At 59.7% G+C, this 57,183-nt stretch carries 50 protein-coding genes, 3 pseudogenes and 1 other annotated feature (1 of these 54 running past the window's edge); of the genes and pseudogenes, 35 read left to right on the top strand and 18 right to left on the bottom strand.

Features of this window, described 5'->3' with window-relative positions:
• Positions 1–128: 128 nt before the first annotated feature.
• Positions 129–1,007 carry a LysR family transcriptional regulator gene (locus tag NCHU2750_RS21835; protein ID WP_162939747.1) on the top strand — a complete coding sequence of 293 codons (879 nt, stop codon included), beginning with the start codon at positions 129–131 and terminating at the stop codon, positions 1,005–1,007.
• Positions 1,008–1,551: 544 nt separating this feature from the next.
• On the opposite strand, the gene NCHU2750_RS21830 is transcribed toward NCHU2750_RS21835, so the two are convergent.
• Positions 1,552–2,304 carry a GntR family transcriptional regulator gene (locus NCHU2750_RS21830; protein WP_119943880.1) on the bottom strand — a complete coding sequence of 251 codons (753 nt, stop codon included), beginning with the start codon at positions 2,302–2,304 and terminating at the stop codon, positions 1,552–1,554.
• Between the two features lie 104 nt (positions 2,305–2,408).
• Between NCHU2750_RS21830 and NCHU2750_RS21825 the strand changes: the two genes are divergently transcribed.
• The 10 genes and pseudogenes from NCHU2750_RS21825 (at position 2,409) to NCHU2750_RS21780 (ending at position 11,796) form a co-directional block, all read left to right on the top strand.
• Positions 2,409–3,605, top strand: coding sequence for an L-dopachrome tautomerase-related protein (locus NCHU2750_RS21825; RefSeq protein WP_119943879.1), 1,197 nt, complete (start codon positions 2,409–2,411; stop codon positions 3,603–3,605).
• Positions 3,606–3,653: 48 nt separating this feature from the next.
• Positions 3,654–4,187, top strand: a complete 534-nt coding sequence (locus NCHU2750_RS21820) for a TRAP transporter small permease (RefSeq protein WP_119943878.1) — start codon at positions 3,654–3,656, stop codon at positions 4,185–4,187.
• 2 nt (positions 4,188–4,189) lie between these two features.
• Positions 4,190–5,479 (top strand): TRAP transporter large permease, encoded by a 1,290-nt coding sequence (locus NCHU2750_RS21815; RefSeq protein ID WP_205583918.1) that lies wholly within the window; start codon positions 4,190–4,192, stop codon positions 5,477–5,479.
• A 26-nt stretch (positions 5,480–5,505) separates the two neighbouring features.
• Positions 5,506–6,519, top strand: coding sequence for a DctP family TRAP transporter solute-binding subunit (locus NCHU2750_RS21810; RefSeq protein ID WP_119943876.1), 1,014 nt, complete (start codon positions 5,506–5,508; stop codon positions 6,517–6,519).
• A gap of 26 nt (positions 6,520–6,545) precedes the next feature.
• Positions 6,546–7,568: a C-terminal binding protein gene (locus tag NCHU2750_RS21805; protein ID WP_119943875.1), complete on the top strand. Its 1,023-nt coding sequence runs from the start codon at positions 6,546–6,548 to the stop codon at positions 7,566–7,568.
• Position 7,569: 1 nt separating this feature from the next.
• A complete protein-coding gene (locus NCHU2750_RS21800; RefSeq protein WP_119943874.1) occupies positions 7,570–8,220 on the top strand; it encodes an RraA family protein in 651 nt (216 codons plus the stop codon).
• Between the two features lie 9 nt (positions 8,221–8,229).
• Positions 8,230–9,159 (top strand): sugar kinase, encoded by a 930-nt coding sequence (locus NCHU2750_RS21795; protein ID WP_119943873.1) that lies wholly within the window; start codon positions 8,230–8,232, stop codon positions 9,157–9,159.
• A gap of 493 nt (positions 9,160–9,652) precedes the next feature.
• A pseudogene (locus tag NCHU2750_RS30980) lies at positions 9,653–10,058 on the top strand (site-specific integrase); the annotation flags it as partial.
• 246 nt (positions 10,059–10,304) lie between these two features.
• Positions 10,305–10,514 (top strand): annotated as a pseudogene (locus NCHU2750_RS30975) (FCD domain-containing protein); the annotation flags it as partial.
• Positions 10,515–10,564: 50 nt separating this feature from the next.
• A protein-coding gene (locus NCHU2750_RS21780; RefSeq protein ID WP_119939629.1) for an IS3 family transposase occupies positions 10,565–11,796 on the top strand; the annotation gives its coding sequence in 2 pieces (ribosomal slippage) (positions 10,565–10,856 and positions 10,856–11,796; 1,233 coding nt in all).
• Positions 10,849–10,965, top strand: a sequence feature (AL1L pseudoknot). It overlaps the preceding gene by 117 nt.
• 245 nt (positions 11,797–12,041) lie before the next feature.
• On the opposite strand, the pseudogene NCHU2750_RS21775 reads toward NCHU2750_RS21780, so the two are convergent.
• Positions 12,042–12,445 (bottom strand): annotated as a pseudogene (locus NCHU2750_RS21775) (Tn3 family transposase); the annotation flags it as partial.
• A 151-nt stretch (positions 12,446–12,596) separates the two neighbouring features.
• Between NCHU2750_RS21775 and NCHU2750_RS21770 the strand changes: the two are divergent.
• The 10 genes from NCHU2750_RS21770 to NCHU2750_RS21725 all read left to right on the top strand — a co-directional run bounded on the left by NCHU2750_RS21770 (position 12,597) and on the right by NCHU2750_RS21725 (position 23,516).
• Positions 12,597–13,382, top strand: coding sequence for a GntR family transcriptional regulator (locus NCHU2750_RS21770; RefSeq protein WP_119943872.1), 786 nt, complete (start codon positions 12,597–12,599; stop codon positions 13,380–13,382).
• Positions 13,383–14,882: an ABC transporter substrate-binding protein gene (locus NCHU2750_RS21765; RefSeq protein WP_119943871.1), complete on the top strand. Its 1,500-nt coding sequence runs from the start codon at positions 13,383–13,385 to the stop codon at positions 14,880–14,882.
• Positions 14,883–14,957: 75 nt separating this feature from the next.
• Positions 14,958–15,887, top strand: a complete 930-nt coding sequence (locus NCHU2750_RS21760; RefSeq protein WP_119943870.1) for an ABC transporter permease — start codon at positions 14,958–14,960, stop codon at positions 15,885–15,887.
• Positions 15,884–16,741 (top strand): ABC transporter permease, encoded by an 858-nt coding sequence (locus NCHU2750_RS21755; protein ID WP_119943869.1) that lies wholly within the window; start codon positions 15,884–15,886, stop codon positions 16,739–16,741. The genes NCHU2750_RS21760 and NCHU2750_RS21755 overlap by 4 nt, the downstream gene beginning before the upstream one ends.
• Position 16,742: 1 nt before the next feature.
• A complete protein-coding gene (locus NCHU2750_RS21750; RefSeq protein WP_119943868.1) occupies positions 16,743–17,531 on the top strand; it encodes an SDR family NAD(P)-dependent oxidoreductase in 789 nt (262 codons plus the stop codon).
• 13 nt (positions 17,532–17,544) lie between these two features.
• Entirely contained in the window at positions 17,545–18,459 is a 915-nt protein-coding gene (locus NCHU2750_RS21745; protein WP_245480469.1) for a polysaccharide deacetylase family protein, read from the top strand.
• On the top strand, positions 18,456–20,015 hold the full coding sequence (locus NCHU2750_RS21740) for a gamma-glutamyltransferase family protein (RefSeq protein ID WP_245480468.1): 1,560 nt from the start codon (positions 18,456–18,458) through the stop codon (positions 20,013–20,015). The genes NCHU2750_RS21745 and NCHU2750_RS21740 overlap by 4 nt, the downstream gene beginning before the upstream one ends.
• Positions 20,012–20,986, top strand: coding sequence for an ABC transporter ATP-binding protein (locus NCHU2750_RS21735; RefSeq protein WP_119943867.1), 975 nt, complete (start codon positions 20,012–20,014; stop codon positions 20,984–20,986). Before NCHU2750_RS21740 ends, NCHU2750_RS21735 begins: the two co-directional genes overlap by 4 nt.
• Positions 20,983–21,966, top strand: coding sequence for an ABC transporter ATP-binding protein (locus NCHU2750_RS21730; protein WP_119943866.1), 984 nt, complete (start codon positions 20,983–20,985; stop codon positions 21,964–21,966). The genes NCHU2750_RS21735 and NCHU2750_RS21730 overlap by 4 nt, the downstream gene beginning before the upstream one ends.
• Before the next feature lie 47 nt (positions 21,967–22,013).
• The gene (locus NCHU2750_RS21725; RefSeq protein WP_119943865.1) at positions 22,014–23,516 is read left to right on the top strand and encodes an ABC transporter substrate-binding protein; all 1,503 of its coding nucleotides are present in this window, start codon (positions 22,014–22,016) and stop codon (positions 23,514–23,516) included.
• Between the two features lie 626 nt (positions 23,517–24,142).
• Here NCHU2750_RS21725 and NCHU2750_RS21720 read toward each other — a convergent pair.
• Positions 24,143–25,033 carry a LysR family transcriptional regulator gene (locus NCHU2750_RS21720; protein WP_119943864.1) on the bottom strand — a complete coding sequence of 297 codons (891 nt, stop codon included), beginning with the start codon at positions 25,031–25,033 and terminating at the stop codon, positions 24,143–24,145.
• Between the two features lie 105 nt (positions 25,034–25,138).
• Here NCHU2750_RS21720 and NCHU2750_RS21715 point away from each other — a divergent pair, with 105 nt between their 5' ends.
• The 4 genes from NCHU2750_RS21715 to NCHU2750_RS21700 are packed head-to-tail and all read left to right on the top strand — an operon-like array spanning position 25,139 to position 29,594.
• Positions 25,139–26,455 (top strand): MFS transporter, encoded by a 1,317-nt coding sequence (locus tag NCHU2750_RS21715; protein ID WP_119943863.1) that lies wholly within the window; start codon positions 25,139–25,141, stop codon positions 26,453–26,455.
• Positions 26,452–27,099, top strand: a complete 648-nt coding sequence (locus tag NCHU2750_RS21710) for an HD domain-containing protein (protein WP_119943862.1) — start codon at positions 26,452–26,454, stop codon at positions 27,097–27,099. The genes NCHU2750_RS21715 and NCHU2750_RS21710 overlap by 4 nt, the downstream gene beginning before the upstream one ends.
• Positions 27,100–27,148: 49 nt before the next feature.
• Positions 27,149–28,447 carry an MFS transporter gene (locus NCHU2750_RS21705; RefSeq protein ID WP_119943861.1) on the top strand — a complete coding sequence of 433 codons (1,299 nt, stop codon included), beginning with the start codon at positions 27,149–27,151 and terminating at the stop codon, positions 28,445–28,447.
• 13 nt (positions 28,448–28,460) lie between these two features.
• Positions 28,461–29,594: a mandelate racemase/muconate lactonizing enzyme family protein gene (locus NCHU2750_RS21700; RefSeq protein ID WP_119943860.1), complete on the top strand. Its 1,134-nt coding sequence runs from the start codon at positions 28,461–28,463 to the stop codon at positions 29,592–29,594.
• 100 nt (positions 29,595–29,694) lie between these two features.
• Here the strand turns inward: NCHU2750_RS21700 and NCHU2750_RS21695 are convergent, their stop codons facing one another.
• Complete coding sequence (locus tag NCHU2750_RS21695) at positions 29,695–31,395, bottom strand: carboxylesterase/lipase family protein (RefSeq protein WP_119944312.1); 1,701 nt, start codon at positions 31,393–31,395, stop codon at positions 29,695–29,697.
• 104 nt (positions 31,396–31,499) lie between these two features.
• Positions 31,500–33,062, bottom strand: coding sequence for a carboxylesterase/lipase family protein (locus tag NCHU2750_RS21690; protein WP_119944311.1), 1,563 nt, complete (start codon positions 33,060–33,062; stop codon positions 31,500–31,502).
• Between the two features lie 590 nt (positions 33,063–33,652).
• Between NCHU2750_RS21690 and NCHU2750_RS21685 the strand changes: the two genes are divergently transcribed.
• The 7 genes from NCHU2750_RS21685 (at position 33,653) to NCHU2750_RS21655 (ending at position 42,183) form a co-directional block, all read left to right on the top strand.
• Positions 33,653–34,717: an ABC transporter ATP-binding protein gene (locus NCHU2750_RS21685; RefSeq protein ID WP_119943859.1), complete on the top strand. Its 1,065-nt coding sequence runs from the start codon at positions 33,653–33,655 to the stop codon at positions 34,715–34,717.
• Between the two features lie 75 nt (positions 34,718–34,792).
• Positions 34,793–35,839: an extracellular solute-binding protein gene (locus NCHU2750_RS21680; protein ID WP_119943858.1), complete on the top strand. Its 1,047-nt coding sequence runs from the start codon at positions 34,793–34,795 to the stop codon at positions 35,837–35,839.
• A 6-nt stretch (positions 35,840–35,845) separates the two neighbouring features.
• Positions 35,846–37,570 (top strand): ABC transporter permease, encoded by a 1,725-nt coding sequence (locus NCHU2750_RS21675; RefSeq protein WP_119943857.1) that lies wholly within the window; start codon positions 35,846–35,848, stop codon positions 37,568–37,570.
• Between the two features lie 110 nt (positions 37,571–37,680).
• Positions 37,681–38,394: an FCD domain-containing protein gene (locus NCHU2750_RS21670; protein ID WP_119943856.1), complete on the top strand. Its 714-nt coding sequence runs from the start codon at positions 37,681–37,683 to the stop codon at positions 38,392–38,394.
• Between the two features lie 116 nt (positions 38,395–38,510).
• Positions 38,511–39,926: an MmgE/PrpD family protein gene (locus NCHU2750_RS21665; protein WP_119943855.1), complete on the top strand. Its 1,416-nt coding sequence runs from the start codon at positions 38,511–38,513 to the stop codon at positions 39,924–39,926.
• An 81-nt stretch (positions 39,927–40,007) separates the two neighbouring features.
• Entirely contained in the window at positions 40,008–41,054 is a 1,047-nt protein-coding gene (locus NCHU2750_RS21660; protein ID WP_162939746.1) for an AbrB family transcriptional regulator, read from the top strand.
• 58 nt (positions 41,055–41,112) lie between these two features.
• Positions 41,113–42,183 carry an isocitrate/isopropylmalate dehydrogenase family protein gene (locus NCHU2750_RS21655; protein WP_119944310.1) on the top strand — a complete coding sequence of 357 codons (1,071 nt, stop codon included), beginning with the start codon at positions 41,113–41,115 and terminating at the stop codon, positions 42,181–42,183.
• Between the two features lie 51 nt (positions 42,184–42,234).
• Here NCHU2750_RS21655 and NCHU2750_RS21650 read toward each other — a convergent pair whose 3' ends face one another.
• Positions 42,235–43,119 carry an alpha/beta fold hydrolase gene (locus tag NCHU2750_RS21650; RefSeq protein WP_119944309.1) on the bottom strand — a complete coding sequence of 295 codons (885 nt, stop codon included), beginning with the start codon at positions 43,117–43,119 and terminating at the stop codon, positions 42,235–42,237.
• A 169-nt stretch (positions 43,120–43,288) separates the two neighbouring features.
• Here NCHU2750_RS21650 and NCHU2750_RS21645 point away from each other — a divergent pair, with 169 nt between their 5' ends.
• Together NCHU2750_RS21645 and NCHU2750_RS21640 are read left to right on the top strand one after the other, a co-directional pair.
• Positions 43,289–44,401 (top strand): tartrate dehydrogenase, encoded by a 1,113-nt coding sequence (locus tag NCHU2750_RS21645; RefSeq protein WP_119943853.1) that lies wholly within the window; start codon positions 43,289–43,291, stop codon positions 44,399–44,401.
• Positions 44,398–45,426 carry a PdxA family dehydrogenase gene (locus NCHU2750_RS21640; protein WP_119943852.1) on the top strand — a complete coding sequence of 343 codons (1,029 nt, stop codon included), beginning with the start codon at positions 44,398–44,400 and terminating at the stop codon, positions 45,424–45,426. Before NCHU2750_RS21645 ends, NCHU2750_RS21640 begins: the two co-directional genes overlap by 4 nt.
• Before the next feature lie 3 nt (positions 45,427–45,429).
• Here NCHU2750_RS21640 and NCHU2750_RS21635 read toward each other — a convergent pair whose 3' ends face one another.
• The 12 genes from NCHU2750_RS21635 to NCHU2750_RS21580 all read right to left on the bottom strand — a co-directional run bounded on the left by NCHU2750_RS21635 (position 45,430) and on the right by NCHU2750_RS21580 (position 56,947).
• Complete coding sequence (locus tag NCHU2750_RS21635; protein WP_119943851.1) at positions 45,430–45,969, bottom strand: chromate transporter; 540 nt, start codon at positions 45,967–45,969, stop codon at positions 45,430–45,432.
• A gap of 1 nt (position 45,970) precedes the next feature.
• Positions 45,971–46,531 carry a chromate transporter gene (locus NCHU2750_RS21630; protein ID WP_162939745.1) on the bottom strand — a complete coding sequence of 187 codons (561 nt, stop codon included), beginning with the start codon at positions 46,529–46,531 and terminating at the stop codon, positions 45,971–45,973.
• Positions 46,532–46,607: 76 nt separating this feature from the next.
• Positions 46,608–47,363 (bottom strand): SDR family NAD(P)-dependent oxidoreductase, encoded by a 756-nt coding sequence (locus NCHU2750_RS21625; protein ID WP_119943849.1) that lies wholly within the window; start codon positions 47,361–47,363, stop codon positions 46,608–46,610.
• 12 nt (positions 47,364–47,375) lie between these two features.
• Positions 47,376–48,746, bottom strand: a complete 1,371-nt coding sequence (locus NCHU2750_RS21620) for an MmgE/PrpD family protein (RefSeq protein WP_119943848.1) — start codon at positions 48,744–48,746, stop codon at positions 47,376–47,378.
• Complete coding sequence (locus tag NCHU2750_RS21615) at positions 48,743–50,239, bottom strand: tripartite tricarboxylate transporter permease (protein ID WP_119943847.1); 1,497 nt, start codon at positions 50,237–50,239, stop codon at positions 48,743–48,745. Before NCHU2750_RS21615 ends, NCHU2750_RS21620 begins: the two co-directional genes overlap by 4 nt.
• Positions 50,239–50,736: a tripartite tricarboxylate transporter TctB family protein gene (locus NCHU2750_RS21610; RefSeq protein WP_119943846.1), complete on the bottom strand. Its 498-nt coding sequence runs from the start codon at positions 50,734–50,736 to the stop codon at positions 50,239–50,241. The genes NCHU2750_RS21615 and NCHU2750_RS21610 overlap by 1 nt, the downstream gene beginning before the upstream one ends.
• A gap of 69 nt (positions 50,737–50,805) precedes the next feature.
• Positions 50,806–51,774: a tripartite tricarboxylate transporter substrate binding protein gene (locus NCHU2750_RS21605; RefSeq protein ID WP_205583917.1), complete on the bottom strand. Its 969-nt coding sequence runs from the start codon at positions 51,772–51,774 to the stop codon at positions 50,806–50,808.
• Positions 51,775–51,825: 51 nt separating this feature from the next.
• The gene (locus tag NCHU2750_RS21600) at positions 51,826–53,259 is read right to left on the bottom strand and encodes an MmgE/PrpD family protein (RefSeq protein ID WP_119943845.1); all 1,434 of its coding nucleotides are present in this window, start codon (positions 53,257–53,259) and stop codon (positions 51,826–51,828) included.
• Between the two features lie 15 nt (positions 53,260–53,274).
• Entirely contained in the window at positions 53,275–53,946 is a 672-nt protein-coding gene (locus NCHU2750_RS21595) for an FCD domain-containing protein (protein WP_119943844.1), read from the bottom strand.
• Between the two features lie 293 nt (positions 53,947–54,239).
• Positions 54,240–54,617 carry a nuclear transport factor 2 family protein gene (locus NCHU2750_RS21590; protein WP_119944307.1) on the bottom strand — a complete coding sequence of 126 codons (378 nt, stop codon included), beginning with the start codon at positions 54,615–54,617 and terminating at the stop codon, positions 54,240–54,242.
• Between the two features lie 107 nt (positions 54,618–54,724).
• The gene (locus NCHU2750_RS21585) at positions 54,725–55,501 is read right to left on the bottom strand and encodes an N-acyl homoserine lactonase family protein (protein WP_119943843.1); all 777 of its coding nucleotides are present in this window, start codon (positions 55,499–55,501) and stop codon (positions 54,725–54,727) included.
• 33 nt (positions 55,502–55,534) lie between these two features.
• Positions 55,535–56,947 carry an MFS transporter gene (locus NCHU2750_RS21580; protein WP_162939744.1) on the bottom strand — a complete coding sequence of 471 codons (1,413 nt, stop codon included), beginning with the start codon at positions 56,945–56,947 and terminating at the stop codon, positions 55,535–55,537.
• 128 nt (positions 56,948–57,075) lie between these two features.
• On the opposite strand from NCHU2750_RS21580, the gene NCHU2750_RS21575 reads away from it, so the two are divergent.
• A protein-coding gene (locus tag NCHU2750_RS21575; RefSeq protein WP_245480487.1) for a LacI family DNA-binding transcriptional regulator crosses the window boundary here: on the top strand, positions 57,076–57,183 show its beginning. It continues 978 nt past the right edge of the window; only the first 108 of its 1,086 coding nucleotides appear in the window; it begins with the start codon at positions 57,076–57,078; its stop codon lies beyond the right edge, outside the window.

The raw sequence follows: 57,183 nt of genomic DNA, 5'->3' as shown, positions 1-57,183 counted from the left end.
GGCACCCCGTTTCTGTCTCTTTCCACTCAGTTAAATTTGCTTGCAGCGATCTTACAAGTCGATTTATGATGCATAATCGATCTCAAAACGGCATCGCATCTGTGAATTTCGACGCACTTCGATATTTTGTGGCTGTGGCCGAATCGGGCTCCATTCGGGAAGCTGCGGAGAACCTGCATATCGCACAGTCAGCGCTCAGCCGGCAGATCCAGAATATCGAAGCTGAGTACTCGACCCAGCTGTTTTCGAGACTGCCCAGAGGCGTTGCGTTGACGGATGCCGGGCAGGTCTTTCTGCGGCGCGCACGAGATTGCCTCGCGGCAATGACTGCTGCACGCGACGATATCTCGGCCCTGCATGGGCTCGATGTCGGTGAAGTGCGCATCGCCAGCATCGAGCCGCTTGCGGCCGAGATCATTCCCGACCTCATAAGCAAATTCCACAGGCGACATCCCGGCATTTCCTTCGATGTTCGTATCGGCAATACGCGACAGGTACTTGAGCTCATTCGTGAGAGCATCGCGGAGATCGGCATCGTCTACAATGCGCCGGCCGATCCGCAACTTCGGATCCTCACCTCCTACGAACAGCCAATGGTGGCGCTCGTGGCTCCAGACCATCCCCTCGCTCATCGCACAAGCCTTTCGGTCGCCGATATCGCCCCTTTCGATCTTGCCGTAGCACCGGCCCGGTCGCCGACGCGCAAACGCATCGATGACGCGGCTCAGGCAGAGGGTATCAAGCTGACGATCCGGGTGGAGAGCGACTCGGTGCCGCTGCGGCTCGGCATCGCTCAGAGAGAGCCGGTGGTTGCTATACTCGCCGCCATTTCGGCCCATCGGATCGCCGACCAAGGCAGGTTGAAGGCCATCCCGCTGGATGGCACGATTTTCAAGACCAGCCAGTTGCAGATCATATCGCTGGATGGCAAGGCACGATCGCGCGCGGTCGTGGATTTTGAACGTGACCTTTACGGCGCCATACGAAACCTCCCGAAGTGGCCTTAGACGACCTTGGCACTTGAATGACCGTGCGCCTGGAAGATGGCGTTGATGTGTGAATAGCATCGGGCTTCGACGGGAGCTGATGGCTGCAGAGTTTCCCTGGCAGGTGCCAAATCGCGGTTCGATTTCATCGTAACGAAACGGCTCCCCTCCCCCCGGCATGCCGACACACTTTCGCTGAAGGCGTTGCGGAGTTTGGTGGGGGCGCGGGGTGGATAGAAGCCTTGCCGGTAGAGGTGAGTAGGCTTCGTCTGGAAGACAGCCGTAACGTACGCCGCACCTGCCGACACAGGGAGGCTGAAGAGCAAACCTCGCGGGCCAAAACTCGATGTGAAACGGTCCAGCCGGGAAGTCATATGCGGCTAAGTCTGCCGGCAAGGTCCCACTTCGAGAGATACGAAAGCTGCCATGTCCGCGAACTGAAACTGGTGACCGAGATCGTGCGTTAACCGATAGCAGAAGCGGCTAGGGCAAAGCCTTTCATTGCCCTATTCAGGTTCGGCTAGCATGCTAAACGGCTCCGAACCATAGACTTGCTGCAGGTTGGCTAGCCCCCTGCCAGATTTATGAGGCGTTGAGGATTATCCGGGTCAAGATGCTCCCAGTAGGAGCCTTCCTTGCGAGCGATATGCCTTACGAGAATTTGTGCCGCTAAACCAAGATCGCGTAACCGAATGGCCTCAGCAATTTGGCCGTGTTCGCGTTTAGACTTTTCCATGTGGTGCTGGTCTTGACCGAGCCGATTCCGCAAGGCAGCCATTTTTGCCCCGATCAACGCGTATGCATTGGAGATATATGGATTGCTGGCAGCCTCGATGATCGCCTCATGGAATGCAGTATCGAGTGCAAGATAGTCCCGAACACGCCCCTCTGAAAAAGCAAGCTCCATATCTTGCACGATGGCGGCCAGTTTGTCGGCCAGCGTCGACGATGGGTCTTCCAGCGCCAACTGCACGGCGGCGGGCTCTAGCGCAAACCGCAACTCGCATAGCTGCCCCAGTTCCCCTGGTTGCAGTTCGAAAACATATGTGCCCGACTGCGGCTGCACCGTGACTAGCCCTTCTTTTCTGAGCAGTGCAATCGCTTCGCGGACCGGCGTCGTCGAAACGCCGAGTTCGGCAGCCAGCGCATTTTCTGAAAGACGTTCACCGGGTAGAACACGACCTTCTACAATCATCGTACGCAAAGAGCGAATAACTTCGTCGACGAGTAGTTTCGGGCGGCTTATCCGGGTCACATTTTTCTCCCGGCCAGAAGCCGGCTTTGAGTTCGCAATAGTCTTCTTACCAGAGCTCATCATGCCCCCCTTTACAAGCACGATTAAACTGCTACCTTAGTTTTACTGCTGCCTAAGGTAGCAGTTTGGCATCTTGAGAGGAAGATGTCTCCTTGGGAGGGGAAATCATGAAAAAGTCCAAGATGGCGCTCGTCGCCATACTCGCCTTGCATTTTGCGAGCAATGCCTTTGCTGCAGACCAGGTATCCGAGCCGGTCGTGCGCTGGAACAGCCTACCCTACAAGCTCGATGACGCAGCAGCCGCCGAAAAGTGGAAACAGAGCAAGCTATTCGGCAAGACCCTGGCCCAGGGGCTGAAGTTCGATTCCGCCGGCTCCATGTATGTCACGACGGCCCGCTGGGGCGGCCCGGACATGCCGGCCACGGTCTCCAAGGTCGTCAAGACGGGCGACAAGTACGAACTTGCGCCGTTTCCATCCGCAGCGCTCAATGACATATCCAATCCCGATGGCTTGAAAGCCGTGCTGGGCTTCGAAATCGACGAGAACGACGTGATGTGGCTGCTCGATCAGGGCCATGTCGCCGGCCAGCCGTCCGGCCCCAAGGATGAGAAGCTCGTCTTGTGGAACATCAAAGCGAACAAGGAAGTTCAGCGCCTCGCCTTCGGCCCCGAAATTTCGGACAAGAAGTGCTCGTTCCTCAACGATGTTGTCGTCGACAATGCGTCGGGCTTTGCCTACATCGCCGACAGCGGCATTTTCGGTGATCCGCTCTGCGGCGGCCTGATCGTCTATGATCGCAAGGCCAACACGGCGCGCCGCGTGCTGAGCGCCACCAAATTTACCAATGACGACAGCAATTTCTCCTTCGCCATCAACGGCCGGCAGGTTCTGAAGAACGGTCGCATGCGCACCGGCGCCGACGGGATCGCACTGTCGGGTGACCGCAAGACGCTCTACTGGACGAGCCTTACCGGCAACACGCTCTATTCGCTGCCGACGGCGCTGCTGCGTGATGCGAAGGTCTCCGAGTCCGAACTCGAAGCGGCCGTTCGGGTCGAGACGACGCTGCCGTCGAATGCCGACGGCCTCGCCTCCGACAAGGACGGCAATGTCTACCTGACCGCCCTGCAGCTGAATGGCGTGCTGAAATGGGATCCGTCCACCCGCCGGCTGACACAGGTAGCCTACAATCCTGAAATGGTCTGGCCCGATACGCTGGCCTTCGCGCCGGACGGCACGCTGCACGTCATGTCCAACCATCTGCACCTCTGGGTCGATGGCGACATGAATTTCGACAATCCGGATGTACCGAACTTCACCATCTGGAAGCTGCCGGTGAAGGCGAAATCCTATCTGAACTGAACGTGTCAACCGGGCGCCTAGGGAGGGCGCCCGCCTGGAGGAAGTGGAATGCTATCGCGAATTGATGGGGCCCTCATCTGGCTCAACAAATTTGTGCTCGGCGTGCTCATGCTGATCATGACCGTGCTCGTTTTCGCCAATGTGGTGCTTCGTTATGTGGTGGGAGATTCACTCTCCTGGGTCGAGGAAGTGACCCGCTATATGATGATCTGGGCCGCCTATCTCGGTGCCGGCCTTGCCCTTCGCAACGGTTCGCATGTTGCGGTGGAACTGGTGCAGGATGCGCTGCCCACCCCTGCCATGCACGCCGTCCGCTTCTGCGTCGCGGTGGCCATTCTGGTCTTCCTCGGCTTCGTGTCCTGGTACGGCTTTGCCTATTCCAGCGTGACGATGATGCAATCCTCAGCGGTGCTCAACCTGCCGCTCGGCATGGTCTACCTCGCCGTTCCGGTCGGCTGTGTCCTGTCCATGCTGCACCTGCTTCTCGGATTCCGTAATTACGTCACGCGCCGCTTCGATGCCGCCGAGACGGCCGAGGCGATCGGCGAGGCTCCCGCCATGGTCGCGACGGAGGCCCGCTGACCATGACTGCTGTCCTTATTATTGTCTTTGTGGTCACTCTTCTGGCCGGTGTGCCGGTCTCCATGGCCATGGGCGGGGCCGGTTTGGCATCGCTCCTGTGGGGCGGTCATATATCGCCCATGCTGGTCGCCCAGAGGCTGTTCAGCGGCCTCGACAGCTTTCCGATGATGGCCATCCCCTTCTTCATCCTGGCGGCGGAACTGATGACCGGCGGCAAGATCACCGATCTGCTCGTGAAGTTCGCCTGTCAGCTGATCGGCAACGTCCGCGGCGGGCTGGGTTATGCCAATGTCATCATGGCCATCTTCATGGCCGGCATCAGTGGCTCGGCGCTCGCCGATGCCGCGGGCCCGGGCTCGGTCATCATCCGTATGATGCGCCAGGCAGGCTATCCGCTCGGTTACGCCGCCGGCTTGACCGCCGCAAGTTCGATCATCGCGCCGATCATTCCGCCGTCGATCATCATGGTGGTCTACGCCTTGACCGACAACAGTGTCAGCGTCATCGGCATGTTCATGGCCGGCATCATTCCGGGCCTCCTGCTCGGCGTCTCGCTGCTCATCCTCAACTGGTGGATTGCCCGCCGCGAGAATTTTACCTTCCCGCTGCCGCGCCCGGCCTGGGGTACGTTCCTGCTGTCGTCCTGGAAAGTGTTTCCGGCAGCCCTGATGCCGCTCATCATTCTCGGCGGCATCCATAGCGGCCTGTTCACCCCGACGGAGGCCTCCGCCGTTGCCGCTGTCTACGCCTTCGTCGTCGGCCGTTTCGTCATCGGCACGCTGTCGATCAAGCAGATTCCGCAGATCCTCGTGTCGACGGCGCTGATGTCGTCCGTCGTCATGATCGTCGTCTCCATGGCCACGATCTTCGCCTACATGCTGACCGTGCTGCAGATCCCGCAATCGGTGAGCCAGGCGATCGTCTCTCTCGATCTGCCGCCGCTCGGCCTGCTGATCGTCGTGTCGCTGTTCCTGCTCGTCTGCGGCCTGTTTCTCGATACGCTGCCAGCCGTCATCATCCTGGTGCCGATCCTCGCTCCCGTCGCACAGGCCGCCGGCATCAATCCGCTGCACTTTGCGATGGTGGTCATTCTCAACCTGACGATCGGGATGATCACACCGCCCGTGGGAGGCGTGCTGTTCGTCGTCTCGGTCGTGACGAAGATGCCGCTGTTCGCGCTTGCCCGGTCCATCGTGCCGATGCTGATCGCCGAACTCGTGGTCTTTGTCCTGATCGTCCTGTTCCCCGGACTGAGCACCTGGCTGCCCAATCTGTTCGGATACACCCACTGATACCCAGAGCTTATGGAGGAGAAAATATGCTCAGGAAACTCGCACTTTTGACATCGGCCCTTGTCTCGCTCGGCGTCATGCCGGCGATGGCCGCCCCGAAAATCCTGAAATACGAACATTTCCAGCCTGCACGTGAAGACCAGCCGATGCATGCCGCTGCGCTGAAGTTCAAATCCTGCGTCGAGCAGGCGACGAGCGGCTCGATCGAGGTCCAGATCTTCCCGGCTGGCCAACTCGGCAATGCGACGAATGCCCTGGAGGGACTGAAGTTCGGCACGATTGAGATGGTCGTCTCGCATGACGGTGGCATTTCGAGCGTCTATCGCCCGTTCGACATCTTCGCCATGCCCTATCTCTTCCCGGATCATGCCACCGCCTACAAGGTACTGGATGGCAAGTTCGGCAAGGATTTCGCCGACGAGATGCTGAAGCAGACCGGTATCCGCCTGCTTGCCTATGCCGACAACGGCATTCGCCACTTCACCAACAACAAGCACCCGATCAAGACGCCCGAAGACATGAAGGGCCTGAAGATCCGCGTCCAGCCGGCCCCGGTCTTCCTCACCATGGTCCAGTCGCTCGGCGCCAGTCCGTCCGCCATCGATTGGGGTGAATTGCCGGCAGCCCTGTCGCAGGGCACGGTCGATGGCCAGGAGAACGGCGTCACCAACATCATGGCGGCGAGCCTCTATCAGAGCCAGAAATACGCCACCCTCGATGGCCACGTCTACAGCCTGCACGCCTACCTGATCAGCGACATGTTCTACCAGACGCTGACCGATACGGAAAAGAAGGCGATCAACGATTGCGTCATCCCGGCTCGCGACATTCACCGCGACATGACGCGCGCCCAGGATCTCTCGGCCCAGAAGGTCCTGACCGATGTCGGCATGCAGGTCTATGTGCCGACCCCCGATGAAATCGAGAAGTTCCGCGAGGCGACCCAGCCCGCCGTCGCCGAGCAGCTCAAGAAGTCCGTCGGCGAAAAGTGGGTGAACGGCCTGCTCCAGGCCGTCAAGGACGCGGAAGCCCAGAAGTAAGCGATCGGAAAGAAGACGCGCGCATCATGAGAGAGACACCATTGCCACCAAATCCGCTGATCGTCGTACTGGACGAAGGCTATGGCGGGACTGACGTCGAAGCCGCCGTGCTGGCTCCCTTTGGTGCGCGCGTCGTCGAAATTCCCTGCAACGGCTCGGCGGACGCCGTCCGCAAGGCAGTCGCAGGCGCAGACGCCGTTCTGGTACGGGAAAGCCCCGTGGACGCGACCGCGATCGACCTGATGCCCGGCTGCCGCGCCATCGTGCGTTACGGCGTTGGCGTCGACAACATCGACCGCCCCTACGCCGCCGACCGCGGCATCTACGTCGCCAACGTTCCCGATTACGGCGTGGAAGAGGTCAGCGATCAGGCGCTTGCGCTGCTGTTTGCCGTGGCTCGACGGGTTGTTACCCGCGACCGGGCTGTCCGGGCAGGTGGCTGGAATATCGCCCGCGCCGAACCGATGTACCGCCTGCGCGGTGGCACGCTTGGCCTGATCGGCTATGGCCGTATTGCCGGTGCCTTCCACCGCAAGGCCCGCGGCATCGGCTATGAAAAATGCCTCATCTTCGATCCCTTCCTGAAGGAGGCGCCGGATGGAGCAGAGCTGGCAAGCCTGGAAAGGCTTGCCGCAGAGGCAGATGTCGTGTCGCTCCATGCGCCACTCACGCCCGATACGAAGCATATCGTTGATGCCGCCTTCATTGCCCGCATGAAGACCACCGCCATACTCATCAACACGTCACGCGGCGGGCTGGTCGATAGTGCGGCGCTGGCTTTTGCCCTGCAGGAGGGCCGCATTTTCGGTGCTGGCCTCGACGTGTTCGAGCAGGAGCCGCCGACGGCCCACAATTCATTTTTCGCGCTCTCCAACGTGGTCGTGAGCGACCATACGGGCTGGTACTCGGAACAGTCCGTCGACGACCTGCGCCGCAAGGCGAGCGAGGAGATCGCACGCGTATTCTCGGGGGAACTCCCCCGGAACTGGGTCAATCGCTGGGATGGCGAGGCCCGACAGACATTATCAGATGCAAACAGGAGTGCTTGAGATGACATTGGAAGAATTGATCGCCGGCTTCCGCGAAGTGGCAACCGCATCGGTGGCCGATGCCGTGGACAAGATTGCTGGCAGGCGCGGTTTCATGGATGAATGCATCAAGCCACGCATCAACGATCGCAAGATCGTCGGGCCGGCGGTCACCATCCTCGAAGCCCCGAGCGACGAGTTCCTGCCACCGCAGCATGCACTGGATGCGATCGACGAAAGCGAAGCCGGCTCGGTGATCTGCATCTCCATCGGCGAGGAAACCGATGTCGCTGTATGGGGGGGCCTGATGACGGCGGGTGCCGTTGCCAACAAGCATGAAGGCGCCATCCTCGATGGCGGCGTGCGCGACATTACCGAAATCCGCCGCGACTATGACTTCCCGGTCTATGCCCGCTCCGCAAGTCCCGGCACCACGCTCGGTCGCTTCAAGACCCTCGCCTCGAACGTGCCGGTCCAGATCGGCGGCGTGATCGTGCATCCAGGTGACATCATCGTTGCCGACATCGACGGTGTCGTCGTAGTGCCGCACGCTCATGCCGAAGACGTGCTCGCCATGTCGCAGGACATCGATATGCGTGAACTTGAACAAGCAAAGCTCATCATCCAGGCAGGCTCCCTGCGCGAGGGCCTTGCCAAATACGGTCGCATCTAGGGATCTGTCATGGCGTTGGATCTCATTGCGCTCGGCGAACCGCTTGTCGAATTCAACCAGAGCGGTGAAGGTACCGATGGAACCTTCTACCGTCTGGGTTTTGGCGGCGACACCTCGAATACCGCCATAGCGGCCGCCCGGCAGGGCGTCCGCGCTGGCTATTTCACAGGCCTTGGACAAGACGCCTTTGGTGACATGTTCATGCAGTTGTGGGCGGCCGAAGGCGTGGACACGTCGCATGTCGTGCGGCGGGCGGAAGCGCATACCGGCATGTATTTCGTGACCCATGGCCCCGACGGCCACGTCTTCTCCTATATGCGAGCCGGTTCGGTTGCTAGCCTGGTAAAACCGCAGGACATCCCCGCGAAATACATCGCAGGGGCAAAATACCTGCATATCTCGGGCATCAGTCAGGCGATCAGCGACACCGCCTGCGATAGCGTATTGGCAGCAATAGATACGGCACGGGCGGCAGGCGTGAAGGTGGCCTACGATACCAATCTTCGCCTCAAACTGTGGCCTCTGGCGCGGGCGCGAGCCATAACCCATGCGACGATACCGCTCTGTGATGTTATCTTTCCGAGCCTGGAAGATGCAACGGTCCTGACCGGACTATCCGATCCGGACGACATCGCAAGCTTCTATCTGGATCTTGGCGCCTCCCTCTGCCTTTTGAAAATGGGCAAGGACGGGGTTCTGGTAGCCGAACGTGGCAACCGGCAGAAGATTGCGGGCTACAAGGTCGCGAGCGTGGATGCTACCGGGGCTGGCGACACATTCGATGGTTCGTTTCTGGCGATGCTCATCGAGGGAAGATCACCGATCGAGGCCGCACGTTATGCCAACGCCGCAGCCGCACTCTCGACATGCGGATACGGGGCCGTTGCTCCGATACCAAGGAGATCCGAAGTCGAAGCATTCCTCAATGCACCACACTGAGAGACGCAGTCTTGCCGAAGACGATCACCTGACTCGCGCTCTCTGTCGATCGACGATCGGGAGCAGTTCCAGACCGGATTGAAGGGTGAAGGAAAACCTCTTGGAAAGATAGCTTGGTGTCCCCCGAGCCGGTAGATGCGTGTGTGTCGATAAGAGATGGCTGATTGGTTCGTGGTCACAGTGTATGGGTGCCCAGCCACGGTAAGAAGGTCTTGAGAGGATCTGCCCCCGGCGATTCGGTAGATAGGTCCGCTGCATCCTTGTGTGCTAATTCAAAGTTCTGGTTTTTCGCCTGTACCAAGAAACTTTATGGCGACGATGAACGCGGGAGCTACCCTCACGAAGTGAGGGCGGCCGCGATCGAACCCAAGACGGACATCTCGTTTGATGTTACGTCGAGGAGGCATGGAGTGAGCAGGACGGTTAGGATGAGCAAGGCCACCTTAAACCGCCTGTTTGAATGGCTAGAGTATCCGTCTCGATCAAGACGGATACTCTAGCCATTCATCTCGGGCGGACGAAAATATCCGGTGCCGATCATGATGAGGTCATTTATCAGCGGACGACCGGTAGAGGCGCTGAATGCGTGGATTGAGGCAGCCAGGATCAACTCAGGCTTTGCGTTCAGGAAGGTTGACCGCTGCGGTAATGTGTAAAGCGCACACTTAAGCCGAAATCGGTCAACGATATCGTCAAGCGGCGGGCGGCGACTGCGGGGGTGGAGCCCAAAGAGTATTCCGCACTCGGGTTGCGGTCCAGTTACCTGACGGAAGCTGCCAATCGCGGAATCCTGCTTCCCGAGGCGATGGAGCAGTCAGGCCACCGTTCCGTGCAAGCAGGCATCTGAATACGACAACAGCGTAACCCGGCGCAGCGGACGCGCGACACGGCTGATTTGAGAGCATTGCCCTGCGATCCTCAAAAGGGCGTTGCCACAAGACCCTTGCCATAATCGCGCCATTTTTGGGTTTCGCCACATAGTGTCTATGCTAGCCTTTCTTTATTCGGATACCTCTCCCATTGACGGAGGGCCAAGCATTGTGACGTCGGACTTACTTTTGCGATGTCGCCGGTATTTTGATCAATTGTTGACCCGCTAGATTAAGCTCTTATGACGCATTGCTATTTAGCTCGTCTATATCTCGGCTGCGGTGGAGCGCAGGCTTCTCGCCGGGGATATTGCCCGCACCATCGACTGGGTGAGATATGACTGAGAGTTTCACCGGGCGATCGTCGCGGCAAGCAAGTCGATAACGCTACTGCAAAACCTGTCATCGGTATTCGATCGCTTTCTTCGATACCATATGCTCGCGGGCAGTTTTCGAGGCAAGGCGGTCGTCGACGATCACAAGCTGTGAACCGCCCCGGCTTTGCCGGAGACCCCAACTCGTGAGAAGTAGGGTCTATGACAAGCAAGACGACGAACAAATTTTCTCCTGAAGTCCGCGCCCGGGCCGTTCGAATGGTGGCCGATCATGAAGCCGAACATCCTTCCCGGTGGGCGGCTGTATCTTCCATAGCGGCCAAGATCGGCTGCTCGGCGCATACGCTCAATGAATGGGTGAAGAAGGCCGAGGTCGACAGCGGCAAGCGTGCAGGTTTGCCGAGTGACGTGGCGGAGAAGATGAAGGCTTTGGAGCGGGAGAACCGGGAGCTTCGTCAGGCGAATGAGATTTTACGCAAAGCCTCGGCGTATTTTGCCCAGGCGGAGCTCGACCGCCCACTGAAGCGATGATTTCCTTCATCGATGCACACCGCTCGGTGCTCGGGGTCGAGCCGATTTGCAGGCTGCTGCCGATTGCCCCGTCCACCTACTATGAGGTCGTTGCCAAACGCACGGACGTGGACCGCCTGTCAGCCCGCGAACGGAATGATATTGCCATGAAAGTCGAGATACGCCGGGTGTTCAACGAGAACTTCCAGGTCTATGGCGTGCGCAAAGTCTGGCGGCAGTTGCAGCGAGAGGGTTACGATATTGCCCGCTGCACCGTCGCTCGGCTTATGAGAATGATGGGGCTTCAAGGCGTCATTCGCGGCAAGCCAGTCAAAACAACCATGTCGGACAAGTCTGCCCCGTGTCCGCTAGACCGGGTGAACCGACAGTTCTTCGCTCCCGCGCCGAACATGCTGTGGTTATCCGATTTCACCTATGTCGCGACCTGGCAGGGCTTCGTTTACGTGGCGTTCGTCATTGATGCCTTCGCCCGCCGTATCGTCGGTTGGCGGGCAAGCCGAACGGCCCATGCGGGCTTTGTGCTCGATGCCCTCGACCAGGCGCTTCATGATCGGCGGCCCGTCAAACGTGGCGGGCTGGTTCATCATTCCGACCGCGGCTCGCAATATGTGTCCATTCGTTATTCCGAACGGCTGGCGGAGGCAGGCATCGAGCCGTCGGTCGGAAGCGTTGGTGATAGTTACGACAATGCTCTCGCCGAAACGATCAACGGTCTTTACAAGGCCGAGGTCATCCATCGGCGAGGACCATGGCGCAACTTCGAAGCCGTGGAGTTCGCCACGCTCGAATGGGTCGATTGGTTCAACAACCGCCGCCTTCTGGAGCCCATCGGCAACATACCGCCAGCCGAGGCCGAAGAGCGATACTACGCCATGCTGGACGCACCAGCCATGGCCGCATAACTTAAGCCAAACGGTCTCCGGAAAAGCCGGGGCGGTTCACTGCTCTTTGAACGGGCGCTCGCAAGAGACGCGGATGGTGCAAGGCAGATTATCACCAGCCATGTACAGAAGGGTGTTGAACACCTTTTGAAGGGGCCACAATTCTTGTCAAAGATATGATGTTTTGATGTTTGAGTTCTTGAAGGGAACAGGGCCAGAACAAGAGCGGTGCGAAATCGTACGCTAACGTCGAGCGGAATGAGAGTTTATGCGACGCGCCGTAGTCCGGCTGGCAGACGGATTGATCGAGATCCGTCGGGCATCTGATGTTCGGCATCCCAGGTATAGATGCGGCTAAGGTTGATATACTCTCAATTGAGCGGCGAGATGAGCCCCGAGGCGCGGAAAGCTTGGCTTTCGAACGACCGATCACGGATTTTGCCTCGCTCGTGGAAAAAGACAGCCCACTTCTGCTTATGCTTATGCGTTGCCTCGCCCTTGTTGAGGCCGACCTGACGGCGCCGCCGTAAAGCTAGACTTGAGTACCATTCGATCATGGAGAGCGATCTCGCAGAGCCCTTGCGAGATGGCTTTGCTTCGGAGACACGGACAGTTTCTTGAGAATCGTAGAAAATTTAATGACTTGAGCCGCGATCAGACCACGGCGATGGCTGGCGTTGAAGTCGCCGGCAAGCCAGGCCGGCATTGCGTTACCCTCCCGCCCACGAGCAGACGTCCGACGAAATAAAACTCTACAAGGATAGCGCAATATAAAAAATCTAACACTTCACGTCGTAAATCTGAGATGTTAGATTTGAAAAATGCTTGATACTGAAAGCCCATTTCTCCCGAAAATATCGACCGACATCGTCACGGTGGCGGAAACGAAAATCCGTCACGATATCCTTGCGGGCGCGCTTCTTCCCGGAGAGCGCTTGTCGGAACAGGTTCTGTGTCGCCATTACAAACTGGGGCGCGGGATCATCCGCGCAGTGCTTGTCCGCCTGTCCCACCGGGGCTTCGTCTCGTCGCAAGCTCGCAGCGGCTGGAAAGTGGCGCCGATCACTGCGGTCGGCCTGCGTGAGATCGCGCTCGGTCGCCGGCAGCTTGAGCCCCTGCTCGCCGATGTCGATCTGTCTGAGGCCGATATCGGGCGCATCGAAGCGATTTGCACGATGCAGACGGCACTGGCTGCCCAGCCTCGGCTGTCGGCCGACAATATTGCCCTGCTGCGCGGTTACGACCGAGAGGTTCGCGATTTGGTCGCCGGCCAGCTGAAGGCACCGCTTTTGTCGGGCTGGCTCGCCAATCTGTGGGATCGCTCGGAATATTATCTGAATTTTCTGGAGGCCGGGTGTGCAACCCGATTGCCGCCAACCGACTGGACCAAATTCATCGAAGCAAAAAAGACCGGGCAGAACGCCAGGGCTGCGGCATTCCTGAAAAAGACCGCCGACGCCTTTTTCGCATTTACACAGGATCAGCTTCTGCAATCCAATTTCGAAGTGTCTGCAGTGGCACGAGCCCGAAAAAAATCTAGTGACAGGTCCGACGCCGCCAAGGCTAAGCCCGAATTTCAGCAACCATCGCCAAAAAGGACATTCTAGATGAAGATACTCAGAGCCTTGACCTTTGCGGCGCTGGTCGGCGCTGCCTTTCCGCTACACGCATTCGCTGCCGCCAAAGATACTATCGTTATCGATCTCGTCAGCGAGCCCTCCTCGCTTGATCCGCACAAGCAGTGGAACCCCGATAGCTATTTTGTTTATCGCAACATCTTCGACCAGCTTGTGACCCGCGACGACAAGGGCGAGATCATCCCGGCGATCGCCACCGCGTGGAAATACAAGTCCGACACGGAAGTGGTCTTTTCCCTACGTGACGATGTCACCTTCCATGACGGTTCCAAGCTGACGGCGGAGGACGTCGCCTTCAGCATCAACCGCATCATCGACAAGAAGTTCGCAAGCCCGCAGCTCAGCCAGTACAACAAGATCGTCTCCGCGGCTGTTTCGGGTGCCAATGAGGTGACGATCACCACCAACGGCCCCTACCCGGTTCTGCTCGCCCAGCTCGCAAAGTTGTCCGTCGTGCCGAAACACGTGGTCGACCAGATCGGCAACGATGCCTTCAACCTGTCACCGGTCGGCTCCGGTCCCTACAAGTTCGAAAAGTGGCAACGCGGCGTCGATGTCGTGCTGGCCCGATACGACGGGTACTGGGGTAAAAAGGGCGTCTTCGCCCATGCTGATTTTCGCGCCGTACCGGATGCCTCCACCCGCGTCGCCGACCTGAAGGCAGGCACCGCTGATCTGGCCGTCACGCTTGATCCAGACCTCGCCTCGCAGCTGAAGGGGGCTGGCGGAGTCAAGGTCCTGACCGCGGTCACCGAACGCATCGCCTATCTGAAGCTCAACCCGACCATCCCCCCCTTCGACGATCCCGACTTGCGCCGCGCGGTCGCTTATGCCATCGACCGCCAGTCGATCATCGACGGCCTGCTCGGTGGTTACGACAAGCCGGTCTCGCAGCTCGCCTCGCCGGACTATACCGGTTTTGTACCGGGCATAGAGGGCCTGCCCTTCGATCCCGCCAAGGCCAAGGAACTGGTGACCAAGGCCAGCGCCAAGGCTGCCCAGCCGATCGCCTTCCTTACCTCGCCAACCTTCGACCAGCGCATCGTCCAGGCACTGGTGCAGCAACTGAGCGACGTGGGCTTCAAGGTGAATGTCGAAAACGTCGATTTCGCCAGCTATCTGCAGCGCGTGCAGGCCGAGAAGGCCAAGCAGCCTGCGGTCTCCTTCGGCCGCTGGTCCTGCGCTTGCCAGGATGCAGACGGCATCTCTTTCCCGCTCCTGCATTCCAGCAGTTCCTGGTCGGCCCTCTCCGATCCGAAGATCGATGCGGCACTGGACACGGCCCGCAACACGCTCGACGCCGCAAAGCGGCTCGCTGCCTACAAGGAGGTCGCGACAACGGTGGCCAAGGACGTGCCCCTTCTGCCGCTCTATCAGGCCGCGGTCATTTACGGCGCTTCCGACAAGCTGGAATGGACGCCGACCGCCAATGAAAGCTTCTTCCTCAATCGGGCAAGCTGGAAGAACTGACGACCGGCTTCCGCCAAATTCGAAATCGCTCCGGCACGCCGCCTGGCGCGCCGGTCCTCGGGAAAGGTGGTTGCTTTGGGTGCGTTCTTCGTCAAACGATTGCTGCAGGCCATGATCGCGCTGTTCGGCGTCGTGACACTCGTGTTTTTTCTGCAGCGGCTGACCGGCGATCCGGTTCTGTTGCTGGTGCCACAAGGCGCCACCCAGGCCGACATCGACGTGATGCGCACAGCGCTTGGCTTCGATCGGCCGCTGTTCATGCAGTACCTGTCGTTCCTCGGTGGTCTGGCCCACTTCGATCTCGGCCATTCCTATGTTCAGAACCTGCCGGTTGTCGATATCATCGCAAGCCGCATACCCTATACGCTACAACTGGCCGCCGGCGCTCTGGTGGTTGCGATCGGTCTTGGTGTGCCGGTCGGCATACTGGTCGCGGTCCGGCGCAACCGCTGGGGCTCCCGCTGGCTGGTGGCTCTGGTGCTGATCGGGCAATCCATGCCGACATTCTGGACCTCCGTGCTGTTGATCATGTTCTTCGGTGTCTGGCTGCGATGGTTGCCACCATCAGGCGCTGCCGGCTTCGCGAGCCTGATCATGCCTTCCTTCGCACTCGGTTTCCTCTCTATGGCGACGTTTGCGCGAGTGACGCGTACCTCCGTTCTCGATGAACTCGGCAAGGATTACGTCCGCACGGGGCATGCCAAGGGCTTGTCCACCTTCCGGCTCATCGTCCACCACCTGTTGCGCAATGCGGCAGTGCCGATCGTCACGATTTCCGCGCTGGAGATCGCCAACCTCCTGACCGGCGCCATCATAATCGAAACAGTCTTCGCTTGGCCGGGGCTCGGCCAGCTTACGATCCAGGCGATCAGCGCCCGCGATTTTGCAGTCGTTCAGGGCGTGGTGCTCATCGGTGCAGCCGCAGCCATCCTGCTCAACCTCATGGCGGATATGCTCTACAGCCTTGTCGACCCCCGTATTCGTCTGCCGGAGCGTCTCTCATGAGCGCTGTGCTCACCAAAACCCGCGAGGCCGTCGGCAGCCTTCCCTTCGGTACTTTGCTTGCCGCTTTGGTGCTGATAGCGATCCTGCTAGCGGCAATCTTCGCTCCCTGGATCGCACCCTACGATCCGAATGCCCAGAATTTGCTCGGACGCCTGAAACCACCGGGTTTTGCCATCCGCAACACCCATTACCTCTTCGGCTCCGACGAACTCGGCCGCGATACGTTGAGCCGGCTGATTTACGGCGCCCGCGTTTCGCTCCTTGTCGCCTTCGCTTCCGTCGTGTTGTCCGGGATCATCGGCAGCATCCTCGGCATGATCGCCGCACTGCATCGTGGCGTTGTCGAGACGATCATCATGCGCCTGGTCGATATCGTATTGTCCGTACCGGCAATTCTGCTGGCCATCATCACCGTCGCCACTCTTGGCCCAGGTCTGCAGAATGTCGTGCTGGTACTGGCCTTGACCCGTTGGCCGCGTTACGCCCGCGTCGCCTATGGCCAGACGCTGGTGATCGCCAATACGTCCTATCTGCGACTGTCCCGCTCCATGGGCGCCGGCTGGGTCCGCGTGCTGCGCACGCACGTCCTGCCCAACATAGCCGGTGCACTGGTCGTGGTGGTGACGCTCGAATTCGGACTGATGGTTTTGTTCGAGGCCGGCCTCTCCTTCCTCGGCCTCGGTGTGCAGCCGCCGACGGCGAGCTGGGGCGCGATGCTCTCCGTCGGCCGCAATTATGTGGCGAATGCCTGGTGGCTATCCGTCATCCCCGGCACCGCGCTTTTTCTTCTTGTTCTGTCCGTCAATGTGCTGGGCGACTTCCTACGGGATCGCCTGGACCCCAGGAGTCGTTGAAATGGTTGATTTTACCGAGGATTTTAAAGACAAAAAAGTTATCGTCACGGGCGCTGCCGGTATTTTCGGCGGTTGGATTGCCAAGGCCTTTGCCGATGCCGGCGCCACCGTGCTCCTGACCGATACGGATGACGCCCGTCTCGAACGGGCCAAGAAGGAGATCGGCGGCGATCTTCTCCACTTTGCGGCCGATCTGACCAAGGATGCCGACATCAAGGCCCTCTTCGACCATGTGGGGGAGACATGGGGCGCCGCCGACGTGCTGGTCAACAATGCCGGCATCTATCCCTCCGGCTTCCTGCTGGACATTACCGCGGAAGATTGGGACCGCATCTTCGACATCAACCTTCGCGCGCCCTTCCTGCTGTCGCAGGCGGCCGCCAAGCAGATGATCGCCAAGGGCGTCAAGGGCTCGATCGTCAACATCTCGTCCGGGGCCTCGCGCAAGATGCGCCTGACGGCTGCGCCCTACAGCACCTCGAAAACGGCACTCGACCGGTTGAACAAGGGCTTGGCGCTGGAGCTCGCCGCATATGGTATCCGCGTCAACATCGTCGAGCCGGGCTTTGCGCCAGGCAGTGACGTCAACCAGCTGTCGCAGGAGCATATCGACAACGTCATCGCCAATATCCCGCTCGGCCGGGTTTCCGCGCCGGAAGATGCCGCGACCGCCGTGCTCTATCTCGCCTCGGATGCCGCAGGCTATGTGACCGGCGCGACGCTGACGGTCGATGGCGGCAATTCCATCGGTTCGCTCGCCGTCTACCAGGCCAAGAAACGGCCGCTCTGAGGAAAGGAGGACTATGATGTCCGGACCGAAAAGCGGCACCTATGCCCCCTTCCCCTCCTACCAATGGCCTGAAGGCAAGACGAGCGCTGCCCTGTTCAGCGTCGATGTCGATGCCACCGCGCCATTTCTGTGGGAGCACCGCGATTACCTTCCCGCCCGCCTCGCCCGGCTGGAACTGCGGCGTTTCGGCATGCGCTCCGGCATGGCTCGTCTTCTCGACCTGTTTGGCCGCTACAGCGTGAAGGCAAGCTTCTACGTGCCGGCCGTGGTCGCCGAATCCGACCCTGCCCTGTTGCCGGCCCTGCTCGACGCCGGTCACGAGATCGGCTTGCACGGTTATTTCCACGAGCTGGTACGCGACATCGACGACGGCGAGTTCACTGCGGCACTTGAAGCGAGCCTCGAGCTGTTCGTCCGGCAGACGGGCAAGAAACCCGTCGGCTTCCGTTCGCCGGCATGGGAGATGACACCGCATATGCTGCGCGAAATCAAACGCCTCGGCCTCGCCTATGACAGCTCGCTGATGGGCTTCGACCATCCGTACGAGATCGACGACGTTGTCGAGATCCCCGTACAGTGGGCTCTAGATGACGCCATCTTTTTCAAGTTCGAGGGCAGCGGCAACGACCGCCAGGCGCCCGTTTCCGGTGCACAGGTGCTGGACGACTGGCTGAACGAATGGCGTGCACAGCACCGCTTCGGCGGCCTGTTCACACTGACGGTGCACGACTGGATTTCCGGCCGCGCCCAGCGCATCGCGATGTTGGAAAAGCTTCTCGACGCGGTTACGGCCGAAAACGGCACGTGGATCGCAACCGCCGAGGAAATCTCCCGCCATCACGCGGCATCACCGAATAGAGGCCGCTTCGCCGTGCCGGCCGAGATTCCCTCGCCGATCGGCACACGGCGTTTCGGAGCAGCCTTATGAAGATGAGCGGCGCGACGAGCGAAAGTTGGCAGGTCGGCAAGACCCAGACGGTCAGCAAGAATGGCATGGTGGCCTGTCAGCACTGGCAGGCGGCCAAGGCGGGCGCACGGGTGCTTTCGGCCGGTGGCAATGCGGTAGATGCCGCAGTCGTCACGGCTCTGGTCCTGAGCGTGGTCGAACCGTGGCTCTCGGGCATTGGCGGCGGCGGCTTCTTGCTGCGCGCAGATGGTGCGAGTGGCACTGTGGATGTGCTTGATTTCAACGTCGTGTCGCCTGCAGGCCTTGATCCTGCGGACTACGGGGTCATCGGCGGTAACGACGAGGACTGGTTCAGCTGGCCGGCCGTTGAGGGAGACCGCAACCTGATCGGCTATGGCTCGATCTGCGTTCCCGGAACCATCGCGGGACTTGCGGAAGCGCTGGAAAAGTTCGGCACGATTTCCTGGGAGGAGGCACTGGCGCCGGCGATCGAGCAGGCGAAACGAGGACTTCAGGTGGATTGGTATGCGGCACTGGCGCTTGCCATTGACGGGCATAACCTTGCTCGCTTCCCCTCTTCGGCCGCACTTTTCCTGAAAGACGGCCGCGCGCCACGAGTACCGGAAGGCGGCAAGTCGCTATTCCTGCCCATGGCAGCCAAGGCTGCGACGCTCGAGCGGCTGGCACGTGCCGGAGCGCGTGATTTTTATGAGGGCGAGATCGCCTCGACGATGGTTGCCGACCTCGCATCTGGAGGTTCGGCACTGTCGGCAACCGATCTTTCGGCTTATTGCCCCCGCTGGATGACATCGCAGGCGCAGGTGTATCAGGGCAGCACCATCCATGCCGTACCCGGCCTTTCCGGCGGCCCGACGCTATTGAAGGCGCTCTTCGAACTCGAAACGACGCTCACTTCAGCCGATCCGCTTTCGGGCGAAACCGCCCTCGCCTTTGCCCGCGCCCTCCAGCATGCCAATGATGATCGATATCGCCGTCTCGGCCATGCTGCCGGGCAGAGTTGCACCAGCCATATCAGCGTCGTCGACCGCGATGGCACGATGGTTTCACTCACCAACACGCTGCTATCACGTTTCGGCTCGAAAGTCGTGGTTCCTGAACTGGGCTTCCTGCTCAATAACGGCATGATGTGGTTCGATCCTCGCCCCGGCCGGCCAAACTCGCTCGCGGCGGGGCGCCAACCGCTGGCCAACATGAGCCCGGTGATCGCCATCCGGAACGGCAAGCCGGAACTGGCACTGGGTGCCGCCGGCGGACGCCAGATCGTTTCCGCCGTCGCTCAGATCCTCGCGTATGTGCTCGCCTACGGCCTTTCGCCGGAAAAAGCGCTGTCGTCGCCACGCATCGATGTCAGCGGTGCCGCGGTGCGGGTCAATAGTGCGGCCGCAAGCGATGTGGCAGCCCTTGTCTCGGCCGAATACGACGTGCAGATGATCGAGGATACGCTTTATCCCGTCAACTTCGCCATCCCATCGCTGGTGCTATGCCGCGACGGCCTTAATATCGGCATGGTGCATCCGCGCAATCCATGGGCTGCCGTGGGGGAGGCCACCCCATGAGCGAACCCGTACTGGTGGTTGATGAATTGCGCGTTGCAATCGGCGGCAAGCCCGTTGTGGATGGGGTCAGCTTTTCCGTCTCTGCTGGCGAGATCGTCTGTCTGGTCGGTGAATCCGGTTGCGGCAAGTCGATGACGGCCTTTTCCCTGATGGGGCTGCTGCCGCCGGTGGCATCGATCTCCGGCGGTTCGGTGCTCCTGGAAGGCCGGAAGATCAACGGTCTTGACGATGCCGCCTTAAAGCGGCTGCGCGGCAACGACATGTCGATGATCTTCCAGGAGCCGGTCGCGTCGCTGAACCCGCTGATGCCGGTCGGACGGCAGATTGCTGAAGCTCTGTTGGTTCATGGCGGCGTCAGCCACGGCGAGGCCAGGCGGCGGGCAATCGCCATGCTGGACGAAGTCGGTATCCCCGAAGCCGCCTTGCGTGCCAAACAATATCCATTCGAGCTGTCCGGTGGCATGTGCCAGCGGGTGATGATCGCCATGGCGCTGATCACCCGCCCTCGCCTGCTGATCGCCGATGAACCGACGACAGCGCTCGACGTCACCATCCAGGCGCAGATCCTTGACCTGATGAAGCGCCTGCGCTCCGAGACCGGCACTGCCATATTGCTCATTACCCACGACATGGGTGTCGTTGCCGACATCGCCGACCGGGTTGCGGTTATGTATGCCGGGCGTGTCGTCGAGGATGGTACGGCCGAAGCCCTTTTCCGCGAGCAGAAGCATCCTTATACACGCCTGCTTCTCTCCACGATTCCGCGTCTCGACGGTAGCGACGCCAAATCCTTTCTGCCAACGATCAAGGGTATGGTTCCCGATATCGGTGCCTGGCCGGACGGCTGCCGTTTTTCGACGCGCTGTCCTCTGGCAGACGAAGAATGCGGCCGTATACCGGTGCTCTCGACAGCGGGGCCCGGCCGCCACGCCGCCTGCTGGCATCAGAGCCTCGTTGGAGGCATCGCATGACTGAGCCGCTCGTCTCCATCCGCGACCTGGCGGTGCATTTCCCCATCCTCCGGGGCTTCCTCGGGCGGGCTACGGGTCTGCTCAAAGCGGTTGACGGCGTCGATCTCGATATCGCACCGGGCGAAAGCCTGGCCCTGGTCGGCGAATCCGGTTCCGGCAAGTCGACGCTCGGCGGGACGCTGGTCGGCATGCAGACGCCGACGGAGGGTCTGATCCGCTTCGATGGCAAGGATCTTCGAACAGACGGGAGTGACGCCAAGAACCGTACGCGGGACATCCAAATCGTTTTTCAGGATCCGGTGTCTGCGCTCAACCCGCGCATGAACATCGGCGACAGCATCGCAGAGCCCTTGTCGATTCACCGCGTTGGTACTGTTGCCGAACGACGGGCGCGGGTGGCCGAGCTTCTGTCTCTCGTCGGTCTCAACCCGGCACATGCCGATCGCAAGCCGAATGCCTTCTCCGGTGGCCAGCGACAGCGGATCGTCATCGCAAGGGCGATCGCACTGCAGCCGAAATTGCTGGTCCTCGACGAACCGGTTTCGGCGCTCGATGTGTCGATCCGCTCGCAGATTCTCAACCTGCTTCTCGAGCTGCAGCAGCGTTTCGGCCTCTCATACCTGTTCATCTCGCACGACCTTTCGGTCGTAAGGCATTTCGCCGACCGGGTGGCGGTGATGTATCTTGGCCGCATTGCCGAGACTGGTCCGACGGCCGACGTATTCGCCCGTCCAACCCATCCCTATACCGAAGCTCTGCTCAGCGCTGTGCCGCTGCCGGATCCGGTCGCCCAGCGCCAGCGGCAGCGCATAATCCTGCAGGGCGACCTGCCGAGCCCGGCCAATCCGCCCTCCGGCTGTCGCTTTTCGACACGCTGTCCGATCGCCGAGCCGATCTGCAGGGAGGTGTCCCCGTTGCTTCGGCCGGCCCGTGCGATGCACCAGGCGGCCTGCCATCTGCGCCACACCGCCGATATCTGATCCTGCCCAAGCCAGTTTGCCAACCAAGCATGTTGAAGGAGTGGAATATGAAATCGACTACTCTCATCGCAGCCCTTGCCGGGTTCAGCCTCGGCCTTCTTTGGCTCGCAGCGCCCTCTCAGGCCGCCGAAAAACCGCAGATCGTCATCGACCTTGTCAATGAGCCTTCCACGCTTGATCCGCAATTGCAGTGGAACCCGGACAGCTATTTCGTCTACCGAAATATCTTCGACAACATCGTCACCCGCGACAATGCCGGCAAGATCGTGCCGCAGGTGGCGACCGCATGGAAAAACGCCTCCGACACCAAGGTCGTGTTCACCCTGCGCCATGACATCCGCTTCCATGACGGCTCGCCGCTGACCGCCGAAGACGTCGTCTTCAGCGTTAACCGCATCATCGATCCAAAATTTGCAAGCCCGCAACTCAGTCAGTTCAACAGGATCGACAAGGCGGAGGCGAGTGGCCCACACGAGGTGACGTTGACCCTGAAGCGGCCCTATCCGGCGCTGCTTGCGGCACTTACCAATTTGTCGATCGTGCCGAAACATGTGGTCGATGCCGTCGGCAATGCCGCATTCAATCTCTCACCGGTGGGATCGGGGCCCTACAAGTTCGTCAAATGGGAAAAGGGCGTTGCCGTGACGCTCGCCCGCAACGACGACTATTGGGGCCAGAAGTCGAAATTCCCGGTCGCCGTGTTTCGCGCCGTTCCGGATGGCTCGACCCGGCTTGCTGACATCCAGTCCGGCACCGTCGATTTTGCCCGCGCGCTCACATCCGACCAGGCGAGCCAATTGCAGGGTTCGCAGAATGCCAAGGCGATCCCGGTTCTGACCGAACGCCTCGCCTATGTCCGCATCAACCCGAACAAGCCGCCCTTCGACAAGCTGGAACTGCGCCAGGCGCTCGCCTACGCCATCGACAAGGACGGCATTACCCAAGGCATTCTGGGTGGGCTGGACAAGCCGATCGCGCAAATGGTGACGCCGGCACATTTCGGCTGGAGCGACAAGATTCCGGGCCTTCCCTTCGATCCGCAAAAAGCCAAGGCCCTGGTCTCCAAGATCGGCGCGCCGCCGAAATTCCAGTTCACCATCGGTGCCTTTTTCGACCAGCGCGTCGCCGAAGCCATCCAGCAGGAATTGCAGGATGTCGGTTTCGCGGTGGAAATCGCCAAGGTCGATACGCCGACCTTTCTCCAGCTGATACAGAAAGGCCCGGCGGATGGCCCTACGCTCGCGATCAGCACTTCCTCCTGCAGCTGCCAGGATGCCGACGGCGCGCTGAACTCGCTCTTTCATTCCGGCAGTACCTGGACGATTACTTCCACGTCGGAAATCGACGCTTTGCTGGATGAGGCCGGCTCCTCCTCCGATGAGGCCAAGCGATTGGCGGATTATGAGAAGATTGGCCAATTCATCGCCACCGACATTCCCACAGTGCCGCTCTACCAGATGGCCGCGATCTATGGTGCGGCCAAGAAATTGGAGTTTACGCCAACCCCGAACGAAAGTTTCTTCCTGAACCGGGCCGGCTGGCAGGACTGAAGGGGTCGGGGTAAATGGCGGCCAACACCATGTCCTTCCCAAGCGGTGCAGTAAGGCGTCCCATTGGAACGATATGAGGCGTGCGTTGGGATATCGGCATTGTTGCTTGGCCTGACCATCATTCCCGCGCTAAGGCGGTGGCTGGCGATCCCGCCTCTTCGAGGTGATGTGCCGTCGGCGCTCGGCGGCGATTTGAGGCAGGCTGGGCTGATGCTGATGGCATCACTTTATCGGCAATCGCGGCCCTGGGCTATCGGCCTTTGAGCTTCTTCAGCCTGATGGCACGCCGTCTGATCCAAATGGCCGGCATCCGCCGGCCGCTTCAACGTATATATCCGTCCGCCGCCGCGGGTGGATTGATCATGACCATTGCCGATTGGTAGGCGGGACTCTGAATATTCCGGATCAATTCCCCCGGCCTTCTGGCGACGCCACTCGGAGCACCTTGCTTGCTGTTCCCGTTGGAGCTCAGATAACCGCTGCTATATCTGCATAGAGAAACGAATTGTGTCATCGGAGAATAGCTCTTGATGAAGATCGAACCGATACCCTTACCCGGCAAGCCACGCTAAGCTTCCACGAGAGGTCTTATGTAATCTCACCGCCATGCTCGTCCAGATTGCGCGTCAAAAGTATTGCAATCTTTCGCAGGTTCGTTCGATCGTCCGCAGCAGCGCCGAGCTCCTTGCCTGGTCGGCAGTTGCCCGGTCGGCGAGGTAGACATGTCCCGTCCGTAATTCCGGTTCGGGCATGAGCCGCTGGAGAGCGGATCGCTGCGGATAGGCATCGATCGCCTTTGCCGGAAAAATGCCAACGCCGAGACCGGCTGCGACCAACTGCAGGGCAGCATTCAGGCTTGAGCAGACGCAGACCTTGTCCGGCGAAATCTTGTCCTCGGCAAACCAGGCGAAGGTCGCCCGATACATCGCCGTCTGCGGCGGAGTCGTGACGATGGTGTACTTGGCAAGATTTCGCGGAGTCGCTTCGATCTTTCCGAGAGCTGCAGGAGCCGCCCATCCGTTAGGCTGCGGGCCGAGGGCCGAAAGACGCACGCCTTTCAGGCTCAAGGGATCGACCAGGATCGCAAGATCGAGTTGACCTTCGGCGAGTGACTGTTCAAGGCCTGCGCTGGTCGCGATTACCCATTCGGGGCGAAGGAGCGGAAAATCCTGCTGCAGGTCCTCAACCATGGCTGCCATGCAGGCGACGGCAAATCCCTCCGCCACCCCTATCCGCATCAGGCCGCCGATATCGGGAACGTCGGATTGCGTGACGAGCGCATTATAGGCATCGAGCACGACCTTCGCCCGCGCCAGATAGGCCTGGCCATATCGCGTCACCCGCACTCCGCGACCGTGCCGCTCAAGAAGCGGCGATCGCACGGTCGCCTCGATCTGCTTCAATCGCAGTGACAGCGTCGGCTGTGTGACGTTCAGCATTTCCGCCGCCCGTTGCACGCTTCCAAGCTCGGCTGTCCAGAAGAAAGCTTCCAGCTGCGGCACCGACGGACGACTCATTGAAAAATCCTATCTTATGGGCGAATTCAAACCAATTGGACGAAATGAACTTATGGAATGATTATGCGTGCCAGTTCGTGGTTTCAAGAGGAGGGGAGGTCTCGAATGAACAGACGACGCATATGGATCGCACTGCTGATCTTTTCGGCGGTGGTTATCAATTACGTTGACCGCATCGCGCTTTCGATCGCTTCGAAACCCATAGCGGCGGAATTCGGGTTCACACCGGTGCAGATGGGGTATCTGTTTTCCGGCTTTCTCTGGACCTATGTGGTCTGCCTGATCCCGCTTGGCCTGCTGGTCGAACGCGTCGGCCCCAAGCGCATGGTTGGCGGCGGTATTGCGATCTGGTCGGCCGCCACCGCATTGACCGCGGCAACGGGCGGTTTCGCATCGATCTTCTGTGCCCGTCTGGTGATGGGTGCGAGCGAGGCATCGACCTTCCCGGCCTGCGGCCGCATCATCCGTGACTGGTTCCCGCAGAAGGAACGCGGGCTGGTGACGACGCTGTTCAACGGCGGCTCTTCGGCCGGCCCCGCGATCGGTGCCATCGCAACAGCCGGTCTCGTCGAGTATGCCGGCTGGCGGACGGCTTTCGTTGTCCTCGGCATTGTCGGTTATATCTGGCTCCTTGCCTGGCTCTACTGGTTCGCATCGCCCGAAAAGGCGACTTGGCTTTCCTACACGGAGCGCCAGAAGATCATCCGCGAACGCAATGGCGATGAAAAGCAGGTCGTTCCGGTCGCCACTGCCCGGCCTTCGACGCTGAAATATCTCCTGTCGCAGAAAAGCATCTGGGGTCTCGTCGTCACCCAGGCCTGCCTTGTCTATACGGCCTATCTGTTCCTGACCTGGCTGCCGAGCTTCCTTCAGTCGACCCGTGAACTGTCGACGATGAACACGGGTTATCTGACCGCAGTTCCCTATCTGATCACCATCGTGCTCGGAGTGACGATCGCCTGGGCAAGCGACAAGATCCTCTCGTCGGAAAGCGTGCGCGCCGGCCGCAGACGCAATTTCATCGCCGCCATGGCGGTACTGTCTCTGCTCATCCTGCTTGCGCCCAATGTCGGCGATCTCTGGGAACTGCTTCTCGTGCTGACGCTGGTGTTGACCGGCTCGACAACCGGCGCCGGCCTCAACTTCACGCTGGCGAGCGATCTGTTGCGCAATCCGGCCGACGTTTCGCGTGTCATCGCCATCACGGCACTTGGCGGAAACCTGTTCGGCCTGATCGCACCGATCATCACCGGTTACGTCGTGGCCGCCACCGGCGGATATTCCGGGGCATTCGGTGTCGCCGCAGCCCTGCTCGTGGTCGGCGCCATCGCCACACTGACAATGACCCGCAGACCGATCGAACCGGAATTCGATCCCGCAAGGGACTCGGCTTCGCTTCCAGAGGACATGGTAAGAGCATGACATATCACTACGCGACGTTGCGGCGGCCGATCAGCGACGAGACCAGGGCCTGGGTGAGCGAGGATTTCCCGGAAATCGCACTCATTCAGAACGAGGACCTTCGCACCAAGGTCATCGAGGCCTGGAGTTATGCGCTCTGCTGCTCCGGCTTTGCCCGAATCACCCACATTCCCCCGGATGGTAATCCGGGGTCTCCGGTCCTTAAGGCCGGAACCCAGGCCGATCATGTACGTGGCGTGCTGCGGTATGCACGCGCCATCGCCCGCGAGTTCGAGGAAATCTATCCGCAGGTCTCGATCGACTGGGACATCCTGATTGCCGGCGCCGCCTGCCACGATGTCGGCAAGCCTTACGAGTTCGACGAGCAAAACCGTGCGCGCTGGGCAGCCTCCCCCGCACAGGCCGGCGCTCCGACCTTCCGCCATTCCGTGTTCGGCATGCATGTCTGTCTCACCGTCGGCCTGCCGGACGAGGTCGCGCATATCGCCGTCGGTCACTCGTTCGAAGGCAATCACATGGGCGTCAGCACCGAATGCATGATCGTCCGTCAGGCCGATCACGGCTGGTGGCATGTCGCCGGCGCTCTGGGCCTGATCCGCGAAGACACGATGTCCGGTCTCGCAAGCAATCTGAGAAGCCGCTGAACTTCCGGCCGCAAGAGGCCGACCAAAAGAGGATCCTGGGAGGAATTTGATGAACGAGAGACCGGATATCATCCGCAAGGCAGCGATACGCATCCTGCCGATCCTAATGCTGTGTTACCTGGCGGCCTTTCTCGACCGCGTGAATATCGGCTTTGCGGCGCTGACCATGAATGCCGATCTCGGCTTTTCCGCGTCCGCCTTCGGTTTCGGTGCCGGGATTTTCTTCCTCGGTTATGTGCTTTGCGAGCTGCCGAGCAACCTGATGCTGGCGCGCGTCGGTGCGCGGCTGTGGATCGCCCGCATCCTCGTCACCTGGGGGATTCTTTCCGCCCTCACCGCCTTCGTCTGGAGCCCGTCGAGCTTCTACATCGTCCGCATCCTGCTCGGTGCGGCCGAGGCCGGTTTCTTTCCGGGCATGATCTTCTACATGACGCTCTGGTTCCCCAAAGCCTATCGCGGCAGGATGTTTTCCACCTTCAACGTCGCCGTTCCCCTGGCGTCGGTCATCGGCGCTCCGCTGTCAGGCCTGATCCTGCAGGGCTTTGAAGGCGTCTGGGGCCTGCATGGCTGGCAATGGATGTTCATGATTGAGGGCATGCCGGCCGTCATTATGGGGTTTGTCGTTTTCTTCTTTCTGAAGGACAGCCCAGCATCCGCAACCTTTCTCGACGAAAGCGAGCGCCGCTGGCTGACGGAGCGGCTTTCCGCGGAACGCTCCGAACGTGAGAAGGTCGAGCATTTCTCCGTCGGCCGCGCCCTGGTCGACCCCCGTGTCCTGCTGATGTGCCTGATCGCCGTCGGCCTCGTCATCGGAACGACGGGGATTGCGATCTGGATGCCGCAGTTCATCAAGCAGTTCGGTCTTTCGACCATGCAGACTAGCCTTGTCGCCGCCATCCCCTTCGCCTTCATGGCCGTCGCGATGATCACCGTCGGCCGCCACTCCGACAAGACAGGCGAGCGTGTCTGGCATACGGCGGGCCCTTTCCTCGTCAGCGCTTGCGGCTTCCTGATCGCCGCCTTCTCCTCAAGTCCGATCCTTGGCGTGATCGGCCTGACGATCGGCGCCGCGGGCATTGGCGGCGCTTCGCCAACAATCTGGATCTTCCCCTCGACGCTTCTGACCGGCACGGCAGCGGCGGCCGGCATCGCGCTGATCAATTCCGTCGGCAGCACCGGCGGTTTCTTCGGCCCGACGATCATCGGCTGGGTGCGCGATACAACCGGCGGCTTCCAGGGCGCGCTGATCTTCCTCGCCGTCGCCATGGCCATCACCGCCATCGCGATCTTCATCCTTGGCCACATCATGCGGGACATGATCCGGCCGAAGTCGCAGAAACACGCCTGAACGGAATGCCATTATGAAGATTACCGAAATCCGCCTTTACCTCCTTTCCGCGCCGCTGGATGAACCGATCGGCAATGCGCTCGTCTTCTTTGCCAGCCGCCAGACCCTGCTGGTGGAGATTGTTGCCGGCGGCCTGTCCGGCTGGGGTGAGGCCTGGGTCGGACCAGCAACGGCTGCAGCAACGATCGAACATCAGCTGTCACGGCATCTGATCGGCAAGGACCCGACCGAGATCAGTGCTCTCTGGCAGAAGATGCGGGAGGCGAACGAGGGGGACGCCGTAATGCCGGCAATCGCGGCAGTCGACATGGCACTGCACGACCTCACCGCCAGCGCCTGGGACATGCCGCTCTGGAAACTGCTTGGCGGCGCGCGGCGCGACAAGGTCCTCGCCTATGCGAGCGGCCCCTTCTTCAAGCCGGGCGGCCATCCTTACCGGGATTTCGGCCGCGAACTCGACGGTTATCTCGAGCAGGGTTTCAAGGCGTTCAAGCTGAGAAGCGGATACGATCCTGTCGACGATGTTACAGCCGTAATGAATGCGCGCCGGCAGATCGGCGCGGATGCCGACCTGATGATCGATTTCAACCAGTCCTGCACACCGCGCCGTTCGATTGCTACCGTTGCGAACATGGAAGAAGCGCGGCTTCTTTGGGTCGAGGAACCGGTTCGGCCGACCGATCTTGCCGGGTACCGTCTGGCCTCATCCCATATCAAAACGGCGATCGCCGGCGGCGAGGCGATATTCAACCCCGCCGGTTTCCTGCCTTTCCTGGCCGATGGCTCGATGGACGTTTTGCAGCCGGATATCGCCATCTGCGGCGGCCTGACCGGCGTGTCGCAGGTCGCGACGCTGGCCGCCATGTATCTTCGACCTGTTATCCCGCATGTCTGGGGAAGCACGGTGAATTTTCACGCGGCACTGCATCTGATCGCCACCCTGCCGCCCCACCGTGCGGGCGGCAGGGATCCCTACCCCTATATCGAATTCGACGTCGGCCCGAACCCGCTGCTCGATCTCGCCGGTCGGCCGCAGCTGGATCAGGATGGAATGGTGGCCGTCCCCGATCGGCCCGGTCTCGGCATTAACCTGAAGGCGGCGGATCTCGAACCCTACACGACGGAGCTGCGTACCATCCGGGCTTGATCTTCCCGAAATCCCTCTCCGGGCCGCGTTCAGTCACTCCCGACGCTGGGTCCCGGAGCAATTGCCGGCAGGGTGACCTGCCGGCATCTTTTTTTGGAGTTTATTTGCCGGCAACCGGATCCTTCAGCTTGTTGACCCGCAGGATCGTATCGCGGTTCAGCTTGTCACGCTCCGGATAGGGCGTGCCGGTGACTACCGTGGCATAACCGTCGTGGAAGCGCATGAAGGAGCCGTCATTGGCCGCGGAAGCCTGCGGCCATTTCGTCAGGCCCTTGCCGTTCGGATTGCCCGTCTTCACGAAATTCGCGAGATAGGAGGACATGGCCTCCGCCATCCGGAAATCGGCTCCCGTCCAGAAACGCTGGCCTTCCTTGTTGCGCAGCGAATTGAAGAAATACCAGAGGTCGGACGAGTGGAAGGAGCCGTAAAATTCCGAATTGCGGCCGGGAGGCGCGTTGTTGAAATAATAGGCGTAGATATTGAAGTCCTTGTTGCGCTTCTTGGCGGCCTCGGCCGACAGCAGATAGGCTTGCAGATTGTAATCCGACTTGGCCCGCAGGCTCATGCGATAGGCTTCGAGGGGACTGGACGGCCGATAGACCTGTTTCCAGGCCTCGTCATATCCGAGCTTGCCCATCGCCTCGGTAAATTCCGCATCGGTCATCGCCTTGTCCGGGCCGCCCATCAGCGATGTATATTCGTCCGACGTGCCGCCCATCATGATATCGATCCCGTCCAGCGCATGTGCACGCAAAAGATCGATCGACTTGTCGGTGAAGACATAGCCATCGATGGCATGCTGGGCTGGAATATTGGCCGCCTTGTGCAGCGCCTCGTAAAGCTGCGTCTTGCCATCGGCCGCCGTCTTGGAGATGAAATCGTCGGTCGGAATGGCGCGCAAGTCAGCAAGGCTCATCGGCTTGCCGAATATCTGTTCGATCGCCTTGGCATTCTGCTTCTCACGATCGGCAAGCGGTGTCATCGGCGATGGCAGAAGGCCGGTAAAGCCGCTTTCAATGACCGCCCGGTGGAACAGTCCCTTGGCGAGCGGCGAACGCAGAAGCATGGTCGAGTTGCGCGCACCCGCCGACTGGCCACCGATCGTGACATTCTTAGGATCGCCGCCGAAGCCTGCAATATTCTCACGCACCCATTTCAGCGCCGCGATCTGGTCCAGCATGGCATAATTGCCGGAGACCTTGTTCGGGCTTTCGGCTGAAAGTTCAGGCAGCGCCAGGAAGCCCGGCACGCCGGTGCGATACTGGATGGCCACCACGACAATGCCCTTGGCCGCCAGTTTCGACGCGTAAAACTCCATTTCGGAGCCGTAACCGTGATGGTTGCCGCCGCCATGGATCCAGACATAGACCGGCAGTTTCTCACTCTTGCGGTGCGCCGGGGTCCAAACATTCAGGTTGAGGCCATTTTCACTCGCCTTCGGCAGGAAAGCCGGGTCGAAATAGAATTCGTCGCCCCAGAACTGTCCGGTCGGATTGCCGTGAATATCCTGCAGAACCTGGTCGCCCCAGCTATCTGCTTTCTTCACACCCTCCCATTTGACGACCGGCTGTGGCGGCTTGAAACGGTTTTCACCACCCGTCGGGCCGGCGAATGGAATCCCTTTGAACACCTCGACGCCAGCGACATCGGTATCGACACCGCTGACTTTCCCTCCCTCTACGGAGACAACACCGATCATCATGTTAGCCGCCATGGCGCTGCAGCTGATCATCGCCAGCGCACCTGCCAAAGCCGCCGTGGCGATAAGGCGCAGAACGGCGCCGTCGTTTGAATTCAGCATAAGGATCTCTTCCCTGCTTTTGAGATATTGCGGAAAGACCATAGGGCCATCGAAGCCGAGCGCATCTGCTCGACACGCCCAGTGATCGGAATGATGGGGCCGTCCTAAAGAGCGCCCGTCGCCTGCATGACCTTACGGTCAAGGTCTATCGCCACGCGTGGTTTGGTGTCGAAGACCATGGTTGCAGGCTTGTCAGTCGTATAGGCCGGCCATTCGGGCAGGCCCTTGGCACTTGGCTTACCCGTGCGGGCAAAGTTGACCCAGGCCTGGCTCATCTTCCGCGAGAGCGCGAGTGCCTCCTTGCCGCCACCGGTCGCGGTTTTGACAAGGCCGGCATTGGCGAAGACATAAGGCAGCTCGGAGCAATGCCAGGACATGGCGATGCCGTCGAGTACCGGCGATTCATAGGCAAACATGTAGGAGTAAACTGGTGCGCCATCTTGCTTGGCCTTGAGATCCAGATCCCTGATCGCGCCGACCCGGTAGCGGGTGTCGACGAAATAAGCATCCGCCAACGTCTTCTCCGGATAAGCGGCGAGGAAGGCCTTGCCGACTGCCTCGCCCTTGTCACCAAAACGCTCCTTCAGCTTTGCCGAAGCTTTGGCGTTGTTCCAGCCGTTCTTGTTGTCGGCAACGAGATCTCCCACTTTGCGGGTGATCACGGTCTCGAACTCGTTCAGCGTATCACCGACCATCAGCGGAATGTCCTTGGCCTGGTCAACCCACCGTGAACCGACCGGGTTTTCCGGGATATAGGTGCCATCAGCGACTGGTGCGTAGCGAGCATCCCTGGCCCCTTGTGAGGGCGCGTCCTTCAGCGCCTTGTCGGATGCAGCGAGCAGCGCGTAGTAATCGACGCTCGCGAGCTTATCGACCTCTTCCGGCTTCAGGCCGAGATTGGCGAGTGTCAACTCGGCGACCTTGGCAGAGGATGCCTTGTCTGTAGTCGAATCGAGGCGCGAGCCGCTCTGGACGATCGCTTTTTCAAATAGTCCCCTCGCAGCGGGGGTCCCCATCAGCGCCCGGACCTTGTAGCCGCCGCCCGACTGGCCGAAGATCGTCACATTGTTGGGGTCGCCACCGAATACCTCGATATTCTGGTTGACCCATTTCAGGGCCGCGACGAGGTCCGTGATGCTGGCATTGCCGGAATTCTTGTACTTGTCGCCATAGGCCGACAGGTCGAGGAAGCCGAGCACGTTCAGACGATGGTTGAGGGTTACTACGACCACATCGCCGGTCTTGCTGAGATTGTGGCCGTCATAGGAAGTCAGCTCGATACCCGAGCCGTTAGTATAACCTCCACCATGGATCCAGACCATGACCGGCCGCTTCTTCCGGTCCTTGATGCCCGGCGTCCAGACGTTAAGGAACTGGCAGTTCTCGCTCATCGGCATGTAACGATGCGGATTGAACAATTCGTCGCCGGCCACACCCGTCATCTGTGGAATAAAGCAATTTTCGCCATAAGTCACCGCCGGGCGAATGCCCTGCCACGGCTTGACTTCTTCCGCCGGCATGAAGCGATCGGCGCGGGCATAAGGTACACCAAGATAGCTGTAGACGCCGTCGTCCACCGAGCCAAGGAGCTTGCCCTTGTCGGTTTCAACAACGGTTTTTTTGGTCGTTGCAACAAATTGATCTGCCGCCACAGGCAGCGCCTGCATCACAAGCGAGATGATCGCCGTGAGCCCCACCCAGAGAAATACACGCCGGCATCTGCTCGTCAAAGACAGCGTTGGCATCAGGCATCCTCCCATATGATCCCGACATTCGTTCAAAAAGCAGCATCGAAAATGCCCGTTCCAATCCGACGGGCATTTTCGGATGAAAGTACGGTATCTGGTAATCTGATAGGTGTAATCCAAGCCGACGCTGGCACTCCTCCCGGCCGGCATGCATTCCCCTCCGGGGAAGATATTTGGCGCAGAAACTGAGACTGTCCAATAAGGAATTATCGACGGCCCATATTGATTTCTTCAATCTGTTGGCGGGCCTCCGGTTCTAGGCAGTCGGCCCATAGTCGTCCGATAGTAACCCCGGCCTCTCTCGATAATTTTAGACAATGCCAAATCCGGTCGCAGCCAGCCGGAGAGAAAGCCCTGCGTATCGGCCGCCGCGTTTGATCGATCGTAGATGATTAGATCGTCAGTTCACATGAATGAGAGACTCGACTTTCTGTGAACGTTCTTTTGTTGACAATTTGCAATTTAGGGGCCAGTGTTTCCCCACTTGAGGGCAATCAATGGGAGGTTGAATGTCATTTCTCGAGCTGTCCGGCATCGTCAAACGTTACGGCGCCCTTACTGTCATCAAAGACCTGAACCTGTCCGTGGACAAGGGCAAACTCGTCTGTCTGCTGGGACCCTCGGGATGCGGCAAGACTACGACGTTGCGGATCGTTGCCGGCTTTACCGGCATAAGCGGCGGTGCGGTGCGTGTGGGCGGAAAGGTCGTTTCCTCGGAAAACTCGACCGTCCCGCCGGAGGGGCGCAACATGTCCATGATTTTCCAAAGCTATGCGCTCTGGCCACACATGACAGTCTTCGAGAATGTAGCCTATGGCCTGCGGTTGCGCAAAATTTCCGCCGAGGAAATTGCCAAACGCGTTCGCGGTATACTTGCCGTCACCAAGTTGGAGGCGCTGGAGAGCCGCTATCCAGGAGAGCTTTCGGGCGGGCAGCAGCAGCGCGTCTCGCTGGCACGCGCGCTTGTGGTCAAGCCGGAAATTCTGCTGCTAGACGAACCGCTTTCCAATCTTGACGCAAATCTGCGTGAGGAAATGCGCTTCGAGATTAGGCGACTGCATGACGAATTCCGCTATACGACTGTCTATGTCACTCATGATCAATCGGAAGCCATGACGACCGCCGACGTCATTGTCGTCATGAACAATGGCCGCATCGAACAGGCCGGATCGCCGGAAGACATTTACGCTCGCCCGGAAACCGAGTTCGTGGCACGCTTCATCGGTGGCACCAACATCTTCACCGGCAGGAAGGTTGCCCAGGATACACTGCTGTGCCCAGGGGACTTCACGTTGAGATCAGCTAGCGGATCCCTGCCTGCCAATGGTGGCGGTGGCGCCATTTCCGTGCGTCACCATGATATTGCCTTGTCGCCCGACCGGCTTTCAGAGACGAACTCCGTGGTCGGCAGGGTGGAGCGCCAAGTCTATCTCGGCTCGCACCGCGATTACCTCGTTCATATACCGGGAGGAGAAACGGTTCGCGCCGTGGCGCCGGTCAACGTGGAAATCTCGACGGGTAGCGATGTCTGGCTGCATTTCCCGCCGGAAAGCTGCCGCGCGCTGGCGCAATAGGAGGCTCGTCGATACGGCTGCCGGAATGACGGCCGCTCAAGCAATTTCCAGCATGTGAACGGGAGGAAGTCGCATATGTGGAAAAGTGCATTATCAGCAACATTGGTCATCGCGGGACTGGCGATGGCATCTCAAGTGAAAGCGCAGGCTCCTGAGCCCTACGCGATCACGCCGGAGTTGATCTCGGCAGCTCAAAAAGAAGGAAAGGTCGTCTTCTATACGGCGACCGACGTTGCCGTTGCGGAAAAACTCGCCGACCTCTTCAAGAAGACCTATTCCGGCATCGACGTACAGGTGGAACGCGCTGGAGCCGAGCGTGTGTTTCAGCGTATCGGGCAGGAAATATCCTCAGGCATCAACAATGCCGATGTGATCGAAACTTCGGATGCGGTTCATTTCTCCTATTTCAAGCGGCAGGGATGGCTGGCGCAGATGCTGCCGAAAGAGGTGGCCGACAAATGGCCGGAGGATGAGCGAGATCCGGATGGCTATTTTGCCGCCTATCGCGCCCATCTCTCGGTGATCGCCTATCGGACAGACCTGATGTCGGAGGCCGATGCGCCGAAGACATGGAAGGATCTTCTCGACCCGAAATACAAGGGCAAGATGGTCAAGGCGCATCCCGGCTACAGTGGCACGGTGATGACGGCCACTTATGTGCTGCAGGATCTTCTCGGATGGGATTATTTCGAAAAACTTGGGCAGCAGCAGATCATGCAGGTCCAGTCATCGACCGAACCGCCCAAGAAGCTTGCCCAGGGCGAACGTGCGCTTGAGATCGACGGCAACGAATACAACATCTTCCTGCTGCAGGAACAGGGCCAGCCCATCAAGATCGTTTATCCGGCCGAAGGCACGCCTCTGGTGGTCGGAAATGCGGCAGTGTTGAAAAACGCCCCTCACCCGCAGGCCGCCAAGCTTTTTTACGCGTTTCTTTTCTCGCGTGAAGCACAGCAGGCCAACAGCGATGTCGGAGGCTTGCGATCCTTTCATCCCGACGTGAAGGAAAAACCAGGCAGGACACCGCTTTCGAAGATCAAGCTTCTCCATTCCGATCCGGCCAAGCTTGAGCCGATGATCCAGGAGATCAAGTCCAGCTACGAAAAGTATTTCGGGACGTGATTTGAGATGACAGACCTTGCTTTAAGCATTTCGGAGGGTCGGCGCCATCGCGTCGACCTGTCGATCCCCACCTTCGCGCTGTTGGCATTGCTACTGAGCGTGCTGGTCATCCTGCCGCTGTTCTGGATCATCTACTACGCTTTCAGGAGCGACGCGACGGGAGGGGTGACTTTCCAGAACCTCGCGGCTCTCGTGAGCGACAGGACATTATTGCGTGCCTATGGGCTCGCGATTGGAATGGCCTTCGCGGTCGGCATACTGTCCTGCGCGGTGGCCACACCAATGGCCTGGCTCGTCGCGCGCACCGACCTGCCCTGGCGCAAAATGATCCGCATGCTGGTAACGGCATCCTTCGTCACGCCGCCGTTCCTCGGTGCGATCGCCTATGAAATCCTTGCCGCACCGAATAGCGGGATCATCAACGTGATCTATCGCAAGCTTTTCGGCCTCGATGCATCGGCGGTTCTGGTCAATATCTACACCATGTCCGGACTGGTTTTCGCGATCACCTGTTTCACCTTCCCCTACGTCTTCACGCTCGTCGCCAATGCCTTGGACAAGGTGCCATCCGATCTTGAGGATGCATCCGCAATACTCGGCGGCAGGGCATTGACGACCCTGCGCAAGGTCACCTTTCCGCTTGTCCTGCCTGCCATGCTCGCCGGCACGCTGATCGCGATCCTGCAATCCCTGACGATGTTCGGTTCACCGGCCATTCTTGCGCTGCCCGCCGGATTTCACGTCATAACCACAAAAATCTGGAGCCTTTTCCAGTTTCCGCCTCAACTCGGCCTGGCAGCAGCGTCCGCCATCCCTCTGCTTGTCATTACTGTCATTCTGCTGCGTGCCCAGAAAATGCTGCTTGGCCGAAAAGGATATACGGTGCTTGGCGGCAAGAGCGGTTCGCCGCGCATCATCAAGCTCGGCAAGTGGAAGTGGGCGGCTTGTCTGTTCGTCTTCGCCATCCTGTCGCTGACAGTCTTCCTGCCCTACGGAGCCATCCTGAAGACTGCCTTCACCGGTGCCGCAGGCGACGCACTGGCCTGGGACACGATCACGCTTAAGCACTGGAAGTTCGTGCTGTTCGAATTCTCCGCCACCCAGCTTGCGCTGCGCAACACCTTCATGCTCGGCATCCTGACCGCGACCGCCGTGACCTTCGTTGCACTCGTGACGGCCTATCTTGTTACTCGCCGCTCGATACCCGGTGCCAGATATCTCGGTCTCCTGGCCACCGCGCCGGTTGCCATTCCCGGAATTGTGCTCGGTGTCGGCCTATTTTTGAGCTACGCCAATCCGACCTTCCAGCTCTATGGCACGATCTGGATCCTGTTCATCGCCTTCATGACGATAGAACTTCCGGCGGGTTATCAGCAGATGTCCTCCTCCTTTGCCGGCGTCCATCCGGAACTGGAGGAGGCAGGCCGGATCATGGGCGCATCGAGATTGCGCACGCTGTGGGATATAACGGCGCCGCTGTTGCGCACCAGTGTCATCGCCGCCTGGTGCTTCGTCTTCGTCGGCACGATCCGCGAGTTGTCGGCCACCATCTTGCTGACGACAGCCAATACGAAGCTCGTGTCGGTGATCATCTATGATTTGAACGAAAGCGGGGATCTTGGCGCAATATGCGTTTTGGGGATTATCCTTCTGGTTGCATCTTTCGCCGTCGTCTATATCGCCAATACAGTGCCGGTTCTGGGTAGATCACAGGAGGCTCCGCGTGGATGACGCCATCCGAAGGATATCGGGACCATTGGATTGCTGGCGATAGAATCGGATCGCGACAACTGGTATGAACTGCCAAGGGGCGGCCCTTCGGCCGCCTGAAAGCCTGCAGGATGCGCGACGACAACATGGCGAAAATACCCGAACCGACCCAGAGCATGGCAGCAATCGATTTTCTGCGGACACGTTCGCTGAGCAATGTCGTGCAGGCGGAAATCGAGCGGATGATTATCGAAGGCGAGTTGAAGCCGAACGAACGCATCAACGAGAACGGCTTGTCGCAAAAGCTTGGCGTCAGCCGTGGACCGATCCGCGAAGCTTGCAGCGCGATAGCCGCAATGGGGCTTATCGAGATCATCCCCAATCGGGGCTTTTTCGTTCGGGCACTGACCAACGACGAAGCGCAGGATCTGTCACAGGCACGTGCCGGTGTTTTCGGTTGCATGGCCATGCTGCTCGCCGAGAGGATCACTGACGGCGAACTCAAGGTACTTGCCGGCCTGCTGGGCAAGATGGATGCTTTTGTCGAAACGGGTATCGTTCATGACTATTACCCGATCAACCTCGAATTCCATCGCCAGATCGCGCATATGGCCGGCAACAAGCGGCTGGAACAGATATACCAGAGCTTTGTTCGAGAACTTCACATCCAGCGTTATCGCGCCTTGTCCAGCCCCGACGTCCTTCATGTTTCCAATGCCGAGCACAGGGCTATTTACGAGGCGTTGAAGGAGCGTGATCCGCTGAAGGCTTTCGTCGCAGCCCGTGCGCATATCAGCAACGGCATCGTGCGCACCCGCATCGCGGGCGAACCCGACACGAATTGATATCTGGCCGATACGAGGCCATTTGGTCGGCAAGAGATGTTTCGTAATAAAAAATTGTTGACAATTTACAGATGACATTGCGTTATGTGCATACTGTTTGCCTGGGAGGAGCAGCCATGAACCAGAATGCCAAAGTCGATGTCGAGCTGACCCGCTATGTCGCGGACTTTATCGTCAATGCACGCGCAGACGACCTGCCGAGTGACGTCATCGAAATCGGCAAGAAGTCGATCCTCGACGGATTTGGCCTCGCCGTATCGGGCTCGGTGGCAAAGAGCGGCGAACTGGTACGCCGCCACCTTTCGGACCTCAGCCTTGGCGAAGGGCCCGCCACAGTTATCGGCGGCGGGCGGCGCGTCGCACCCCGGTTTGCCGCCTTTGCGAATGGCGTCGGTATCCATGCGGATGACTATGACGATACCCAGCTCGCCGTTGCCAAGGACCGTGTCTACGGCCTTTTGACCCATCCCACCGCGCCGGCGCTTCCTGCGGCATTCGCCGTCTCCGAAATGACCATGGCCAGCGGTCGCAATTTCATGTTCGCCTATCATCTTGGCGTCGAAGTGGAATGCAAGATCGCCGAGGCGATCAATCCGCGCCACTACCAAACCGGGTTTCACGCGACCGCCACCTGCGGCACCTATGCCGCCGCCGCCGCGGCCTCCAGACTGCTCGGGTTTGACGCCGGGACGACGCTGCGTGCCCTATCCGTGGCAGGCAGCCAGTCCGCCGGCCTGCGCGAAAATTTCGGGACGATGACCAAGCCCTTTCATGCAGGCCGTGCTTCCGAAAGCGGTGTGGCTGCCGCCCAGTTCGCTTCCTATGGATGGACGGCGACACCGAAAATCCTGGAAGCGCCGCGCGGCTTCTTCAGTGCTGCCGGCGGCGGCTACGACATCAATGCGATCCATGGCAAGCTGGGCATGCCATGGACATTTTCTGATCCAGGCGTCTCCATCAAGCCGCACCCGTCCGGCTCACTCACTCATCCCGGTATGACCGAGATGCTGAGATTGATCCGCGAAAACGGTATCCGCGCCGAGGATGTCAAACATGTCCGCGTCGGCACCAATTCCAACATGCCGAACGCGCTGATCCACCATCGGCCGAAGGATGAGCTCCAGGCAAAATTCTCCATGGAATTCTGCATGGCTATCCTGCTTCTCGAAGGGCGCGCCGGGCTTGCCGAGTTCACCGACGAGGTGGTCGCGCGCGACGACGTCAAGGCGATGATCGAGAAGGTGGATTTCGTCGTCGACGACGTTGCGGAAGCTGCAGGCTATCACCTGATGACGACGATCATCGACATAGATCTGAATGACGGCCGTCGAGTTTCTGGTCGCGCCGATTTCGGCAAAGGGTCGCCAGCCTTCCCGATGACCTATGACGAGGTCGCCGCCAAGTTCCGTGAGAACGTGACTTTCGCCGGCATGTCGGGCGACCGAGCAGAAGAGATCATCGAACTGGTGCGCTCGGTCGATAGTCTCACATCGCTCGATCGGTTGTCCGAACTCTTGATGACGGTTGCTTGATCGGAGCAGGCGGCAATGCCCGGCAAAAGCCCTTCAAGCGGTGGGGTAGCGGTAAAGGGAGTACGCCGAAGCGCTTTGCGTATGGCGTCGACACTGGCTGCAGGAGCGTGCGGGGCGCTCCTCGCAAAGCTCGTGGGCGTTCCCCTTCCCTTTCTGCTCGGGCCGCTGGTGTTCGGCGCGGCGGCAACACTTGCGGGTGCACCGGTGCTGACGGTGCCTTATGGTCGTCAGATCGGCCAGGTCGTGGTGGGCGTCTCGATCGGCTTGCGCTTCATACCGTCCGTGGCCGTTGCCACCTTGACCCTGATCCCGGTCATGGTCGCCGTGACTGTTCTGGTCATCGTGGCGACATCCATTGCAGCGCTTCTGCTGATGCGCCTCGGCGGGGTCGATAGAGAGACGGCATTTTTCGCCACTGCCGCGGCCGGACTTGCTGAAATGGCAGTCGTCGCACAGAACAAGGGGGCCAATCCGGATATAGTTGCCGTCGTACACCTGATCCGTGTGACGTCGATCGTAACCAGCGTGCCGATCCTGCTTGCCATTTTCGGCCACCCCGGCGATGTGCCGCCGGTGGCGGTACCACTTGCGGCAGAGTTGCTGCCACTCGCAGGTCTGCTTGTGGTCTCGGGCATCGCAGCCTATCTCGTCGCACCTTTCGGCATGCCGAATACTTGGCTGCTGATCCCGACGCTGATCGGAGCCTTGGTCGCACTATCAGGTTTTGGCCCTTTCGCGGTGCCGAAACTGCTGCTCAATCTTGCCCAGATCGTTATCGGCACCTGGATTGGTTGCCGCTTTCGCCGGGAGATTGTCGCAAGGCTGCCGCGCGTCTCGCTGGCGGCAGTGGCGACGACGGCGTTTCTGCTCGCCTCTGCCGCCCTGATCGCATCACTGGTCTGCTGGATGACCGGCCTTCCGTTCAGCACCGCCTTCCTGTCGATTTCACCGGCAGGCGTGACGGAAATGGTGTTGACGGCAACCGCCATGCACCTCGACGCTGCAACCGTCACCGGTTTTCAGATCATGAGGATAGCCGTGGTGATGACAACAATTCCGCTGGTGTTCCGGCTGTTTGCTTATCTGTCAGCCCCCGATGCAGATCGCATCGACGCGCCGCGGCCCTGAACATCCAACTGTCATCGGCAACACATGGCGCAGAACACTCATGGAGGAGGAAGACGCGATGAACCATCTGACCCTTGGTATCCTGAATGGTGACGACATTGGTCACGAAATCGTGCCCGCTGCGGTCGCCGTGGTGAAGGCTGCCGCAGCGCGAACCGGACTTGCGATCGACTGGCGGCCCATGCCTATCGGACGCAGCGCGCTTGATACGGAAGGCTCGACATTTCCCGAGGGCACCATCGAGGCGCTGATGAAGATGGACGGTTTCATCCTTGGCCCGATCGGTCATCAGGCCTATCCCAAGGTACCCGGCGCCATCAATCCGCACCCGATCCTGCGCAAGCGGTTCAACCTCTTCGCCAATGTTCGCCCAACGCGCTCTTATCCGGGGCTCGGCGCCATCTACGACGATATCGACCTTGTTATCGTTCGCGAGAACAACGAGGGTTTCCAGCCGGATCGCAATGTCGTGGCCGGTTCCGGTGAGTTTCGCCCAAGCGAGGACATGACCATTTCCGTCCGCGTCATCAGTCGGCTTGGCTCCTCGCGTGTCGCGCGTGCCGCCTTCGAGATCGCCCGCCAGCGCAAGAAAAAGTTGACGCTGGTACATAAGAACACAGTTTTCAAACTCGGCTGCGGCATGTTCGTCGAGGAATGCTATCGCGTTGGCAAGGAGTTTCCCGATGTCACGGTCAACGAGGTTATCGTCGACACAATGGCCATGCGGTTGATCCGCGATCCCCAGAGTTTCGACGTGATTGTCACCACCAACATGTTCGGTGACATCCTGACAGATGAGGCGGCCGGGCTGGTCGGCGGCCTTGGCATGGCGCCAGGTCTGTGCATTGGCGAAGGGGCCATCGCCATGGCTCAGGCAACCCACGGCTCGGCGCCCGATATCGCCGGAAAGGGCATTGCCAATCCGTTTGCGATGATCGAGTCCGGCCGGATGATGATTGAATGGCTTGGGCACAATCGCGGCCTGCCACAGGCAATAGAGGCAGCCGCAATCATGGAAAAGGCGATCACGGCAGCACTTGCCGATCCTTCCACCAGAACCCGCGACATCCGCGGCACCGGGAGCACCACGGACATGACCGATGGGATACTGCGCCATATCGGCGCCTGAAGGTTGGAGTGCCCCTCGCCGGGACGCTTTTCTGGCGAGGGGCCTTCCGGATCACGCTGTCGGTCCGGACCCGGAAAAAAAGGAGAGGAAGGGTGCTAGAACATTTTCGGGACGTTCCTCGGCCGGATAATGCCCGCTCGGGATGGACCAGCCCCGCAGGTCAGGCGCCCATTCGGCCCAGGCTTCCATCGGCCTGAAATGCCGGCCGCAATGGCTGTTGGAACCCCAGAGAACCATGACCGGGCATTCGATCTTGCGTTTACCGTAGTCGGCACTATCCATCGCAAGGTCGATGGAAACAGTCGCTCGATAGTCCTCACAGACGGCATGGATCTGTTCCGGCGTCGTGCAGCGCTTGTATTCGGCCATCGCCTGCGGGTCGAAGATCGACAGGCCGACGCCTTTCTTGTTCAGCTTGTAATCGATGTAATAACCGAGATCGCCGCAGATTAGCCGCTCTGGAAACGGCGCCTTCTGCGCCATGAAGAACCAGTGGTAGGCTTCTAGCCCCCAGCCCAGCGTCACATGGGTCAGGGCATGGTGGGTCGGTACGATGTCGAGGGCGGCAAGCCGTTCGACCTTTTCGGGATGGTCGAGCGCCATACGGAAACCGACCCGTGCACCACGATCATGCCCCGCCACCTGGAACCGTGAGAAGCCGAAATGCCTCATGACCTCGACGTTGTCGTCGGCCATCGCACGAAAGCTGTAGCCGGCGTGATCGAGGCCACCATCGGGCTTGGAGCTATCGCCATATCCACGGAGGTCCGGTGTCACGACGGTGAAATGCCTGGCAAGTGCAGGCGCAATCCGGTGCCAGCTCACATGCGTCAGTGGGTTGCCATGCAAGAGAAGCAGCGGCGGGCCGCTGCCCCCAATGGCAACATTGATTTCAGCACCGCCGGTGGCGACACGAGCATAGTGAAAATCACGCATGAGCGTTCGGTTCGGCGCTTCACCAGCAATGAGATTTGTCTGTGCCACGATAGAACTCCTCCCATGTCATAAGTCTTCCTAGCTTGCCAAATTGTCAACAGTTTATAATTGACAATTTTTTATTGATGCCGCATAGCCGATGAGGACATGGATTGGGAGGAGACAGGCCATGGTGAGCAACAGTCTGAAGATCGCGGTCATTCCCGGCGACGGGATCGGTCTTGAAGTCGTGCCCGAGGGGTTGAAGGTGCTTAAAGCGGTGGCGGAAATCCACGACATTCCGCTGCACTTCGACGGGTTCGATTTTGCCTCCTGCGCCTATTACCAGAAGCATGGCAAGATGCTGCCGGATGACTGGAAGGATAAGATCGGCAACCACGATGCGATCTTCTTCGGCGCGGTTGGCTGGCCGGACATCATTCCGGATCATGTCTCGCTCTGGGGATCGCTGCTGCAGTTCCGCCGGGAGTTCGATCAGTATATCAATCTGCGCCCCGTCCGTCTGATGCCGGGCGTGAAATCACCTCTGGCCGGTCGGGCGCCAGGCGATATCGACTTCTGGATTGTACGCGAGAATACCGAGGGTGAGTATTCCTCGATCGGTGGGCGGATTTATAACGGCACCGACCGCGAGATTGTCGTGCAGGAGACGGTGATGAGCCGCATCGGCATCGACCGCGTACTGAAATTCGCCTTCGAACTAGCAAGCCGGCGCGAGGCAAGGCATGTCACATCGGCGACCAAGTCGAACGGTATTTCCATTACCATGCCCTATTGGGACGAGCGCATGGAGGCGATGGCGGCGAGCTATCCGGATATTCGCTGGGACAAATATCATATCGACATTCTCTGCGCCCATTTTGTCCTCAATCCCGACCGGTTCGACGTGGTCGTCGCCTCCAACCTGTTCGGCGACATCCTGTCCGATCTTGGCCCTGCCTGCACCGGGACAATTGGCATTGCGCCTTCCGGAAATATCAATCCGGAGCGCGATTTTCCCTCGCTCTTCGAACCGGTGCATGGATCAGCACCGGATATCGCCGGCAAAGGCATTGCCAATCCTGTTGGCCAGATCTGGGCCGGTGCGATGATGCTTGACCATCTCGGGTATCCGGAAGCCTCTGCAGCCATCGTCTCGGCGATCGAAGACGTCGTCCAGGATCCGGCGACCCGCACCCGCGATCTGGGCGGGACCGCCAACACTGTCGAGTGCGGCGACGCGGTCGTTGCGGCACTGCAGGTAGCAGCGGGTGCGGGCACCTCGCGGAGGAAGGCATCATGAGCATAGAAAGCCGTCCGATCATTGCCGTGACAGCGGGTGATTGCACCGGTATCGGCCCCGAACAGACCGCCCGCGTATTAAGCGACGGGCGCCTGTCGGATGCGGCGCGGCTGGTGGTCGTTGGAGACCGACGGGTGCTGGAACTCGGCGCCGGGCAGGCGGGTGTATCGCTCTCGCTTGTCAGTTATGAACGACCGGCGGCGGTTGACTGGAACCGCACGGGCGAAGTGCCGCTGGTCGATCTCGGCAACACCAACCCGGAGTTTTATCCACCAGGCGTCGTCAGCGCCAGATCCGGTTTTGCCACCGGCGAGACGTTGTCGAGAGCGATCGACTTTGCCATGGCAGGCGAGGTCGATGCCATCTCCTTTGCCCCGCTCAACAAGCGCGCCATGTACAATGGCGGATGGAAATTCCCGGACGAACACAAGATGTTTGCCCATATTCTGGGGCACACACGCTATTTCAGCGAGATGAACGTGCTCGACGGGCAGTGGATGTCGCGGGTGACGAGCCATGTGTCCCTGCGCCAGGCGCTTGACCAGATCACCGAGCAGTCGATCAGCGATGCGATCGTTCTGGCCACCGAAACGATGAGGAAGGCGGGCATTGATAGACCCCGTCTTGCCGTCGCGGCGCTCAATCCGCATGCCGGCGAGAATGGTCTTTTCGGTCGCGAGGAGATCGACCTCATCCGGCCCGTGGTGGAGAAGATGGCGGCGCGTGGGTATGATTGTGCCGGTCCCTTCCCCTCCGACACCGTCTATATCAAGGCTTTTGCCGGTGAGTTCGACAGCGTTGTCGCCATGTACCACGACCAGGGCCAGATCGCGACGAAGCTGCGAGGCTTCAATCGCGGCGTGACTGTGACGGCAGGCCTCGACGTCGTGTTTACCACACCGGCACACGGTACCGCCTTCGACATCGTCGGCAAGGGCATCGCCAGTACCGGCGCGCTGGAGGCGGCAATCAGGCTTGCAGCCAAGCTTGCAGGTGCACGCTCGGCCGAAACCGCCGCTGCCTGACCACTATCCGAAAAAGCTCGCTGCGGCGACGGCAACGGCGCCGCCCAGAGCCAGCATCGCAACAACAGGAAATCGCGGCGCAAGATAAAGCAGCAGACAGGATGCGCAGGCCGTAGCCAAGGCGAGCGGGCCACCGCCGCTAACCCTGAACAATGACATCGCACCCGCCATGATCAGGCCGGTGCCGACCGGCGCCAGCCCTTCCCGCATCGTCTTGTGCCAGCGTTTTTCACGATGCGCGTTGGTCAGCCGGAAGACGGTGTAGCACAGCAGTGAAGAGGGCAGAAACAGGGCGAGCGTGGCGACAGCCGCACCCGTCCAGCCGGATACCTTAAAGCCGATGGCAGTTGCCAGCATGGTTCCTGGCCCGGGCGCTGCCCTGGAAATCGCAAAGAGATGCACGAACTCCGCCTCGGAAATCCAGTGCTGAATCTCGACAGTCTGGTGTTGCGCACCGGCGATGATCGCTGCACCGCCGCCGATCGAGGTCAACGAAAGCGGAATGAAGATGAGAGCCAGATGAAGCAGAACGTTGTCGCGCATCTCAGCCTCTTTTCCAGGCGAGAAAGATGCTGACTGGCGACAACGCCAGTACGACGGGGATCAATGGCCACTGCAGCACGCCGACCATAACGGCGGTGGCCGCGGCGATGACCGCGAAGGGTGGAAAACGCATTGCCCGACGTACCCCGCGAATGCAGTTCATCAGCAAAAGGCCAATGGCTGCAAAGGCGATGCCGTTGAAGAAGATAGGCAGTAGGGCCAGATCAGCGAAGTAATCGAACAACGCATAAAGTCCCAATACCGCGAAAAACGGACCAACAAGAAAACTCGCAAGACATGTCACGGACCCGGCCGGCCCACGCAACTGCTCTCCCAGGCAGATGATGAGGTTGACCACATTGGCGCCCGGCAGCATCTGGGCAATAGCAAGGCTCGCGGCAAAATCATCGTCGTCCACCAGCCGGTGGCGCTGCACGAACTCCTGATAGAACCATCCAGACAATCCGCCGCCAAAGCTGAGCGTACCGATCTTGAGGCATAGCAGACAAAGAAGGGAGAGGCTCGCCTTCTCGGGATGAGCGGGGGAAGAGACAGGAGACATTCGCATGACCGGTATTGTGGGTGCTGATCTGCTGACCCGCACCTGGCTTGACGATTCGCAGCCTGTCACATCCAGGCTATGGAAGGAATGCACCGCCGTTGACATGCAGCGTTTGGCCCGTGGTGAAACGCGCCTGCGGGCTGGCCAGATAAGCCACGGCCGCCGCGACCTCTTCCGGTGTTCCACGACGACCAACCAGCGTCCTGGTGGTCTGGTGATGGGTGGGATTGCTGGCACCGGCATGCTGGCGGTTGGTATCTATCATCCCCGGTGAGACGAGATTGACGGTTATGCCATACGGACCGAGCTCGTGCGCCAAGGCCTTTGTCAGCCCATCCAGCCCTGCCTTGGCAGCGATTACGTGAGCGCGATGCAAGGCACCCAGATAGGCCGTCAGGCCGCCAATATTGATGATGGTACCCTGCCCGCTCTTCTTCAACGGAGGAATGGCGGCCTTGCTCATCAGGAACGCACCATCGAGAGCGATCCCCATCACTTCACGCCAGTCGGAAAAAGCGAGTTCCTCTATCGGCGTCTCGCGGCGCACCGCAGCATTGTTGACCAGAATGTCGAGCCGGCCAAGCGTTGAGCCCACCTCGTCGACAAGGCGGTCAGCGTCGTCTTCCTTCGACACGTCTCCGAGAAATACGGCCGCCGTTGAACCTGCCGCCTCGATCTCGCGTACCACCGTCTCAGCGGCCGATCGGTCGGAGCGTGCAGCAACTGCAATGACGGCACCTCGTGCCGCAAGCGCAAGTGCGATCGCCCTGCCGATATTGCGTGATGCGCCCGTTACGAGCGCAACACGCCCCTGCAAATCCTTCTCAGTCATTCATTTCTCCGTTCAAGGCCGCGCCGCGGACAGATTGACCTTGCCACCACACGAAATTTCCTCAAGAGCAGCACGCAGTTTGTCGATTGCCGCATCTGTCATGCCCGCAAAGCGCAGATTGGCGGCAAATTTCGCCTGTAACTCGCTGTCGGGCAAGGGGTCATGGGCACCACCGCGCATGTGGGGCTGGCGAAATTCCCGCACCGTGCGATCGCTGAGTTTTGCCCGCAGATGGCCGACGAAATTGCCCGGATAAGGGTCGCCTGGATCCACTTCATAGGAAACCTTTGACGCAAGGGCCCTGAGATCCGGATCGAGCACTCTCTCGTCGGTGAACTGGCCAAGCCCCGCCTCCCTGTCGATGAAACCGACCGCTATGCAATAGGGTGTCGAGAACTTGCCGGCATAGCCATTTGGCGGTGCATGTTTCTTCGCAAGCGGCTCCCACAGACGATGGACAGTCCCCTCACCCACCTTGCAGGTGATCGAGACGATCTCTTCGGCCTTGACCCCCGTTCGAGCCAACATCATGGCGCAATCGATGAAAGGCTGTGTCATCGTTCCGCAGGCATAGGGCTTGAATGCCAGTGTCTCGACGATCCATTGCTCTCCAAGCCCGTCGAGCAACTGGTTGAAGTCCGGCGTCTTCGAGGGTGCAAAAGCCTTGTAAAGGCCATGCGAGCCTTCGAACACGCTGGCGGGGCCGGAAAAGCCAGCCTCGGCCAGCAACGCAGCCCGCAATCCGGATTGTGCTGCGGCCCCGGCATGAAGACGCTTGGTCGAGCTACCATCCGCCAGATATTCGATGATGCCTGAGGCGAGGCTGCCGGAAATACCAAGCGCCCTCCCAATCGCCGCCTCGTCGAGACTAAGCGCTGCGCCGACGGCCGCCGCCGCCGCCGGCGCACCGAAGATAGCCGTGGGATGAAAGCTTGCCTTATGGGTGGCCTGAGGCGCGACGAGGCTCATCCGGCACATCAGTTCTGCTCCGACGGCGATTCCACGCATCACAGCCTTGCCGTCGAGTCCCCGTTTTTCGGCGATCGCCATGACGGCCGGTATGATGACCGCTCCGGCATGGATCGGCCCGCCCTCGAAAGTATCATCATAATCCTCGCCATGGCCGGCCGTTCCGTTGACGAGCGCCGCATCATAGAGGCCGAGGGTCCTGCCGTGCCCGAAGGCCGTGCAATTCCCATCCTCGACGGCGCTCTTCAGCGCCGCCTGGACATAGTCGGTCTCGCGCGCGGCAATCGCCAAGGCTATGATGTCCATGATCAGCCGGCTGCAGACTGTCTCGACGGAGCCGGGGGGCGAAGCTGTCTCGGCGAACCTCGAAATGACGGCTGAAACCGGGGTGGTTGTAGAAACGGTAACGTTCATGGGTGAGCCTCGTTAAGCTTGGCCTTATGGGCGTCCCGGAGTTCTCGGAATAGCGAGAAGGCGATGAAGATAAAAGCCAGCGACAGGAGGCCGAGCGAGATGGGATCCTGGAGGAAGACCATCATGTCTCCGCCTGACAGCACGAGCGAACGTCGGTAACTGGACTCGACCATATGGCCAAGGACGACACCAAGAATCATCGGCAGCACCGGGAAGCGAGTAAGCCGCATCAGATAACCGACCAGACCGAGCGCAAGTGCGATACCGAGGTCGAAAATGCTGTTGTTGAGCGTGTATATGCCCGACAGGATCAGCGCGAAAATGAAGCCCGAGCGATAGTGGCGTGGCCTGTTGACCAGCCAGATACAAGCCGGCAGGATGATGATGCCGATACCGATCTGGGCAATGATGGCAATGAACGATCCGACATAGATGCTGTCGATGACCTGGCCGCTTTGCTCGAAAAGCCGCGGCCCCGGGATGAGGCCATGCATCAGCAGGCCGCCGAGCAGCACGGCGGTGGAGTTGGAACTCGGGATGCCGAAGCTCAGAAGCGGGATCATCGCGGTGCTGGCAACGGTGTTGTTGGCTGTTTCCGGGGCAGCGACGCCCTCTTCCGATCCCTTGCCGAAAAGTTGTGGTGTCTTCGACCAGCGGCGGGCCTCGTTATAGGACATGAAGGCTGCGATAGACCCGCCGCCGCCGGGTGTCAGTCCTTCGAACAACCCGAGAATGCAGCCGATGAATTGCGAGCGTTTGAGCGTGTTCATCAAAGCAAGGCTCGGCAGCTTGATTCGGATGCTGGCGTTGAGCCTGGCCGTGCTGAGCGAGCCCGATTGGCTCATCAACTCCGTCAGTGCAAACAGGCCGACCATTACCAGTACCGGCTCGATACCCCCGAGCAGATCGGGGATGTCGAAGGTGAACCGTGTCACACCCGAGATCGGATCGGTACCGACAGTCGAGATCATCAGGCCGACCGTTGCCGCCGCAAGCCCCTTGAGCAACGAGCCGCTGCTCATCGAGGAGATCACGCTAAGGCCGAGAATGCCCAAACCGAAATAAGAAGCCGGAGTGAAGGCCAACGCCAACCAAGACAGAGGCTCGGTCAGCAGGATTAGCATGGCAAGACCGAACAGGCTGCCCACCACGCCAGACATCAGCGAGATACCGAGCGCCTCGCCGGCCCTCCCCTGGCGGTTCATCTCGTAACCGTCGATAACGGTTGCGGCTGATGAATTGGTGCCTGGCGTGCGGATGAGGATCGCCGGGATCGATCCGCCATATTCCGCGCCGATATAGACGCAGGCCAGAAGTGCGATCGCCTGAGCCGGGTCCATCGTGTAGGTGAAGGGCAGCACGAGCGCCATGGTGATGGAGGCGGAAATGCCCGGTAAAGCGCCACCCAGAATGCCCCAGGTCAGGCCGATAATGGCGACGAAAAAGATTGGCGTCTGGGTCAGAAGATGGATGATGTCGGAAATCGTGCCCATCAGAAAAGCCCCCCGAGGAGCGAGCCCGCGGGCTGGTTGACACCCAGAAGTTTTACGAAGATCGCCCAGTAAAGGACGCCTCCGCCAACGGCTGCGGCAATCACGACCCACGTCCGTGGCGCCCCCTCGTAAAGCGCGATCGCACCGATGAGCAGCGCCGTCGACACGACGTAACCGACGAATGGCAAGAGGCAGATATAGATGGCGCCAAACAGAAGGAAGCCGACCGCGCGTGGCAGCGGCGCGTTGAAATCCTCTTCTTCGTCGTCCTCGGCAACACCCGTCGCAGCCAGCTGCGCTGTCCGCGCCTTAGCAGACAGAAGCGAGCGAATGATGAGGCAAAGACTGAGAATGGCGAGAAGAGCGGCGAGCACTTGCGGAAGGCCGGCTGCGCCGATCTCGTCGGACAGCGTGCTGTCGGCGATCTGGGTCGACCAAGTATAGTAGATGCCGGCCACCGCAAGCAGAGCCGGGCCGCTGAATAAATCCTTGTTCATCGGGATTGTCCTCGTCGGGAATCGCAACGTGGAGACCGCCCGTTGGGGCGATCCCCAAAGCGGATTTGGCTACTTGATCGCGCCCGTCGTTTTCAGGAACTCTTCGGTCTTCGTCGCGAAGTTGTTGATGAAGCCGGGGTAATCGTTGTGGTCGATCGGTTGTGCAACGAGCACCTCGTCCGAATAGGCCTTCTCGTATTCGGGGTCTGCGAGAAGCTCCTTCACCGCTTTGTCCCAGATCGCCGCAGTCTCGTCTGGAATGCCTTTTGGCCCGGCAAGCCCGCGGAACTTGACGAGCGAGACGTCGAAACCGCTTTCCTTCACGGTCGGCACATCCGGCTTGTCGGGAATGCGCTCGGGATTAAAGGTTGCAAGCAGGGTAATCTTGCCTGCGTCGAGCTGGGAACGAAGCTCCTGGATTTCGCCGACCCCGATATCGAGCGTGCCGTTCATGACGTTGAGCATCATGTCACCACCGCCTTCATGGGTCACGATCGCCGCATTGACGCCCGCTGCCCGCTTCAATTGCTCGGCCGCCTGCCGCTCCAGAGATGCCGGATTGGCCGCCCCCCAGCGACCGCGTTCCTTCTTCGCTTGGTCGATCACATCCTTCAGGCTCTTGAAAGGGCCATCGGTGCGGGTGAAGATCACCTCGCTATCGAGAAAGATGTTGGCGATCGGTTGCATGTCCTTGTAGGTGCTCTGCGGTTTGCTCATCAGGGACGTGTAGATGTAGGTCGGCGTTGTCGCGTAAAAGACGCTGCCATCGGCCGGCGCAGATGCCACGCGTGCCATCGCCTTGGCGCCACTGCCGCCCTGGACATTTTCGACGACAAAGGTCGCATTGATATACTTGCCCAGATATTTGGACATTTCCCGCAGGAAGACGTCGCTACCGCCGCCCGGGCTGGAATGCGTGACCAGTGTCACCACCTTGACCGGATAGCTGGCCGGCTCGGCGAGGGCAGCTGCCGAAGAAAACAATGCCAAAGCGGCAAATCCTCCCGCCGCGCGCCCAATCATGCGCATCATGCTCATCTCTCTCTCCCATTTTTGAAAACCGCTTCTCCCCAAACGGTCATGCTGCATTTATTCGGCGGCCATCTCCTTGGCCTCGGCAGATACTCCGCTGATGAGATCGACAAGGCGCCCGATATCGGCCACCCGATCGATGCCGCGCACGAGACCTAGCAGCTCCTCCTGCTGGTCTTCGTTGATCACACCCTCGGCGCACATCCTGAATTTTGCGTCGAGACCGCTGTCATCGATCGGGTTGGAAGGGCCGCCGCGGTAGCGTTCATCCGCCCATTGCACCAATGTGCGCCCATCCTTGGTCTCAACTTCGATGCGCGAACGGATCTTGTCATAACCCTGGGCATCGATCTCCAGATCGTTGATCACGTCGGTGCGCGCCTGTAGATCCTGCATCGCCTCTCCCGCAACGAAGGCATCCTCGAATTCGTGGTGGCTCGCTCGCCGGCACAGCACGATCATGGCCAGAAGCGCCGGCATCGAAAATTTCGCCTGCAAATGGTTCTTCGCGATAGGATAGCGGATCGGTTCGATGATGTTTTTGCCGGCAAAGAAATGGATGCGCTCCACTTCCTGCGGCTTGAGGTTGTGGTCGAGCACCAGCTTCAGCATCGCGTCCATCGACTGATGGGTCAGGATGCCGGATGGATAGGGTTTGATGCTGACACCCGGCGACACAATCGTTAAAGGCGCACCGAAACCCTGTTTTGCCTTTTCCTCGTCGAAGCCTTCGCCCATCACAGAGAAAAAGCCCCAGGGACCGTCGAGCGCGGCCGGATCAGCCTGAAAGCCCTCGGCCGCAAGCTTGGCGGCGGTAATGCCGTTCTCACAGGCGCGGCCGACATGCAGCGGCTTGGTCATCGTCCCGAAATTGACCCGGATGCCGGCTGCGAAGCTTGCTGCAAGCCCCAGGGCATTGGCAAGTTTCTCGCCCTTCAGTCCCATCAGCTTGGCGGCCGCGGCAGCAGCACCGAATGTGCCGACCGTACCGCTTGTGTGGTGACCCCGGCGATAGTGACGGGGCTTCATCCATTCGGAAATCTTGCACTCCACCTCGAAGCCGACCTGGAATGCAAGCATGACATCCTTGCCATCCGCATTGCCGAGCTCGCTGGCGATAATCAGGGCGGCTGTCAACGGCGGTACCGATGGGTGGGTCAGCAGTCCGTAGACATGGGCAGGATCGTGCGAGACCTGTGTATCGTCCCAGTCATGAGCATGGCCGGATGTGCCCCATACCCGCCCCGCCAACGCCGCCGGCACCTTCGTTGCACCTGCACCCGGAAGCGGCGCGTCCGCCCGCCCGCCCTGCGCCAGTGCGTCCTCGGCCAAAATGCGTACTGAGGGTTCCTGACTGCCGGCGAGATAAAGACCGACAGTATCGACCATGCAGCGCCGGCCGATTGTCAGGGCGTCATCCGGCAGATCGGCATAGGTCATACGCTCTATGAAACCAATCGCCTGGGCGGTAATGTCGGATGCTTGCGTCACAAATCTCTCCCTTTTTCATTTCAAATCGGCGGCGATCGCGATCAGCCTTTCCTTGGCGGCCTCGACATGTCGATGGTGGGTTCTCTGCGCCTCTTCAGGATCCCGGCGGATTAAGGCGTCGACCATCTTGTGATGCTCGACCTGTGATGCATGCATTGATGCAACATGATGCAGGCTGCGGGTGCGATAGAGCCTTAGTTGTTTCACCAGACCGAGATATTGCTGCGCCAGCGCAGTGTTTCCGGCGTTCTGCACGATGAATTCATGGAAAGCGAAGTTGAGCGGCACATAGGAATCGAAATCATTTGCAGCGGTGGCTGCGTCCATGTCGGCGATGAAGGTGGCTAGGCGCGTGGCCTCTTTTTCCGTGATCCTCCGCGCAAGCAGTTTTCCAGCCAGTCCGAAGAGAACTGCGCGAACGTCATAGAGATCATAGGCCTGTTGCGTGGTCAGTTGCCGGACGAAGAAGCCGCGGTTCGGCACCTGCTCGATGAGGCCGGATGATTCCATCGACCGTAGTGCCTCGCGGACAGGACCTCGGCTTATGCCGAAGCGGGATGCAAGGTCTTTTTCATTCAGGTGATCACCCGGAGCCAGTTCGCCACCAAGCAGAACAGCGAGAATTTCCTGCTCCAGAACCATGGGCAGGGAATGCGTTCTCAGCAATTCAACGGCGCTCATCAGCATATTGCATCTCCTGAGCGCCGACGATTTCATGCAGAATGCAGATTGTCAACAATTTTCACTCGACAGAGAGCCGTGAGCTGTGAGGCTGGCTCGGGGGCCTTCACTACACGACACTTGATGATGACTGAAAAGAAACGTCTCTTCCGTGCGGTGAAAGCCCCCGCCTCAACGCAACCGTCCTGGGGAAACGGCAATCAATAAGGTGGTTCAACCAGCCCGCCTCCCTGAATGAAGCCGGAAACTCTAGCCTCAGCTGGTCCAGAAATCTGGGGCGGTTCACAGGTCGACGCGATTTACTTCGGGTTGGCGGAAGAATGATGATGCAGGATAACCCATCCGTCCTCCCGGCGTTTCTCCATCAGAAAGGTGAACCGGGCAGGCGTTTCGACCCGCACATCATCCAGCACGCTACAGAACACGCAATGGCCAACGAGCAGGGCAACATTCGCAGCCACATCCGAACAGTGAAGGTGGCTTATCGACACTGTCGCCGTGCCGTGGAAATAGGTGCGGATTCTGTCACGCCCTATGTAGAGTTCCGCGCTGGATGTCCCATGCAAAGATGCATTGGGCGCGTATAACTCTATGAGCTTCGATTTGTCTGCGTTGAAGGTCTCCACCCATTTCGACAAGAAATCCGAAGCCGTCATCTTTGCAATATCCATATCCATCTCAAGCAATTCTTGCGAGCAATCCGATGCCCTGCCTGACATCCGAACTGCCCGCATGTGTTACCCCGATACGACTATGTGCGCAGCGAGGTGTTATTCATGACCTCTTACGCGTAGAAATCCGGAGCATGCTTGAATTCCGCCCAATCCTCGTCGTCATGCAGCATCCATATCCTTGCATCGAGGCTATGGGCCATCTGCTTCAGCTTGCGGATAGACCGCACTGCCTCAAACGTGTTCCAGTCGGACGGCATCGGCAGATCTTTTTCAAGGCCGGACCGCAGATGGGCCGTGTCACCGGCCAGGATGAAAGTCCGGTTGGCGAGACGCACCACGAGACTGGCATTGCCTGGGCTGTGTCCAGGCAGATGCACGACCCTGAGGCTTCCATCGCCGAAAAAGTCGAAATCCGGGATTTCAATCTCGGTCCAGTCGAACCCGCGGGTTGGCTCAATGTCCTCGCGCCGATAGAGCGGGCCGCCTGCACGGGGCCAGAATGCATATTGGAGTTCACCGCTCATGACGAAGAACTTGGCATGCGGAAACAGATACATCCCGCCGGTATGATCCCAATGCAGATGGGACATGATGACATAGTCGACATCCGACGTCTTGAAGCCGATCATTTCAAGCTGTCGATCGACGCGATGTTCTGGCTTCAGCGAGATGCCGTCAAGTTCCGCCATGTCGCCATAGACTGCATGGACATCATCTGCCGCAGCCGGGACCATGCCGGTATCCATCAAGACCAGGCCGCGTTCATGCTCCATCAGGAAGGTTGGAGACGGTATGGTGACCGGTCCCTGCTCTCCCAACACCAGTGCACCACGGTCGGGTCGGATGTACCCGCCTTCCAGTGCCCAAAGCCGCTTAATGAAGGTCATTGTTGTTACTCCTCTTCATATTTCGCTGGACATTCAGCCGTGCATGCCGCTGCGAAGGCATGCTTCCCGGCTGACCAGCGCCCTATCGAGATGCTGGTACTTTCCGGCAGTCTCCCGGGTGAACAGGGCGATCAGAACCGCAGCAAGCGTCATGACGCCTGCCAGGAAATACAGCGCCAGCATGAAGCCAGAGGGGGACGAATAGCCACCACCGAATTCGATAATGTAGCCGACGAAGATCGTACCGAGGCCACCCAGCACCGGACCACCCATATTGAGCCCGTTGGCAATCGCTACGGCTCCCTTTTCACTGGAGTCAGAGGCCAGCGCGTAAAGAGCTGGATAGACGCCGTTGGTGGACATGCCGGCAAAGAGCTGGATCGCAACAAGAGCGCCTACACCAGCTCCCGCATAGAGGAACAGTAGATAGGCGACGGCAAGCCAGAGAAACATGGCTATCAGGCTATACTTGCGGCCGAACCTGTCCGAAATGAGCCCCCAGACAATTTGGCCGATGCCACCCGTTATCGTGAAGATGACGGAATAGGCGGCGACCGAAGCCATCGAGTAGTGGGCGACAAACGCCAGATACAATGGCAGCCAGAAGCTCAAGCCATAGTAGCTGAAATTCGCCAGGCCCGAGGCGAGCGAGGACACCATGATGTTGGGGTTGCGCAAAGCGCGGCCGAATGCGCCAGGCGCAGCATGCAGCGTCACGCCGCTTTCCGTTTCGATCAACGGTGGGGTGAGGCCCCGCGCCTTCGTGTCGTCGACGAAGCGGGCATAGTTTGCCGGCGTCGCGAAGCGCCAATAGATAATCAGCAACGGCACCACGAGCCATGGCAGTATCAGGAAGACATAGCGCCAGGATTGGCTGCCGAAAATCGAGAAGACAGCGGCGATTGCGAGGCCGCCCAAGAGCGATCCCCATGGGAACGCCGTGTGATGCAGTCCCTGGGCGAAGCCGCGACTCTCCAGCGGCCACCACTCCGCGACGGCGGTGACTTCCGCGGTTTCGCCGGCGCCGCTCGCAAGATTTTTGATCAATTGGAAGGCGAAGATTGCACCGAAGGTCGCACTGAGCGGACCAAATCCCGTCAGCACGGAGAAGATTAGATAGCAGAGAGCGATCGGCAGATGACGGTACTTGCGTGCCCAGCCGTGGCCACCGCGGTCGAGCCACGGCGCAAGACCGACGCCTGAGACGCTAAGCGCAATCATCAGGATGCCGGAATAGATACCCATCTGTGACGGCGTGAGATGGAACTCATCCACCAGCGATGGCTGGAGGATGGAGAACCACTGCCGCATGTTGGTGTTCATTGCATAGATCGACCACAGGCATCCCATAGCGGCCCAAGACCACGGGCCGCCGATACGCGTGAAAAAGCCACCCGAGACGGTGGTCTTCTCGCCGGCGGCGGCAATAGTTTCATCAACAGACATTTCATCCTCCCGAAGTTTCGGCTTCCTCGACCCGACAAGGATATTGGCATCACAATGCCCCTCATCTCGATCCTCCCACTCCATGTTCCCATGGAAAACCGTTTCGGCAGAATTGTAGATTGGATCAAATGAGTCAATGTTTTTGCTGGACTTTTTGCATTATTTTGTCGATTTTTGCGACGAAACGTTTCGCTAGGAATTTGATGGTTACGATTCGAGATGTCGCCAAAGCTGCC

Source organism: Neorhizobium sp. NCHU2750 (assembly GCF_003597675.1).
Classification (GTDB): Bacteria; Pseudomonadota; Alphaproteobacteria; order Rhizobiales; family Rhizobiaceae; genus Neorhizobium.
This window is presented reverse-complemented; position numbering and strand designations above follow the sequence as displayed.

What these genes read in the sequence shown, in the direction of transcription:
- NCHU2750_RS21830 (WP_119943880.1), bottom strand. Translation starts at nt 2,304, where the DNA reads ATGATGAGCTCTGGTAAGAAGACTATTGCGAACTCAAAGCCGGCTTCT.
- NCHU2750_RS21825 (WP_119943879.1), top strand. Translation starts at nt 2,409, where the DNA reads ATGAAAAAGTCCAAGATGGCGCTCGTCGCCATACTCGCCTTGCATTTT.
- NCHU2750_RS21820 (WP_119943878.1), top strand. Translation starts at nt 3,654, where the DNA reads ATGCTATCGCGAATTGATGGGGCCCTCATCTGGCTCAACAAATTTGTG.
- NCHU2750_RS21815 (WP_205583918.1), top strand. Translation starts at nt 4,190, where the DNA reads ATGACTGCTGTCCTTATTATTGTCTTTGTGGTCACTCTTCTGGCCGGT.
- NCHU2750_RS21810 (WP_119943876.1), top strand. Translation starts at nt 5,506, where the DNA reads ATGCTCAGGAAACTCGCACTTTTGACATCGGCCCTTGTCTCGCTCGGC.
- NCHU2750_RS21805 (WP_119943875.1), top strand. Translation starts at nt 6,546, where the DNA reads ATGAGAGAGACACCATTGCCACCAAATCCGCTGATCGTCGTACTGGAC.
- NCHU2750_RS21800 (WP_119943874.1), top strand. Translation starts at nt 7,570, where the DNA reads ATGACATTGGAAGAATTGATCGCCGGCTTCCGCGAAGTGGCAACCGCA.
- NCHU2750_RS21795 (WP_119943873.1), top strand. Translation starts at nt 8,230, where the DNA reads ATGGCGTTGGATCTCATTGCGCTCGGCGAACCGCTTGTCGAATTCAAC.
- NCHU2750_RS21770 (WP_119943872.1), top strand. Translation starts at nt 12,597, where the DNA reads ATGCTTGATACTGAAAGCCCATTTCTCCCGAAAATATCGACCGACATC.
- NCHU2750_RS21765 (WP_119943871.1), top strand. Translation starts at nt 13,383, where the DNA reads ATGAAGATACTCAGAGCCTTGACCTTTGCGGCGCTGGTCGGCGCTGCC.
- NCHU2750_RS21755 (WP_119943869.1), top strand. Translation starts at nt 15,884, where the DNA reads ATGAGCGCTGTGCTCACCAAAACCCGCGAGGCCGTCGGCAGCCTTCCC.
- NCHU2750_RS21750 (WP_119943868.1), top strand. Translation starts at nt 16,743, where the DNA reads ATGGTTGATTTTACCGAGGATTTTAAAGACAAAAAAGTTATCGTCACG.
- NCHU2750_RS21745 (WP_245480469.1), top strand. Translation starts at nt 17,545, where the DNA reads ATGATGTCCGGACCGAAAAGCGGCACCTATGCCCCCTTCCCCTCCTAC.
- NCHU2750_RS21740 (WP_245480468.1), top strand. Translation starts at nt 18,456, where the DNA reads ATGAAGATGAGCGGCGCGACGAGCGAAAGTTGGCAGGTCGGCAAGACC.
- NCHU2750_RS21735 (WP_119943867.1), top strand. Translation starts at nt 20,012, where the DNA reads ATGAGCGAACCCGTACTGGTGGTTGATGAATTGCGCGTTGCAATCGGC.
- NCHU2750_RS21730 (WP_119943866.1), top strand. Translation starts at nt 20,983, where the DNA reads ATGACTGAGCCGCTCGTCTCCATCCGCGACCTGGCGGTGCATTTCCCC.
- NCHU2750_RS21725 (WP_119943865.1), top strand. Translation starts at nt 22,014, where the DNA reads ATGAAATCGACTACTCTCATCGCAGCCCTTGCCGGGTTCAGCCTCGGC.
- NCHU2750_RS21720 (WP_119943864.1), bottom strand. Translation starts at nt 25,033, where the DNA reads ATGAGTCGTCCGTCGGTGCCGCAGCTGGAAGCTTTCTTCTGGACAGCC.
- NCHU2750_RS21715 (WP_119943863.1), top strand. Translation starts at nt 25,139, where the DNA reads ATGAACAGACGACGCATATGGATCGCACTGCTGATCTTTTCGGCGGTG.
- NCHU2750_RS21710 (WP_119943862.1), top strand. Translation starts at nt 26,452, where the DNA reads ATGACATATCACTACGCGACGTTGCGGCGGCCGATCAGCGACGAGACC.
- NCHU2750_RS21705 (WP_119943861.1), top strand. Translation starts at nt 27,149, where the DNA reads ATGAACGAGAGACCGGATATCATCCGCAAGGCAGCGATACGCATCCTG.
- NCHU2750_RS21700 (WP_119943860.1), top strand. Translation starts at nt 28,461, where the DNA reads ATGAAGATTACCGAAATCCGCCTTTACCTCCTTTCCGCGCCGCTGGAT.
- NCHU2750_RS21695 (WP_119944312.1), bottom strand. Translation starts at nt 31,395, where the DNA reads ATGCTGAATTCAAACGACGGCGCCGTTCTGCGCCTTATCGCCACGGCG.
- NCHU2750_RS21690 (WP_119944311.1), bottom strand. Translation starts at nt 33,062, where the DNA reads ATGCAGGCGCTGCCTGTGGCGGCAGATCAATTTGTTGCAACGACCAAA.
- NCHU2750_RS21685 (WP_119943859.1), top strand. Translation starts at nt 33,653, where the DNA reads ATGTCATTTCTCGAGCTGTCCGGCATCGTCAAACGTTACGGCGCCCTT.
- NCHU2750_RS21680 (WP_119943858.1), top strand. Translation starts at nt 34,793, where the DNA reads ATGTGGAAAAGTGCATTATCAGCAACATTGGTCATCGCGGGACTGGCG.
- NCHU2750_RS21675 (WP_119943857.1), top strand. Translation starts at nt 35,846, where the DNA reads ATGACAGACCTTGCTTTAAGCATTTCGGAGGGTCGGCGCCATCGCGTC.
- NCHU2750_RS21670 (WP_119943856.1), top strand. Translation starts at nt 37,681, where the DNA reads ATGCGCGACGACAACATGGCGAAAATACCCGAACCGACCCAGAGCATG.
- NCHU2750_RS21665 (WP_119943855.1), top strand. Translation starts at nt 38,511, where the DNA reads ATGAACCAGAATGCCAAAGTCGATGTCGAGCTGACCCGCTATGTCGCG.
- NCHU2750_RS21660 (WP_162939746.1), top strand. Translation starts at nt 40,008, where the DNA reads ATGGCGTCGACACTGGCTGCAGGAGCGTGCGGGGCGCTCCTCGCAAAG.
- NCHU2750_RS21655 (WP_119944310.1), top strand. Translation starts at nt 41,113, where the DNA reads ATGAACCATCTGACCCTTGGTATCCTGAATGGTGACGACATTGGTCAC.
- NCHU2750_RS21650 (WP_119944309.1), bottom strand. Translation starts at nt 43,119, where the DNA reads ATGCGTGATTTTCACTATGCTCGTGTCGCCACCGGCGGTGCTGAAATC.
- NCHU2750_RS21645 (WP_119943853.1), top strand. Translation starts at nt 43,289, where the DNA reads ATGGTGAGCAACAGTCTGAAGATCGCGGTCATTCCCGGCGACGGGATC.
- NCHU2750_RS21640 (WP_119943852.1), top strand. Translation starts at nt 44,398, where the DNA reads ATGAGCATAGAAAGCCGTCCGATCATTGCCGTGACAGCGGGTGATTGC.
- NCHU2750_RS21635 (WP_119943851.1), bottom strand. Translation starts at nt 45,969, where the DNA reads ATGCGCGACAACGTTCTGCTTCATCTGGCTCTCATCTTCATTCCGCTT.
- NCHU2750_RS21630 (WP_162939745.1), bottom strand. Translation starts at nt 46,531, where the DNA reads ATGTCTCCTGTCTCTTCCCCCGCTCATCCCGAGAAGGCGAGCCTCTCC.
- NCHU2750_RS21625 (WP_119943849.1), bottom strand. Translation starts at nt 47,363, where the DNA reads ATGACTGAGAAGGATTTGCAGGGGCGTGTTGCGCTCGTAACGGGCGCA.
- NCHU2750_RS21620 (WP_119943848.1), bottom strand. Translation starts at nt 48,746, where the DNA reads ATGAACGTTACCGTTTCTACAACCACCCCGGTTTCAGCCGTCATTTCG.
- NCHU2750_RS21615 (WP_119943847.1), bottom strand. Translation starts at nt 50,239, where the DNA reads ATGGGCACGATTTCCGACATCATCCATCTTCTGACCCAGACGCCAATC.
- NCHU2750_RS21610 (WP_119943846.1), bottom strand. Translation starts at nt 50,736, where the DNA reads ATGAACAAGGATTTATTCAGCGGCCCGGCTCTGCTTGCGGTGGCCGGC.
- NCHU2750_RS21605 (WP_205583917.1), bottom strand. Translation starts at nt 51,774, where the DNA reads ATGAGCATGATGCGCATGATTGGGCGCGCGGCGGGAGGATTTGCCGCT.
- NCHU2750_RS21595 (WP_119943844.1), bottom strand. Translation starts at nt 53,946, where the DNA reads ATGCTGATGAGCGCCGTTGAATTGCTGAGAACGCATTCCCTGCCCATG.
- NCHU2750_RS21590 (WP_119944307.1), bottom strand. Translation starts at nt 54,617, where the DNA reads ATGGATATGGATATTGCAAAGATGACGGCTTCGGATTTCTTGTCGAAA.
- NCHU2750_RS21585 (WP_119943843.1), bottom strand. Translation starts at nt 55,501, where the DNA reads ATGACCTTCATTAAGCGGCTTTGGGCACTGGAAGGCGGGTACATCCGA.
- NCHU2750_RS21580 (WP_162939744.1), bottom strand. Translation starts at nt 56,947, where the DNA reads ATGTCTGTTGATGAAACTATTGCCGCCGCCGGCGAGAAGACCACCGTC.